The 56298-nt window shown below is 53.9% G+C and carries 60 protein-coding genes and 1 pseudogene (1 of these 61 only partly in view); 6 read left to right on the forward strand and 55 right to left on the reverse strand.

The window, feature by feature from the left end; genetic code table 11:
- Positions 1 to 110 precede the first annotated feature (110 nt).
- The 12 genes from ABK821_RS08515 to ABK821_RS08570 form a co-directional block, all read right to left on the reverse strand.
- Positions 111 to 1355, reverse strand: coding sequence for an MFS transporter (locus ABK821_RS08515; protein WP_395033931.1), 1245 nt, complete (start codon positions 1353 to 1355; stop codon positions 111 to 113).
- A gap of 167 nt (positions 1356 to 1522) precedes the next feature.
- Positions 1523 to 2011 carry a flavin reductase gene (locus ABK821_RS08520; RefSeq protein WP_036114545.1) on the reverse strand — a complete coding sequence of 163 codons (489 nt, stop codon included), beginning with the start codon at positions 2009 to 2011 and terminating at the stop codon, positions 1523 to 1525.
- A gap of 11 nt (positions 2012 to 2022) precedes the next feature.
- Positions 2023 to 2997: a PDR/VanB family oxidoreductase gene (locus ABK821_RS08525; RefSeq protein WP_036114548.1), complete on the reverse strand. Its 975-nt coding sequence runs from the start codon at positions 2995 to 2997 to the stop codon at positions 2023 to 2025.
- A gap of 52 nt (positions 2998 to 3049) precedes the next feature.
- The gene (locus tag ABK821_RS08530; RefSeq protein WP_036114550.1) at positions 3050 to 3790 is read right to left on the reverse strand and encodes an SDR family NAD(P)-dependent oxidoreductase; all 741 of its coding nucleotides are present in this window, start codon (positions 3788 to 3790) and stop codon (positions 3050 to 3052) included.
- Positions 3791 to 3798: 8 nt separating this feature from the next.
- Positions 3799 to 4278, reverse strand: coding sequence for an aromatic-ring-hydroxylating dioxygenase subunit beta (locus ABK821_RS08535; RefSeq protein WP_036114552.1), 480 nt, complete (start codon positions 4276 to 4278; stop codon positions 3799 to 3801).
- Positions 4275 to 5579 carry a Rieske 2Fe-2S domain-containing protein gene (locus tag ABK821_RS08540; protein WP_036114556.1) on the reverse strand — a complete coding sequence of 435 codons (1305 nt, stop codon included), beginning with the start codon at positions 5577 to 5579 and terminating at the stop codon, positions 4275 to 4277. The genes ABK821_RS08535 and ABK821_RS08540 overlap by 4 nt, the downstream gene beginning before the upstream one ends.
- 20 nt (positions 5580 to 5599) lie before the next feature.
- Positions 5600 to 6124, reverse strand: coding sequence for a nuclear transport factor 2 family protein (locus tag ABK821_RS08545; protein WP_343179114.1), 525 nt, complete (start codon positions 6122 to 6124; stop codon positions 5600 to 5602).
- A gap of 15 nt (positions 6125 to 6139) precedes the next feature.
- Positions 6140 to 6499 carry a hypothetical protein gene (locus ABK821_RS08550; RefSeq protein ID WP_036114559.1) on the reverse strand — a complete coding sequence of 120 codons (360 nt, stop codon included), beginning with the start codon at positions 6497 to 6499 and terminating at the stop codon, positions 6140 to 6142.
- Between the two features lie 16 nt (positions 6500 to 6515).
- On the reverse strand, positions 6516 to 7670 hold the full coding sequence (locus ABK821_RS08555) for an acyl-CoA dehydrogenase family protein (protein WP_225545477.1): 1155 nt from the start codon (positions 7668 to 7670) through the stop codon (positions 6516 to 6518).
- 67 nt (positions 7671 to 7737) lie between these two features.
- Positions 7738 to 8856, reverse strand: a complete 1119-nt coding sequence (locus ABK821_RS08560) for an amidase (protein WP_343179113.1) — start codon at positions 8854 to 8856, stop codon at positions 7738 to 7740.
- A 330-nt stretch (positions 8857 to 9186) separates the two neighbouring features.
- Positions 9187 to 9660 (reverse strand): MarR family winged helix-turn-helix transcriptional regulator, encoded by a 474-nt coding sequence (locus tag ABK821_RS08565; RefSeq protein ID WP_036114653.1) that lies wholly within the window; start codon positions 9658 to 9660, stop codon positions 9187 to 9189.
- A gap of 121 nt (positions 9661 to 9781) precedes the next feature.
- Entirely contained in the window at positions 9782 to 10780 is a 999-nt protein-coding gene (locus ABK821_RS08570) for an AraC family transcriptional regulator (RefSeq protein ID WP_343179112.1), read from the reverse strand.
- Between the two features lie 172 nt (positions 10781 to 10952).
- Here ABK821_RS08570 and ABK821_RS08575 point away from each other — a divergent pair, with 172 nt between their 5' ends.
- From ABK821_RS08575 to ABK821_RS08585, 3 genes are all read left to right on the forward strand, one after another.
- Complete coding sequence (locus ABK821_RS08575; RefSeq protein WP_051691498.1) at positions 10953 to 12356, forward strand: PTS transporter subunit EIIC; 1404 nt, start codon at positions 10953 to 10955, stop codon at positions 12354 to 12356.
- Positions 12353 to 13816, forward strand: a complete 1464-nt coding sequence (locus ABK821_RS08580; RefSeq protein ID WP_343179111.1) for a family 1 glycosylhydrolase — start codon at positions 12353 to 12355, stop codon at positions 13814 to 13816. The genes ABK821_RS08575 and ABK821_RS08580 overlap by 4 nt, the downstream gene beginning before the upstream one ends.
- A gap of 208 nt (positions 13817 to 14024) precedes the next feature.
- On the forward strand, positions 14025 to 15659 hold the full coding sequence (locus ABK821_RS08585) for a carbohydrate porin (RefSeq protein ID WP_114261275.1): 1635 nt from the start codon (positions 14025 to 14027) through the stop codon (positions 15657 to 15659).
- Positions 15660 to 16128: 469 nt separating this feature from the next.
- Here ABK821_RS08585 and ABK821_RS08590 read toward each other — a convergent pair whose 3' ends face one another.
- From ABK821_RS08590 to ABK821_RS08615, 6 genes are all read right to left on the reverse strand, one after another.
- A complete protein-coding gene (locus ABK821_RS08590) occupies positions 16129 to 17160 on the reverse strand; it encodes an IS630 family transposase (protein WP_395033918.1) in 1032 nt (343 codons plus the stop codon).
- 260 nt (positions 17161 to 17420) lie between these two features.
- On the reverse strand, positions 17421 to 18944 hold the full coding sequence (locus tag ABK821_RS08595) for a conjugal transfer protein TraG N-terminal domain-containing protein (protein ID WP_343178045.1): 1524 nt from the start codon (positions 18942 to 18944) through the stop codon (positions 17421 to 17423).
- A gap of 2 nt (positions 18945 to 18946) precedes the next feature.
- Positions 18947 to 19285: a hypothetical protein gene (locus ABK821_RS08600; RefSeq protein ID WP_343178044.1), complete on the reverse strand. Its 339-nt coding sequence runs from the start codon at positions 19283 to 19285 to the stop codon at positions 18947 to 18949.
- A gap of 10 nt (positions 19286 to 19295) precedes the next feature.
- A complete protein-coding gene (locus tag ABK821_RS08605; RefSeq protein WP_395033919.1) occupies positions 19296 to 20771 on the reverse strand; it encodes an integrating conjugative element protein in 1476 nt (491 codons plus the stop codon).
- Positions 20771 to 21763, reverse strand: a complete 993-nt coding sequence (locus ABK821_RS08610) for a TIGR03756 family integrating conjugative element protein (RefSeq protein WP_343178042.1) — start codon at positions 21761 to 21763, stop codon at positions 20771 to 20773. The genes ABK821_RS08605 and ABK821_RS08610 overlap by 1 nt, the downstream gene beginning before the upstream one ends.
- A complete protein-coding gene (locus ABK821_RS08615; protein ID WP_343178041.1) occupies positions 21760 to 22158 on the reverse strand; it encodes a TIGR03757 family integrating conjugative element protein in 399 nt (132 codons plus the stop codon). Before ABK821_RS08615 ends, ABK821_RS08610 begins: the two co-directional genes overlap by 4 nt.
- A 208-nt stretch (positions 22159 to 22366) precedes the next feature.
- Between ABK821_RS08615 and ABK821_RS08620 the strand changes: the two genes are divergently transcribed.
- Positions 22367 to 22819 carry an FRG domain-containing protein gene (locus tag ABK821_RS08620; RefSeq protein WP_395033920.1) on the forward strand — a complete coding sequence of 151 codons (453 nt, stop codon included), beginning with the start codon at positions 22367 to 22369 and terminating at the stop codon, positions 22817 to 22819.
- Positions 22820 to 22884: 65 nt separating this feature from the next.
- On the opposite strand, the gene ABK821_RS08625 is transcribed toward ABK821_RS08620, so the two are convergent.
- The 12 genes from ABK821_RS08625 to ABK821_RS08680 form a co-directional block, all read right to left on the reverse strand.
- Positions 22885 to 23996 (reverse strand): IS3 family transposase gene (locus ABK821_RS08625; RefSeq protein WP_395033921.1). Its coding sequence is split into 2 segments (ribosomal slippage): positions 22885 to 23735 and positions 23735 to 23996, totalling 1113 coding nucleotides; the frame shifts between segments, so codons are not numbered across the junction.
- A 74-nt stretch (positions 23997 to 24070) separates the two neighbouring features.
- Positions 24071 to 24421 carry an acetyltransferase gene (locus ABK821_RS08630; protein WP_343178039.1) on the reverse strand — a complete coding sequence of 117 codons (351 nt, stop codon included), beginning with the start codon at positions 24419 to 24421 and terminating at the stop codon, positions 24071 to 24073.
- On the reverse strand, positions 24418 to 27276 hold the full coding sequence (locus ABK821_RS08635; protein ID WP_343178038.1) for a conjugative transfer ATPase: 2859 nt from the start codon (positions 27274 to 27276) through the stop codon (positions 24418 to 24420). The genes ABK821_RS08630 and ABK821_RS08635 overlap by 4 nt, the downstream gene beginning before the upstream one ends.
- Positions 27276 to 27686 (reverse strand): TIGR03751 family conjugal transfer lipoprotein, encoded by a 411-nt coding sequence (locus ABK821_RS08640; RefSeq protein WP_343178037.1) that lies wholly within the window; start codon positions 27684 to 27686, stop codon positions 27276 to 27278. Before ABK821_RS08640 ends, ABK821_RS08635 begins: the two co-directional genes overlap by 1 nt.
- Entirely contained in the window at positions 27686 to 27976 is a 291-nt protein-coding gene (locus ABK821_RS08645) for a hypothetical protein (RefSeq protein WP_343178036.1), read from the reverse strand. Before ABK821_RS08645 ends, ABK821_RS08640 begins: the two co-directional genes overlap by 1 nt.
- Before the next feature lie 88 nt (positions 27977 to 28064).
- Positions 28065 to 29567 carry a TIGR03752 family integrating conjugative element protein gene (locus ABK821_RS08650; protein ID WP_088244037.1) on the reverse strand — a complete coding sequence of 501 codons (1503 nt, stop codon included), beginning with the start codon at positions 29565 to 29567 and terminating at the stop codon, positions 28065 to 28067.
- Positions 29557 to 30507 carry a TIGR03749 family integrating conjugative element protein gene (locus ABK821_RS08655; protein WP_343178035.1) on the reverse strand — a complete coding sequence of 317 codons (951 nt, stop codon included), beginning with the start codon at positions 30505 to 30507 and terminating at the stop codon, positions 29557 to 29559. Before ABK821_RS08655 ends, ABK821_RS08650 begins: the two co-directional genes overlap by 11 nt.
- Positions 30507 to 31166, reverse strand: a complete 660-nt coding sequence (locus tag ABK821_RS08660) for a PFL_4703 family integrating conjugative element protein (RefSeq protein WP_343178034.1) — start codon at positions 31164 to 31166, stop codon at positions 30507 to 30509. Before ABK821_RS08660 ends, ABK821_RS08655 begins: the two co-directional genes overlap by 1 nt.
- A complete protein-coding gene (locus tag ABK821_RS08665; RefSeq protein WP_004115534.1) occupies positions 31163 to 31519 on the reverse strand; it encodes a TIGR03750 family conjugal transfer protein in 357 nt (118 codons plus the stop codon). Before ABK821_RS08665 ends, ABK821_RS08660 begins: the two co-directional genes overlap by 4 nt.
- 12 nt (positions 31520 to 31531) lie before the next feature.
- Positions 31532 to 31918 (reverse strand): TIGR03745 family integrating conjugative element membrane protein, encoded by a 387-nt coding sequence (locus ABK821_RS08670; RefSeq protein ID WP_343178033.1) that lies wholly within the window; start codon positions 31916 to 31918, stop codon positions 31532 to 31534.
- 35 nt (positions 31919 to 31953) lie between these two features.
- Positions 31954 to 32196, reverse strand: a complete 243-nt coding sequence (locus tag ABK821_RS08675; protein ID WP_004115536.1) for a TIGR03758 family integrating conjugative element protein — start codon at positions 32194 to 32196, stop codon at positions 31954 to 31956.
- A complete protein-coding gene (locus ABK821_RS08680) occupies positions 32196 to 32543 on the reverse strand; it encodes an RAQPRD family integrative conjugative element protein (RefSeq protein WP_343178032.1) in 348 nt (115 codons plus the stop codon). Before ABK821_RS08680 ends, ABK821_RS08675 begins: the two co-directional genes overlap by 1 nt.
- A 184-nt stretch (positions 32544 to 32727) precedes the next feature.
- Here ABK821_RS08680 and ABK821_RS08685 point away from each other — a divergent pair, with 184 nt between their 5' ends.
- On the forward strand, positions 32728 to 33075 hold the full coding sequence (locus tag ABK821_RS08685) for an FxLYD domain-containing protein (protein WP_343178031.1): 348 nt from the start codon (positions 32728 to 32730) through the stop codon (positions 33073 to 33075).
- Between the two features lie 90 nt (positions 33076 to 33165).
- On the opposite strand, the gene ABK821_RS08690 is transcribed toward ABK821_RS08685, so the two are convergent.
- The 16 genes and pseudogenes from ABK821_RS08690 to ABK821_RS08765 all read right to left on the reverse strand — a co-directional run bounded on the left by ABK821_RS08690 (position 33166) and on the right by ABK821_RS08765 (position 46057).
- Positions 33166 to 33924 carry a TIGR03747 family integrating conjugative element membrane protein gene (locus tag ABK821_RS08690; RefSeq protein WP_006785966.1) on the reverse strand — a complete coding sequence of 253 codons (759 nt, stop codon included), beginning with the start codon at positions 33922 to 33924 and terminating at the stop codon, positions 33166 to 33168.
- Positions 33917 to 36016, reverse strand: coding sequence for a type IV conjugative transfer system coupling protein TraD (gene traD, locus ABK821_RS08695; RefSeq protein WP_343178029.1), 2100 nt, complete (start codon positions 36014 to 36016; stop codon positions 33917 to 33919). Before traD ends, ABK821_RS08690 begins: the two co-directional genes overlap by 8 nt.
- The gene (locus tag ABK821_RS08700; RefSeq protein WP_343178028.1) at positions 36009 to 36497 is read right to left on the reverse strand and encodes a hypothetical protein; all 489 of its coding nucleotides are present in this window, start codon (positions 36495 to 36497) and stop codon (positions 36009 to 36011) included. Before ABK821_RS08700 ends, traD begins: the two co-directional genes overlap by 8 nt.
- A 10-nt stretch (positions 36498 to 36507) precedes the next feature.
- Positions 36508 to 37080, reverse strand: a pseudogene (locus tag ABK821_RS08705) (restriction endonuclease).
- Positions 37080 to 37598, reverse strand: coding sequence for an integrating conjugative element protein (locus ABK821_RS08710; protein WP_343178027.1), 519 nt, complete (start codon positions 37596 to 37598; stop codon positions 37080 to 37082). The pseudogene ABK821_RS08705 and the gene ABK821_RS08710 overlap by 1 nt, the downstream one beginning before the upstream one ends.
- A 5-nt stretch (positions 37599 to 37603) precedes the next feature.
- A complete protein-coding gene (locus ABK821_RS08715) occupies positions 37604 to 38239 on the reverse strand; it encodes a lytic transglycosylase domain-containing protein (RefSeq protein ID WP_343178026.1) in 636 nt (211 codons plus the stop codon).
- Positions 38218 to 38940, reverse strand: a complete 723-nt coding sequence (locus tag ABK821_RS08720) for a TIGR03759 family integrating conjugative element protein (protein ID WP_343178025.1) — start codon at positions 38938 to 38940, stop codon at positions 38218 to 38220. Before ABK821_RS08720 ends, ABK821_RS08715 begins: the two co-directional genes overlap by 22 nt.
- 11 nt (positions 38941 to 38951) lie before the next feature.
- Positions 38952 to 39710 carry a hypothetical protein gene (locus tag ABK821_RS08725; protein ID WP_343178024.1) on the reverse strand — a complete coding sequence of 253 codons (759 nt, stop codon included), beginning with the start codon at positions 39708 to 39710 and terminating at the stop codon, positions 38952 to 38954.
- Complete coding sequence (locus tag ABK821_RS08730; RefSeq protein ID WP_343178023.1) at positions 39707 to 40372, reverse strand: PilL N-terminal domain-containing protein; 666 nt, start codon at positions 40370 to 40372, stop codon at positions 39707 to 39709. The genes ABK821_RS08725 and ABK821_RS08730 overlap by 4 nt, the downstream gene beginning before the upstream one ends.
- A 136-nt stretch (positions 40373 to 40508) precedes the next feature.
- Positions 40509 to 40757 carry a DUF2442 domain-containing protein gene (locus tag ABK821_RS08735; protein WP_004115558.1) on the reverse strand — a complete coding sequence of 83 codons (249 nt, stop codon included), beginning with the start codon at positions 40755 to 40757 and terminating at the stop codon, positions 40509 to 40511.
- Positions 40741 to 40983: a DUF4160 domain-containing protein gene (locus ABK821_RS08740; RefSeq protein ID WP_343178022.1), complete on the reverse strand. Its 243-nt coding sequence runs from the start codon at positions 40981 to 40983 to the stop codon at positions 40741 to 40743. The genes ABK821_RS08735 and ABK821_RS08740 overlap by 17 nt, the downstream gene beginning before the upstream one ends.
- Before the next feature lie 64 nt (positions 40984 to 41047).
- Positions 41048 to 41584 (reverse strand): single-stranded DNA-binding protein, encoded by a 537-nt coding sequence (locus ABK821_RS08745; RefSeq protein ID WP_343178021.1) that lies wholly within the window; start codon positions 41582 to 41584, stop codon positions 41048 to 41050.
- A 60-nt stretch (positions 41585 to 41644) separates the two neighbouring features.
- Positions 41645 to 42115, reverse strand: a complete 471-nt coding sequence (locus tag ABK821_RS08750; RefSeq protein ID WP_006785950.1) for an STY4534 family ICE replication protein — start codon at positions 42113 to 42115, stop codon at positions 41645 to 41647.
- Positions 42116 to 42750: 635 nt separating this feature from the next.
- Complete coding sequence (locus ABK821_RS08755; protein ID WP_395033922.1) at positions 42751 to 44760, reverse strand: DNA topoisomerase III; 2010 nt, start codon at positions 44758 to 44760, stop codon at positions 42751 to 42753.
- A gap of 15 nt (positions 44761 to 44775) precedes the next feature.
- Positions 44776 to 45330 carry a hypothetical protein gene (locus ABK821_RS08760; protein ID WP_343178019.1) on the reverse strand — a complete coding sequence of 185 codons (555 nt, stop codon included), beginning with the start codon at positions 45328 to 45330 and terminating at the stop codon, positions 44776 to 44778.
- A 1-nt stretch (position 45331) separates the two neighbouring features.
- A complete protein-coding gene (locus tag ABK821_RS08765) occupies positions 45332 to 46057 on the reverse strand; it encodes a PFL_4669 family integrating conjugative element protein (protein ID WP_343178017.1) in 726 nt (241 codons plus the stop codon).
- A gap of 68 nt (positions 46058 to 46125) precedes the next feature.
- On the opposite strand from ABK821_RS08765, the gene ABK821_RS08770 reads away from it, so the two are divergent.
- Positions 46126 to 46362 carry a hypothetical protein gene (locus ABK821_RS08770; RefSeq protein WP_343178016.1) on the forward strand — a complete coding sequence of 79 codons (237 nt, stop codon included), beginning with the start codon at positions 46126 to 46128 and terminating at the stop codon, positions 46360 to 46362.
- On the opposite strand, the gene ABK821_RS08775 is transcribed toward ABK821_RS08770, so the two are convergent.
- From ABK821_RS08775 to dcuC, 9 genes are all read right to left on the reverse strand, one after another.
- The gene (locus tag ABK821_RS08775) at positions 46349 to 47587 is read right to left on the reverse strand and encodes an STY4528 family pathogenicity island replication protein (RefSeq protein WP_343178015.1); all 1239 of its coding nucleotides are present in this window, start codon (positions 47585 to 47587) and stop codon (positions 46349 to 46351) included. The two genes, ABK821_RS08770 and ABK821_RS08775, sit on opposite strands and share 14 nt — an antisense overlap.
- A 99-nt stretch (positions 47588 to 47686) precedes the next feature.
- Positions 47687 to 47935, reverse strand: coding sequence for a hypothetical protein (locus ABK821_RS08780; protein WP_004115572.1), 249 nt, complete (start codon positions 47933 to 47935; stop codon positions 47687 to 47689).
- On the reverse strand, positions 47932 to 48522 hold the full coding sequence (locus ABK821_RS08785; RefSeq protein WP_006777722.1) for a DUF2857 domain-containing protein: 591 nt from the start codon (positions 48520 to 48522) through the stop codon (positions 47932 to 47934). The genes ABK821_RS08780 and ABK821_RS08785 overlap by 4 nt, the downstream gene beginning before the upstream one ends.
- Positions 48523 to 48528: 6 nt before the next feature.
- Positions 48529 to 49239 carry a DUF2786 domain-containing protein gene (locus ABK821_RS08790; RefSeq protein ID WP_343178007.1) on the reverse strand — a complete coding sequence of 237 codons (711 nt, stop codon included), beginning with the start codon at positions 49237 to 49239 and terminating at the stop codon, positions 48529 to 48531.
- Positions 49232 to 50932, reverse strand: coding sequence for a ParB family protein (locus ABK821_RS08795; RefSeq protein WP_343178006.1), 1701 nt, complete (start codon positions 50930 to 50932; stop codon positions 49232 to 49234). The genes ABK821_RS08790 and ABK821_RS08795 overlap by 8 nt, the downstream gene beginning before the upstream one ends.
- A complete protein-coding gene (gene dnaB-PI / locus ABK821_RS08800) occupies positions 50929 to 52299 on the reverse strand; it encodes an SPI-7-type island replicative DNA helicase (protein WP_343178005.1) in 1371 nt (456 codons plus the stop codon). Before dnaB-PI ends, ABK821_RS08795 begins: the two co-directional genes overlap by 4 nt.
- On the reverse strand, positions 52292 to 53167 hold the full coding sequence (locus tag ABK821_RS08805; RefSeq protein ID WP_343178004.1) for a ParA family protein: 876 nt from the start codon (positions 53165 to 53167) through the stop codon (positions 52292 to 52294). The genes dnaB-PI and ABK821_RS08805 overlap by 8 nt, the downstream gene beginning before the upstream one ends.
- Positions 53168 to 53573: 406 nt before the next feature.
- Positions 53574 to 55268 (reverse strand): NAD-dependent malic enzyme, encoded by a 1695-nt coding sequence (locus ABK821_RS08810; RefSeq protein ID WP_343178003.1) that lies wholly within the window; start codon positions 55266 to 55268, stop codon positions 53574 to 53576.
- A 27-nt stretch (positions 55269 to 55295) separates the two neighbouring features.
- A protein-coding gene (gene dcuC, locus ABK821_RS08815) for a C4-dicarboxylate transporter DcuC (RefSeq protein WP_343178002.1) crosses the window boundary here: on the reverse strand, positions 55296 to 56298 show its 3' portion. The gene runs 365 nt beyond the window's last position; 1003 of the gene's 1368 nt are visible here — the last part of the coding sequence; its start codon lies beyond the right edge, outside the window; the stop codon is at positions 55296 to 55298.

Genomic DNA, 56298 nt, shown 5'->3' on the forward strand with positions numbered 1-56298 from the left:
GCAGGCAACATGGGAGAAATTATCGCCCATGCATCATCAGGGAAATCGTAACGAGCCATGTTAAAGGTACTTTTGTGGTCAAAACAGGTGCCAGATTGTACAAAAAACAGTTACGGGACACACCCTAGCAATGCGATAAGGGCTACCAGCGCAAAGCCCAGCAGCATTACTGAAATTGGCCACCAATGGTCATATTTTAATAACAATGCCACGGCAATCATTGGGCTGATACCGCCAGAAATTACCGCGCCGATTTCGTGTCCCAGAGCCAGACCGGTATAACGAACTTCCACCGGAAACAGCTCACTCATGATGCAGGGTTGTGCTGCGATCATCGCACCATGGCACAGTGGTAAGCCGAGCATCATTGCCAGCATCATCAATGAAAAGTTCCCGCTGGCCAATAATGAAAAGAAAGGAAAGGCGGTGAGAAGAAGACCAATGACACCAATATAATAAATAGTTTTACGCCCGATTCTATCGGATAACCATCCCCAGAACAGGATAGAGAAAATCTCCAGCATCATTGCCAATGTCACAACCGCGATAATTTTGTCGCTGGCGATACCAACGTGCTTACAGAACACCACTGAAAAGGTGAAAAATATATAGACTGCGCCGTTTTCCGGCAAACGCAGACCAATGGCCTGGAGAAGTTGTTTGGGATATTTTTTAAAAATCTCAATTACAGGTACGTTTGCTTCCGGTTCTGTATCACTGGCCTGTTTCAGCTGCGTAAATTCTTTATTCTCGCGTATGTTTTTTCGAATATAAATACCAACCAGAAAAATGAACACACTCATCAGAAATGGGATCCGCCAGCCCCACGTCATGAACGCGTTTTCCGGTAGCAGCTGAACCAGCCAGAAAGCCAACGCCGAGAGGACAAAACCACCCGAAACACCCACCTGGCTCCATGCGGTATAGTAGCCTTTTTTCTCTTCCGGCGCGTTCTCACTCAACATCAACACCCCTCCTCCCCATTCGCCGCCGGATGCAACGCCCTGCAAAAAGCGCAGGCTAATCAAGGCAATCGGTGCCAGTACGCCAACCTGGTGCCAGGTCGGGAGTAATCCAATGAGAAATGTGGCAGCCCCCATTAGGGTCAGGGTAATAATCAGGGTTGTTTTCCGGCTATATTTATCACCAATATGACCGAATAAAATGCCACCTAAGGGTCTGGCAATAAAACCTACGGCAAAGCCAGAAAATGCCAGCAATGTGCTGATGAGCGGATCGTCCTGAACCGGAAAGAATAATGACCCAAAAACTAATGCAGCGGCAGTACCATAAAGAAAAAAATCATACCATTCCAGTGAGTTCCCAAGGAAAGAACCAATAATTAACTTGCGCATATTTTTTCGGCTGAAATCACCGTTGGTAACGTCATTGCTCATCATCATCTCCGTTCATGCAGGTGAAAAAATCCAAATATCGTCTGTTAGCGGCGTAACAGACGAATATATTCATCGCGATGAATAAATATAAGAAATACTGATTACCTTTTTGAACAGGAAAGAATTTATAGGCTGGCAGCCAGCGTATGATACTGACGATTAAAATAAACTAATCCCTGCTCCCCCTGACCAAAACCGATGTCTTGTACCGGGCAATAAAAAATACTGTGGCTGCCGACCTCATGACAGTCACCAATTGTACAATCAAAGCTGGCGATTGCCGACGTCAGCACCGGTGCGCCAGTGGTCAGAGTCTGCCAGTTATCATGAAGAAAACGCTCATCCGAACGCAATTTGCCATTGGCAAACACCCCAGACAATTCACGATGCTGTGCCGATAGAATATTGACACACAGCACACCATTCTCTTTAAATTTGCTGTTGGCAAAGGATGAACGATTCATACAAATTAATAATGTCGGAGGTTCATCCGTTACACTACAAACTGCAGAGGCGGTAAAGCCATATTTTCCACCAGGGCCATCGGTGGTAATAATCGTGATAGCACTTCCCAGCTGCGCCATCGCATTACGAAAGTCGGTCATAAGATTCATTATTTGCCTCTCTATTTTAGTTTCACGAATTCAAAGTTTTCGATTACCAGACGCTCACTCTTCGAACGTGAACAGCAGAGCAGAATCTGATCGTTATCCAAACGTTCTTCTTCGGTGAGATATTCATCCCGATGCTCCGGGATGCCACTGGCGACATTGGCCAGACAAGTCCCACATACCCCCTGTTCGCAGGAAACCTTTACTTTGATACCTGCTCGCGCCAATGCAGCGACAATTGACTCTTTCTCACTGACGGTGACAGTGAGATCCAGCTCAGGCACTTCCACTTCAAAGGCTTTACCACTGATGGCGAGTTCGCGATTGAAATATTCCCTGTGAATACGTTCATCGGCATAACCTGCTCGCTGTGCCGAGGTGATGACCCAATCCATAAAACCTTCCGGGCCACAAACATACACTTGCCCATCAATATGATGACGGGGCAATACGGCGCTGAGATTCAACTTTTGTTCTTCACCTTCGTCATCCGCATGGATATGCACTGCCTGCGCCCAGCAACAGGTGGCGAGTTCACTGAGGAAGGCCAGACGCTCGCGCGCACGGCCACAGTAGTGCAATTCGAATGACTTCCCTGCCCGGTACAGTTCATCTGCCATAGCTAGCATCGGTGTCACCCCAATACCACCGCCAAACAACAAGGTATGTTCAGCACTCATGTCCAGAGCAAAAAGGTTGCGTGGCGCACCGATGGTTACTTCATCACCAATCTGTAATTGGTGTGCAGCCAGCGAGCCACCGCGCGAAGCTGGATCTTTAAGGATACCAAGACGATAGTAATGACGTTCCTGCGGGCTGCTGCACAATGAATACTGGCGAATAAGTCCGTCGGCAAGATGCAAATCGATATGGGCACCTGCGTTAAAAGCCGGTAAATTAGTCCCATCAATCGCCTGAAGCGACAGCACGACCACCTCGGCTCCCTGCACATCACGTTCGCTGACGCGTACTCTTAATATTTCTGACATTCAATGCTCCTGCATCAGATGAAACCGGATTGGATAACCAACCCGGTGGCATTTAGCGCATGTAAATTCCGCCATTAATGTCCCAGGTCGCTCCGGTAACAAAGCCCGCAGCGGGTGAGGCCAACAGGGCAACCGCCTGCGCGACAAATTCTGGTTCCCCTAATTTCTCAACCGGGATCATCTGAAGCAGCGCCTGCATCTTATCGTCCGGGACCATTGCATGAACCGAAGGGAGATTCATTGGCCCCGGTGCAATGGCATTCACCGTAACGCCATCGTGACTTAGCGCCCGTGCAAACACTTTGGTGAGTGTCAGAATTCCCCCTTTGGAAGCCGCATAATGTGCGCCAGAGGCCGTGCCGCCATTCTGTCCCGCCAGTGAGGCCAGATTGATAATGCGACCATATTGCTGTGTGGCGAAATAACCCCCTGCCAGCTGACAACCAAGAAAGGTGCCGCGCAAATTCGTGGTCATCACCTGATCAAACTCTTCCACCGTGATTGACATGACTGGCGTAGCAAGTGTCAACGCCGCATTGTTGACCAGCACATGCAGTCCGCCAAAGTGCGCCACGCAATGGTCAATAGCATGGGAAAATGCATCACTGTCACGGATATCCAGCTGTACACCCACCGTGCGCTGACCTTTAACATCGATCTCACGGGCCATTTGTTGTGCACTTGATAGTGAAATATCCGCCAGCACAACCGCGTACCCCTGAGACCACAAATAGCGACTTATCACCGCCCCAAGCCCGGAAGCAGCACCTGTCACCAGGGCAACATTTTTCATTCGATACCTCACATGATGTAGCCAATGCTGCGCAGGAAATCCTGTCCATTGATCACCCGAATCACTTTCTTCAGGATCAGAAAGCTTTCGCCCTCTGGCACCAATGTATAGGTGACATCGGCGACATAATGCTGGGCATTACCCTTGCGGTATTCCCACAACGATTGCGCACAGCGGATTTCTACCCGTTCCTCGCTGGCATGCAGCAGGCGGTAACGTGCCAGCATGCGAATGGTTCTGGCGCGTGGCGTAGTGGATATCGATTCCCCGCTGTAAAGCCGGTTAACCCTTTTTTCCCGCATATGCTGGTTGTCGTAGGCATAGTTGAGCGTGTTAGCGAAATCTTCCGTTTTCTGATCGATAGGGATGACATACAACCCTTCCGGTTTCCACAGCGTCAGCCAGTGGTTGAACTCTTCCTGATCCAGCACATCAGCTTCATAATTGATAAAACTGATGGCGGAAAATAAAGCCTGTTGCTCGGTCATTGCTGCCCCCGTGTTTCTGCTGTCATGTACTCTTTCCATTTTTGATAGGCGGCACGCATCCCGGTTTCCGCGCTGACGTCACTGCGCAGGCCATCTTCGGTGGTCACTTCCCCCGGCAACCCTCGGTTTAGCATGATCCACAGATCATCCCCGGCAGATGACCCGCGCTGGACACGTTCCCAGGCTTCGGAATCATCCGGCGTACCAAAACCCATCGGTCCCTGGAAATGTTCGTGCATACGCAGACGTGCCTGGTTGGCTGCTTCCGGTCCGCCTTTCATGGTGATCACTACATGGTGAATTTCAGTTTCTTTAACTGAAATCGGCTGGAGTACACGGAAAAAGGCCATCGAACAGGCCACATTCGGGAAAAGGTTGAGGTTAAAACCGCAGCCGCCTACGGCGCGGACTATGCGGCGGACCTCCAGTTCTGCATGGCCTTCGTCACGTAATACCTGGGCCAGTTCAACAAAACGATCGGGAATCGGCGCATCAAGATTCTCTTCAAGATCAATCAACTCCGGAATCATTACCATCACGCTATGGCCGTTCCCCAGGTCTTCAACAAAGCCACTGCCATCAACAAAATTCAGCATTTCTTCAGTCTGTTTATCCACTGAGCTAAGGAAAGACTTATGAACGATGGGAAAATGATAACCGTCGGTAGTGTTTTCCAGCTGGATTTTCCAGTTCCCTGGGAAACGGAAACGGTGAGCCGTCGTGGCCTGGATCGGGTAGCCGCCACCTTGCTTCATAAATAAATCCATCCATTTTTTCGCGGGTCCAAGGAAATCGACCAGCGACTCGATATCGTCCTTAAAAGTGGCAAAGACCATACCGGCATAACTTTCTGTACGTAGACGAATCATGCCAAGGTTGGCTTTATCCAGCGTATCGGCATAGCTTTCTGGATGAGGTACTCCACGCAACGCACCATCCAGCCCGTAACCCCAACCGTGATAAGGACAAACGAAGTTATTGGTTTTGCCACTCTGGTGTTCGCAAACTGTTGCGGCGCGGTGACGACAGCGGTTCAACAACACATTGATATTGCCTTTTCTGTCACGTACAACAATGACCGGCTGAGTACCGACAAATGAGGATTTGAAACTACCGGCATCCGGTATCTCACTTTCGTGAGCCACCCAGATCCAGGTATTGGAAAAAATTTTATCGATCTCTACATCAAAAATTTCGGCTGAAGTATAGAGAGAGGTATGAACACGGTCCGACTTCACCAGAGCCGCCAGCTCCTGTGAACTGGGCGTACAATCAATATTTTTTACCGGGATATCTTGCATTACTCCATCTCCAATATTTATCAGGCCCGTTTGGTTTCTGGTACGGGCAATCCACTGGGGGAATGCCAATAATCGATCGGGCGACTAAATAGGTTTCGCGTAGTGAAATGGTTTATTAACCAGATGTTGTTTTCACGGCGAAACTCAATAATTAATTCGGCACCGTTTAAATGTGACTGGCCATTATTGAAGGTTGACAATTGCAACATCTTCCAGCGGCCAGTGGCTTCATTTATCTCATTTAGATAAATAAACTCAGAACTTAAATAGTGCGTGTTGATTCTAAAATGGGCCGGATGAGTGACATACTTTCTCATCATCGCTTCTATAGCCGCGCGCCCTTTATAATTCCCCAGCCGTTCGGCATAGAGTTCACCAATGCCTGCCCATTCGGCATTGCAGGTAAAAAGTTGCCCAATTTGTGTAACGCTATCTTCAGAACGCAGGTCATCACATAAATGCATATACTGACTGATAACTCTGCGAATTTCCGCCTCAGACTCCAGCGTATCCAGTCTTGATAAAAGGTGTTGTTGCTCAGACATCTGCATAACAGCCTCTTACTGTTGGATAATTAACTCACGTCCGGTGCGTGCTTCGACTTTGCAAAATTTCCACAGTCGATACGGTCCTTCGCCCACGATGACGGTGCGGAATAAGTTACAGGCAGCGCTGACGGTTGCAAAATCCTGTACATCAGCGAGGACATACGTGGTCCATGGCCAACCTGCGGAAGGTCCCACCATCACTTTGTCATCGTCCATATTGCCCAGCACGGTGATGCCTGGCATGTTTTCAATCCCTTTCATCATTTCGCCAAAGGCTGCCCAAACCTGTTTTGCTACTTCCGGCGTAGCATCAAAAAAATTCTGGTTCACACCAATACAAAACAGCACCCGAATTGAATCTGTCTGGCTCATGTAGTACTCCTGTTGGTTATAAGTAACCGGGCAAAGGTGACTGCCCAAAAAACATATTGCCGGCGTTGATGTAGGTCAGCTCACCCATGAAGGCGTGTTGAGTGATGACCATGGAATCGCGGGCGTAACGTTGTAATGGACTGCGCATGGAGATGCCCGGCATCCCGGCCAACATCAACGTTTTTGAAGTGACTTTTGCGGCAACGCGTGTCAGATGGGTTGCTGAGAGGCGCAGCAAATTGACGTCCTCATCCTGGGGTGCATCGCCACGGCAAAGGGTTTGCCACACCTTGTCGATAGCGTCATAAAACCAGCTTCGAGCCGAATTAAGTTCTGCCTCGCAATGCGCCACATCCCGTTGTGCAAACTGCCGATCCGCCAGCCGCGGCGCCCCTGTTACCGAACGCTGCTGACCGGCAATGGTGTATATTTCATTCAGTGCCGCACGGGCCACTCCGGCGCTTACCACCGCCAGTACCTGAGTCGCCAGTGACAACACCGGATAACGGTAGAGATCGCCCTGAAGATTAAGTTTTCCACCTCGGATAAACGTCCATTCTTCGGGTACAACGACGTTGTCCACAACCACATCATGGCTGCCTGTGCCTGCCAGCCCCACGGTATTCCATACGGGATCAATGGTGGTCTGATTTTTTGGCAATACGGCAATACGTGGCAACGATTTTTCCTCACCGTTTTCCGGCACAATACCCACGCCAATCAAGCTCGCCCCCATACATCCACTGGCAAAACCCCAACGGCCAGAAACAACAAAACCTTTGTCTGTAACCATGGCTTTTTGAGGAGGAAAAATTCCGCCCGCAAAGACCACATCCGGGCCATTGCGATAAATTTCATCCAGCGTTGAGAGCGGTAATCCTCCAAGATAAAAAGGATTCATACCAAAACTTGCAACCCAGCCAGCCGACCCATCAGCGATTGAAATAGTTTCAATCAGCTGACAGAATTGCGCCGGTGTCATTTCTGTACCGCCATATTTTTTGGGTACTAATGCCCGATAAACACCGAGTTCTTTGAACTTCTCAATTATGTCATGGGTAATATATTTCTGATTTTCAAACTCCTCCCCTCTGGATTTTAATTCCTGCAGTAAAATACTCATATCGCAGTGGGTATTTTCAGCATTCATAGCTAATCGTGTCTGTAACATATAACCTCCACATGCTGCCCTTCCTGAAAACAGGAATAAGAAAAAATCTCGCGTTCAGAAAATATAATCAGGTAAAAGATTCAACCAGCTTCTTTGCATAAACACATAAATTCAAATCATGGTTTTTATGCGTGATAAGCTGCATAGCGACCGGACGGCCATCAATTACGCCAATGGGTAAACTCATAGCCGGGTGCCCGCTAAGGTTAAAAGGTCTGATTAATCGAGTCAGATTCACCACATTTAATGGATCGGAAGCTTCACTTAACGTAGGAGGCAATTCTGGCAATGTCGGTAAAATTATCAGCGGCGTTTCGGCTAATTGGTGGTCCAAAGCTTCAGAAAATTTTTCCCGCACGGCTTCCGCATTTGCCAGCTCCGCAGCGGTGACGGCAGACCCTGCCCGAATACGCGTAACAACATCTGGCGAAATGCCCTCTGCGTCAATGATGGAAGCGTAAGCCTGCCAGTTCTCATGGCTGATTAGGGTCAATCCGGCCTGGTGAGCTTCCGTGAAATAGGTCAAATCCACTGTTGTGGCTGCTGCACTGAGAGGCTGCAGTCGCTGTGCCAACAGAGCATCTATCACTTCAGTGGCATGGCCTTTCATCACTCCAATAGCAGGCAGGGAGATTGAGCGGTCTGCCACTTTTCCCTGTACCTTCTCCATCACCTGCAACAGGGTTCCGCACGTCTGAGTAAAAAACCCCACACAATCAAGTGAACTGTGTTTCGGCGTGACGCCGACACGGCTTATCAAACCCCACGTCGGTTTAAGGCCGACAACGCCACAACAGGCCGCAGGCATACGCACCGAACCGCCGGTATCAGTACCGATGGCAAAATCAACACAACCTGCCGCAACTACCGTTGCAGAACCGCTTGATGATCCGCCAGGAATAATATCCGGGAAAGAGTAATTAACCGGTGTCCCACCCCAGTGGTTGATCCCAGTCACGCCAAACGCCAGTTCATGCAGCATCGTTTTACCCAATAACTGACAGCCATCATCGAGAAACTGCTGAACGATGCGGGCGTTGCGGGCTGCGGGTGGTGCATGCAGGAAAACCCGACTGCCCGCCTGGGTGGGATAACCAGACACATCAATGGTGTCTTTCACCGCGAAGGAAAGATTGCCCGTTCCTCGGGTAAATTTTGAAAAAAAACCAACACTATTGCTCATCATTGCAGTATCCGCGACAAGGGGAAAAGTGGCATTCACACGACTGTTGTTGTGGATTTACGCCTGTCACGAATATGTGAATATTCAAGTAATTTGTCACATATAATTTACTTATGTCAGAATACGTTAACCTGACAAGCCTTCGTCTTAAAAATGATTTATCAATATGTTTTTATAGTGAAAAAATAAAAACACCCAATGCAAATATGGATAATTGTTATTGGTTTTACAGGAAAAATGAGACCAAAAAAATAGTTTTTCGGCTTCATTTTTTACGTCATATCGGATGGTTTTTGACATGGGACGCAGAGGAAAGACATCGGAGTGGAATGCTCAATCATCCAGATTGTCGAGTATGCCGGACAGAATTTGGTTCATCTTGCGCGCCTGCGCCGGAGAGATACCTTTAAACGCTTTGGTGAAAATACGCTGGCTTATCTCCATCACAGCTAAAGCCTTGCGAGTACCCGCTTCAGTCAGTATTGCTTCGGTGACTCGCCCATCCTGCTCACTGACCCTGGTTTCAACCAACCCATCGTCGCGCAGCCTGCCTACAATTTTGGTGACTGTCGGCATTTTACTGACGGAATATTGGGATATTTGCGAGATACTGGCTTTACGGTATTGGTGGATCAACATCAACACACGGAAACGTGACACATCCATCGCCACTTTCTTCAATTCAATGTCCATTAACTGGGTATATTTTGCGTGAACATTCACGATCCAGAAAAATGGAAAGTCCTCACGATAAAAGCGGCTTTCATGACTATCAGTCGTGTGATGTTCCACATTGGAAGGGGCCATGCGTTCTCCGAACAGGCACATTGAAACGATAGCAGAATGGTATAGGAAAACCGCGGGCAGCAAAACACCCAGAGTCACCCTTGTGTACTGATGTCAGGGGGTGTCACTCCTTTGTGGCCTGCTACCCATGATGGTTGCTATCCCGATACAGTTTCGGCGTCATACCAAAGTGTTCCCGGAACTTTTCATAGAAGGAGTTTTTATTATAAAAACCGACCTTTTCTGCAATCTCATGTATTGGATAAGCGGAGTTAGTCAGGTAGGTAGCCGCCACCTTCATTCTTTGCAGTAACTGAATCTCTTTGAATGACTTCCCGGTTTTTTCTTTAATCAGATGAGAGAGATATTTAGGATGATAGTTAAATTTTTCTGCCAGCGTAGTCAGACTACATGTCAGATAGTTCTTCTCTATATAGCTGATGATGCTGATTATCTCACCCGTTTTATCAGTTGACAGCTGAATAGTTTGTTTGTTTTTATTGGCATGAAAAATACGTAACAACTCAATGAAAATAATTGACAGATATGAGTCAATCAGTTCGCGTGAATAGAGATTATCACTGCCGTACTCCTCCATGGTAAAGATAAATAACTCCCGTATCTTTTGACTATTTTGAGTGTTAAAGATGAGATAGTTATCATGCTGCCTGGTCGCAGAAATGGCAGTCAGTATAAAACCGGTCAGAATATTTTGCTGGGTTAGGCGACTAAGAAAATAGTTGGAGAAAAAGCTGTTGCTAAGACTAATATTTATCACAATATCATTCTCACCAATGGTCTTTTTACTGCGAATAACATCAGTATCAAAAATACAAACATCATTCTGATTTAACGTAATTTCCTTACCGTCAACCACATAGGTGCATGATCCAGAATAGATATAGTTCATATTGACATTGGTGTGGGTATGCAGCGGCACAGAAGTGAAGCGAGAATCCTTACTTATCTCAATCCCCGTCTGACTGACACGTGGATGTTCGAAACGGTACACCTGCTGTCCATTGACATTTTTCTTATTTATATTCTTATACTTAGGGCTGATTTCGCCGGGATTATTGAGATAAAATCGCTCACTTTCGGTAATCTGCCGTAGCTGAGTGTCGAGATCCTGGTTATGCATCACATCACCTTACTTTTTGTTACTGTGATCGGTCGGTTTGAATATTGTTTGTGCTGTTTTAATACCTATAATCGGGGATGAATTAGTGAAAAGCAATTTCAAAAGTAGCAGGGTTTTAAATTATAAGTAAAAGGTATCACTCCTTAACATAATATTATTTTGGAAGACAACAATGAATTATCAGCAGCTCGCAAAAGATATCATTGAGAGAATTGGTGGTCTGAATAATGTCAAAGATGTCACGCATTGTGCTACGCGTTTACGGTTTACACTCAATACAATGGATCCGGTAGATAAAGGAACGGTTTCCGCTCTGCCTGGTGTGTTGGGGGCAGTAGAAAGTAGTGGTCAATTTCAAGTGATATTAGGACAACAGGTTGGCCATGTTTTCTCCGCTATTACGCTTTTAAAAAATAACAAGAGTAACGCCACACCCGCTGAAGTAAGGCAAGATCCTGCGGACGTGCAGAAGATGAAAAAAGAGAATGTTGTCTCACAAGCTCTTGGCATCATCTCGGGGATATTTACCCCGATCCTGCCTGCGATCAGCGGCGCAGCAATGCTGAAAACGCTATTGATTATCCTGACCATGACCGGTCTGATGGAAAAAACCTCCCAGACATGGGTCGTTCTTAATTTTGCAGCGGATACAACCTTCTACTTTTTACCGATCATGCTGGCGTACACCTCCGCCATGAAGTTTGGTATGAACCCGTTTGTCGCCATGACACTTGGCGGGATGTTATTGCACCCCACCTTCACAGCAATGGTTGCCACTCGTAGCCCGCTTAGTTTCCTTAATGTTCCGGTTTCACTGGTTCATTATGGTTCCACGGTTATCCCGGTCATTCTGATGGTATGGATCGCTTCATGGGCGGAAAGCTTGTCAGAAAGATTGTCACCACGCGCTATTTTGTTCTTTATGAAACCCTTTCTGACTCTGCTGATCATGGTGCCACTCGGGTTAACCATTATTGCGCCCTTTGGTGACTTTGTCGGCAAAGGTATTGGCGTCGGCATAACTTATGTTAATGACCATTGTATCTGGCTGTTGCCCTTTATTATGGCGGTCTTCTCACCCATTTTTATCATGACCGGAATGCATTATGCCGTGACCATGCCGATAACCTTCCAGTCGCTTGCCACCAATGGCTTTGACATGATCGGCGCAGGCTTCCTGGTGTCAAATATTGCTCAGGGGGCGGCGGCACTGGCGGCGGCAAGATTCAGCAAGGACGCGGATTTTCGTGCTCTGGCGAGTGGTGCCGGATTTACCGCCCTGCTGGGTATCACTGAACCAGCCCTTTATGGCGTGAATCTGAAGCTGAAAAAACCTTTCTACGCGGTGCTGGTTGCCGGTGCTGTCGGTGGATTATTTGTTGGGATTATGGGGGTCAAACGCATGACTCTGGCCCCAACAGGATTAACCACCCTTCCCGTGTTTATCGACCCCAATAATTCAATGAATATTGTTTTTGCGATAAGCGGGGCGGCGATAAGTTTCTGCGTAGCTTATTTGCTGACCGTGGTCTTGCTACGCATTGAGTCAGGTAATAAAACAGGAGATGTTAAGTGAAAACAGGATTTGATGTAGATTTTTTATTTGGTGGCGCTATTTCAGCTGCACAAGCCGATGGGGGTTATGCGCAGGATGGTAAAGGGTTAGATACGCAGAACATTCGCTATTTTAACCCCAGCTGGAATCGTGCGGAACGTGATCATAATCGTAATATTAATATGACGTCCGAACGTTTCAATGCCGCTTTACACAACATTGAAGCGGTCAACTATCCGTTCACACGGGGTATTGATTTTTATAATCGCTATTCTGATGACCTTGCATTGATGGAAGAGATGGGAATGAAGATTTTCCGCACTTCTATTGACTGGTCACGCATTTTTCCTAACGGAGATGATGAACACCCAAATCCACAGGGAATTAAGTTCTATATCGATCTGTTTGATGAATGTCACAAACGGGGAATGAAAGTCTTCGCCACCATGCTCCATTACAATATTCCGGTAAATCTGGTGACAGAATATGGTGGCTGGAAAAACCGCATACTGGTCGACTTCTACCTGCGCTATGCCAGGGTTTTATTCGAAAAACTGGGTGATCGGGTAGATTTTTGGTTACCGTTCAATGAGATCAATGCGGGAAAATTCAATCCTTATAATGGTGTCTGTGTCATCAAAGACCAGGAAGATCATTATGAATCCGCGATCTTCCAGTGTCTACACCATCAGTTTATTGCTAACGCGCTCACTATTAAACTGGCTCGGGAAATTCTGCCGCAAGCGCGGATCGGCGGGATGATCGCCCGCTTTACCACTTATCCGGCAACCTGTAAGCCTGAAGATGTATTGGAAACAATGCACAAAGAACAATACGCAAACTATTTCTACACCGATGTTATGGTCCGTGGAGAATATCCGGCATATATGCAGCGCTACTTCAACGACAACGGAATCAGGATCCACAAAGAATCGGATGATGATGAAATTCTCCGCAACAATACTGTCAATTTCCTGAGTTTTTCTTACTATATGTCGATGGTAGCCACAACAGACAAAACATGGGAAACCACGGGCGGGAATCTGGTCAGTGGTAATAAAAATCCGTATCTGAAAGCCAGTGACTGGGGGTGGCAAATTGATCCCATCGGGTTACGTATCACGCTAAACCAATTTTACGATCGTTACCGTATCCCACTGTTTATCGCTGAGAACGGTATTGGTGCCACCGATATTCTCGAAAGTGATCATCGCATTCACGACCCTTACCGCATCGAATACTTACGTCAGCATGTTTTGCAAATGAAAGAAGCCGTCATTGATGGTGTAGAACTTCTTGGCTACACCATGTGGGGGATCATAGATATTGTCTCCTGTGGTACGATTGAAATGTCTAAACGTTATGGTGTTATTTATGTTGATCTTGATGATGAGGGTAAAGGAAGTTATCAGCGTTACAAAAAAGATTCTTTCTATTGGTATCAAAAGTGCATTGCATCACACGGTGAAGATTTAACTTAACCTTATTATCCTATAAAGCAGCAGGGTAATTTCTGCTGCTGAGTTATTCATTTCTCAATGGCTGTATATTGATGTTTATTAATTTTATATAAAGTAGCGGTGACAATGCCTTTGTCAGCCGCGGAATAGTTCATATCCTTTGTTATGTTTTCATAAATATAAGCATCCTCCCTGTGATGCAACTTAATGATGATAGGAATAGAAAACTATGTCGAACTGGCAAACCAGGATTACATTATTACCTTTTATTTTGATGTGTTCCGAACCGGTATGGGCGCAATCATTATCCGTGGAGCAACGACTGAGCCTGCTTGAACAAAATGCAAAAAATACGGAGGGTAAATTACAAACTACCGAAGATAAACTCCAAAAAGCATTACATGAACTCGCCATTTATAAAAAGAAAGAGAAGAAAACGAACCACGTTACTGCGGCAAATCCCGCGCTGCTAAACCCGGCCGTGGATACCCATGCACAGGTTGCTCGTCCAATTGATAAGATTCAGCAACAGGAAGCAGAGGCAAAACCAAAGACCAAAAACAGTACCCGGCGACCAGCAGATATGAATATCAAAGAACTGTCGAAAGCCATCGAAGACGAAATTGGTTTTTCATTTCACGGCTATTTCCGATCCGGTTGGGGGACTGCCAGCAATGGCAGCCCGCAGAGCTGGGCCATTGGTTCTCTGGGGCGTTTTGGCAACGAACACGGCAGTTGGTATGACTTACTGTTTAGTCAGAAATTATATGACCAGGATGGGCGAACAGCAAAAGCTATTGTGTTGATGGATGGTAACGTTGGTGAAACTTATGTCAAAGAACCCTTCGATTCAACCAGTGAAAACATGATGCAGTTTTCAGATATTTATGTGACAACAAAAGGATTTATCAGCGCTATTCCCGATGCAACTTTCTGGGTAGGACGCCACAAGTTACGCGCTCAGGAATTTAAGATGCTGGACTTCTCTTACCACAAAGGCGCAATCGCTTCTGGTGTAGGGATCGAAGATATTCCACTGGGTAAAGGGACACTGGCAATTGGTTTGGGTCGGGAAGACTTAGATAATTATTCCAAAGATCGCACCACCACCCAGGCGGTAAACACCAACAGTCTTGATGTTCGCCTTCGGAAATTTCCACTGACAACGAATACGACCTGGGATCTGTATGGTCGCTATGCGATGGCGAATAAAAGCGACGGACAGAGTTCATCACAAAATGACGGTGAATATTATAAGATGAAGGATGCATGGCTTCTGACCGGTATCATCAATAATAAACTCTCTCGTGACGGATTCACTGAATATAGTATGCAGGTGGCTAACAACTCCTTCGCCAGTAGTTTCGCTAAAATCTATGATGCGTCATCTAATTTTGGTACTGGACGTTATTATTATGGCGATCATACCAATGGTATTGCCTGGCGTTTCGGTGAACAGGGAGAGTTTTACCCTGTCGATAATGTTATCGTTGCACATACTTTATTATTCTCCGGTGGTAATGACGTCTACAGTTATGAAACCGGTGCACATACCGATTTCAAAAGTGTTCGGGCGGTAGTTCGCCCCGCGTACATTTTCAATAAGTACAACCAGACAGGTATCGAGTTAGGTTATTTTAACCAGCAAAACAATAATAATGGTTTAAAAACCCACGAGTCAGGGGTTAAAACCACTCTTTACCACGCATTAAAATTAGGAAGCAGTGCGTTTAACTCGAAGTTTGAAATACGATTCTACGGCACCTGGTTAAAAGTACTGGATAACGGTATTGATGAATTTACCTTCACAGATGAAAAGAAAGATCAATTTAGCGTGGGCGTGCAGACGGAACTGTTCTGGTAAACAATATCGCTCCGACCGCTGCTTATCAGAGCAATATCACCTGTCGTTGATGGCAGCGGTGGGATAAGTGTCTATGAGCTGACGGTAAAAATTCGTTGTTCAAGCCGTCGGCCGCTGTCGAAATCATGGGCAAACTGAGTGGTAACGGGTTTGCGTTTACATAGCTCGCGCATCCGGCGGGTTGAGTCATGATGCATTTTTGCATCAACCGCGACACCATCCAGTCGCCCTTCGAACAGATAGCTTTCCTGGTTCGATGCATATGTTATATCTATAACTAACTGATAATATTGCATATTCACACAACAGCCAAAGAAAAATTATCGCATAGTGAACCACAAAACTGGTGCACTGAGCTAATCTGTCTCCACTTCTTTCATGTAAACAAGGCGGTAATAACCATTGTTCGCATGAGGCCTTTAAACGTTGCAATAACCATTTATCCACTAAATAGCTGCGTCTAATACCGCTACACTTTTGCAAGTCCATGTTTTCCTCCCGGGAATGGACTGGCGGTATCCATAAAATGGCGTACTTTTTTCAATAACTGCCACATTGAACGACAGCGATGGTTACGGGTTATCGTATCGTGTAGCGCCTGCCATACCCGTTCGACGTGATTTACCCACGGTGAATAAACTGGCTGATAGATAACATTAAATTTCGGGTTCGCTTTCAGCCATGCTCTCGTTTTTTCGCTCTTATGAATAATGTAGTTGTCCACGATGAGCGTTATCGTTTTTGCCCGTCGGTACGTACTTTTGAGATGCGCTAACAGGCTGATAAATAGGGATGAAGCCTTACTGCTGCCGCCCACATAGCTGATTTTTCCTGTGCCGCTGTGCAGCGCGCCGGCAAGGTAGTACTTTTCATTCTGGCCTAGTGTGGGGATACGTTTCTGCTTCCCACGCACCTGCCAGTCAGCGCCGATTTTAGGGTTAAGATGAATATCGACTTCATCTTCATAAAACACCGGATGCTCAGCGCTGCATTCATCCAGTGCCTTACGGATCGCGGCCATTTTTTCATCCTTGTGTGGGTCACGTATATGCAGAGTGGGAGCCGCTCTGCGCCATACCAGACCCGCCGAAGGCAGCCAGTGACGGATTGTCCCGGGATGTAATTTGCAGCCCGTTATGTCATTAATTTTTATGGCAAGAAGTTCAGTACTCCAGCGGGAACGCTGATAGCCAAAATCACCGGGAGAACGGATGACGAGCAGTACCAGTAGCCTGCAAATCAGCTCAAATGGCCACTTGCGCTCACGGCCGGGACGCAGGGAGACCAGACCTTCAGCACCAGATAGTGTAAACCAGTTAATCCAGCGTCCGATGGATGAACGCGCGCAGCAAAGTGTGCGGGAAACCTCGCTGACGCTGGCGCCTCTACTTAACATCAGCATAGCGGTCAGTCTGCGGGCATGGTTCTTATCCCGCGTTTTGTGGATAGTTTTCTGCATCAGGCGTCGCTCGTCGCGGGGTATGGGTGCTATGATCGTCATCGCTCAGTCCGGTTGGTGATTTGTGATGTTTGGCGATTGATCAGATCGCACAATCCGGGCTGAGTTCCCTCAGAGTGATCTACTATTAGACGCAGCTATTTAGCTCTAAAGATGCTTCAATAAATAGTTTTAATGAAAAGAAAGATGAAAATAATTTTCATGATGAATTTGTAATGAATAGCGCCATCAATAATGAATATGATGGCGCTCCTTACAAATCCCCGAGTGAAGATTAGGCCCAATTAACTGGGCCAGTAAAACTACCCTTTGGTTGCTTTACTACCGATAGCATTACCAGCAGCTTCTCCAAGTTTCCCGCCTGTATTCTGAGCAGTTTCAGTACCCTTTTGAAAGGCAGCGCTAACAGCGACACCCAAGCTGGCCCCTGCCCACGAAAGAGCTCCCAGCCAAACGGCAGGCAGTACAATAAACATCGCTCCCATTACCAGATTCATAATGAGGTCATCTGAGCTGTTCTGCAGTCCCGCCATATTAAAGCGGCTGTGTGTGTCTGAACTGTACAACGCTGTCAGGAGCCAGCTGTCGAGCCAACGCGCCAGTTCCCACCAGAACGTCAGGAAGTTCAGGGCGAATATTACAAAAGTCAGCGTAATAACGGTCTTGAACTCGTAAGCAGCAAACGCCAGAATCAGCGGCAACATGACATATATTGCCATCAGCAGGATAGCCTGCACCATTGGCAGCGCCTGTCGCATCGCATCGAACGCCGGGAACGCCGCCAGACTGCCGAGAGATGTCCCGCCAATAGCCGCCACGCGTGCCGCTGCATTATCCAGGGTAAAATCGGCGTTGCCGCCATAGCCGGTATACACGTGACCATTCTGTGAGACCGTCAGGCTTTCCGGGCTGACCAGACGACGGATGACGGCTTCCTGATAGTCACTGTCGTTAAAGCCTGACATTTTCATTGCGGCCGAGATACGCAGCCACATATCGGGGTCGGCCTGGTCCTTCACCCGTGCTTTCAGTCCGGTGTCCGAACTGCTCCACCACTCGCTGCAGGTGGGATAGCCTCCTCTTCCGGTGTTGGGCCGGCCGCTGTCCCGGCTGTCGGTCCACGGGAACGCAGCCCGGGGCAGTTTGGACTGCAACGAAGGATAATACCGGCTCAGGAAGGTACTGCTGCCAATCCATTCGATATCACGCAGCGTGGTTTTGTCCTTTGTCTGGCCCTGATCCTGTTGCTTCCACAGATACAACGCGACCGAATAGCAGTCGTTAGTGAAGTCCTGCAGCTCCTGCGCCAGCGCTTTGTTGTCGATACGCGTATGCTGCACTTCAAAGCGGATCTGCCGCATGTCAGAGCGGCAGGGAATGGTCGCCACGGCCGCCTGGGTGACCCCTTTTGAGAGTTTATGAATCAGCACCCACCATACCGGTGCTGCAGCCGTCTGGTCGTTGAGACTGGTGACCACGCCGGCATAGCCGCTTTCATCCGGCGCTTTGGGCGTCCACACACCACAGCTCTTTGCCCGGGTTGTGTCGTACTGCATCGTACTGAGGCTGACATTAATCAGCGGTACGCAGCAGGCAATCATCACCAGGAAGCCAGCATACAGCGCGTTCTCGATACGGGGTAGCGACAGCATCCCCTTGTTGCCTTCATCTTCCCCCTCTTCACGGACCCTGAGCCAGATACCCACCACCTTAAACGCCAGCGGAAGGACAAAAAGGCCGGTGCTCAGCAGGACATTCCACAGACCGTTATTGATCACCCAGCCGAGCAGCGTGAGAAAATACTCAAGATAGCTGTTTGTCGTCATCTTCAGACTCCCGGACCGGTAAACATCGCGTACTCACACAACGCGATAAAAAGCACACTGACCACACTGATGCGCAGCAGCGGCCGCCGGTATGCCTCCCGGAAGCCCGGCGCATGCCGGATTTTCCAGAGGCCCCACGCAACCAGCGCATACAGCGCCAGCCGCCACATCAGCCAGCCGTAACGCGTCGACTGCATCCAGCTCCGGAATGCAGCAGCTTCAGTCGGATGTTTCATGGCGGTGTCAGCCATCATCAGTGAGACCACCATGAACAGCGCCATGCAGGCGAGGAAGATGCCGGTACGGGTCAGGACTTTCCTGACAGTCGTTTTATTACGCATCCTTATTCCCTCATTCAGCCGACTGCGGCGCTGCCATCTGGTTGAAGCGACTGTCGGTATTGTCATCTGACTGGGTCTGCGGGTTGGTTTCGACGCGCTGATTCTCCCTGTCGATAATGGTCAGCACTGAATTACGTGACAGTTCACGCTTCATCTCCATCTCGTTTTTCAGCGCCGCGATTTCCCGATCCAGCGCCTCGATACGCTGACCGGCGGTATCAATGGCCTTTGGCTGGGCAGCGGCATTCGGCTCCGACATACCGGTAACCATCATGCGACGCATCAGCAGCGCCGTTTCCACCGTGTCAGACATGGCCAGCTCGCCGGCAAGACGGGCTGTCAGGGCCGCGTTATCCGGATCACGCTGCAGGGCTTTAATCACGCCGGCCGTCACCGGCAGTCCGCCGGTTTTCAGCTTCGCCAGATTCGCGGCCGTGGGCTTTTCCGTACCGTTGACGAGCCTGACCAGCTGCTCAGCGTTGGTTTTGGTTGCCTCTTCCAGCAGTGGGGCAAAGCCGGTGCCGGCAACGGTCGTACCGGGCTGGTCATCCGCATCACCGCTGGTACATTCGCTCGCGTTGGCACAGGTGCGCATCGAGCGATCGCCCAGCACCTTCACGGTCATGGCCGCCGCCTCTTCAGCGCTGCCGAATTTAGAGCATGCGCCACCGTTACAGCTGCTTTCGCCGACAGTCGAATCAGACGTGACGGGCAGACCGTTCATCATGTTGTAGCCGGCAGCGACAAGGTCATGGGTGACACGTATCGCGGGCTGCCCCGCCCCCCCACGTTTTTGGCCGCCAACCCAGTTACTACCTGACGTGCCGCTGGCCTTGCGACCTGCGTCATCAACACGTACTGCGTCAGCATCACCGCTGTTTACGATGGATTTGTATTCATCCATCATGGCCTGCTGCGTCCAGTTACTGCTGTCGCTGAAGTCCATCATTTTTTTCGCCATGTTCTGGCAGTTGAGTTGCGCCTTGTCGTATGACACATTGGCCTGAAGCACGCCGTTTGTGAGCATGTCATACAGACCGGGGTTGGCCCGCTGAATGACCATCGCCGGCAGACTGGCCACCGCGCCGGTGGCCCCCTGAATCACGTCGCCCATCAGGTTTTTAAAGCCGGATGTGACGCCGTTGAGCTGGTTGCCGACGGTGGTTTTCAGGTCAAAATTGCCGCACATCAGGTCACTGCTCCAGCCGGTATTCAGCCCCAGCTTCTGCATATTGCCGCGCGTGGCCGGCTGGGAAATGACCGAGCCGCCGCCGAGGGTATAGAACAGTTTGTCCGACACCGCACCATCGACGGACTTGCCGTAACCGATGGCGCTGTTGTTCACCTGCGGCAGGGACATGCCGAGAATGGTATTGTCATCATCGGCCGCGTGCGCGGCCGGGAGAACGGTCAGCAGGGAGCCGGTCAGCAGCAGGCTTACGCGAACGGCTGAAAATGAATGTGATTTTTTCACGATTTTCCTCATCAGATATCAGTGCTGCCCAGAAATTTCTGCCCGCGCTTTTTGCAGCAGCTGTAGGGCTGCCAGAGCGCAAAGGCTTCGTTGTTATCGCTGGCTGCGGTGGGGCTCCCGTCCGGGAAGACGGCACATGACTGTGTCATGTGGGGAGCCAGCCGCTGCCATTTGTGATTGCGCGTGCCGGTGTTTTCCGTGACCTCGCCCGGTGGCCAGTACCCGTCATGGCGGTTGCCCTTAAGCACCTGATACACATGCGGCTGGCCGGCGCGGGTGATAATGTCTGCCACACGCTGCGCCACCACGGCAGAGGCTTTGTCATCATCGGTCTGGCTGATAAACCCCGAACGGGGATAGATGTTGCCCCACATATTGGCTGCTGCCTGACTGCCGATTTCCCGCTGGCCGGGAACAAGCGCCTCCGGATACAGGGACTCCGGTAGGCCCGTGCGCCAGGCCGCCGAATCCAGCGTACTCAGGAAGTAAGGCATTAACGGGGTGGCTGCGGTATCACAGGAATAGCCCGGAATACTGCCGCCAATCAGGGAGGTGGCTGGGTGGCCAATCGCATCGGCATACTTGAAACGCACCGCGGACTTGCGCTGGCCGGGATTTTTCATGTCGGCCGGATTGGCTCCTCCGGCAGAAACACCGGAAAGCCCGCTGGTCACGGCACTTTCCAGCCCGCCGGCGGTCTGGCTGACAAACGCCATTTCCTGCCACGGGTTGCCGCCCGGAGCTACATAGGTCGAAACGACTGCCTGAGGAATGAAGTGGGTGACTTTGACCGACGTGCGCACCTTGCAGCCAAAGGGGGTGCAGAACAGCCAGTAACAGATGCCACTGACACGCCAGCTGATACAGTTTTGCGATACGGCGCTGGCAATAATCTGCGCCGTGTTAAGTGCTGCAACAGCTGCCGGCGCGGTTGCCGTACCCAGTACCGTGGCAACCGCCAGCGAGCACACCGTGGTTCTGATGCGGGAAGGTTTTGTATTCACTGACCACCTCCCCGGTTACGCAGGGAAGTGGCCACGTCAACATCCGTGGTGCCGTACACCACATCGCGGTCATCAAACACCACGGCCGGCACTTTTTTAATGCCCAGTTCCCAGGCCCGGACCACCTGGCGATAGGAATCATTCAGCTGCAGCTGTTTTTGTTGCCAGGCAGATGATGCCATAACCTGCCTGACCTGTGCTCCGGCCTGCTGCGGGTCTGCAGGCAGTTCCCCGAACATCTCGGCCTGCAGTTGGTCAGGACCATCAAGAAGGACCACCGGCACGTCCGGCGGCAGATTTGCCGGCAGATGCTGACTGTCGGTGAAGACGACCGTACCGGCCAATACGGATGCCGGCAGCAGAGCCGGCAGGAAAACAAGAGAGGTCAGTTTCATGAATCGGGGCTCCGTCAGACTGAGTCGTCTGACAGCGTGCCCGCAACGGCTCAGAAAGGCCGCAATAAATTGATAACGCAGTTCTAATAATTTAGAGGTTAGCTACAGCTAACTTTTAGGAAGTTAGTTAAAGTTACTATTTCAAAGCGATGATTAATTAGGAAGTGGGTATTTTTTAGCCCGCTTTAGATTCGAATGGAGAAAAAGTTTGGAACTATACACAGCCAACTCCCTGAATGAACTAGAGAATATACTTTCCAAGCATGGTACTGATGTCTTATTCCGTGGTCAAAATACTAGATACGGAGATCCAGGGTTGCCTTCGGTCAAAACTTCTTTTGACGGACATGGATGTATACCTAGTGAAATGCTCAAGTGGAGTCGTTACGCAAAAAATGTTCTTAGCACAACTATCGGGCATCACGTTAACGACTTTAAATTTATACAGGCACTCCTTCAACATTATGGTTGGCGCTCTTTTTATATTGATTGCTCGTCGAACGCAGCTGTTGGGGCGTGGTTCGCCAGCCATCAGTATGATCAACAGCATACATTAGAAATGAGTGAAGACTTTGCAGAGCGACCAGTCTGGTTACGAAAGCTAAAGGCGCGATATACTCATAGCGAGGGTGTGGGTTATCTTTATATCCTAAATAAGTGATCCTAATACCGCTACACTTTTGCCAGACCGTGTTTTCCCCCCGGAAACGTGTAAGCACACCCATTTTAGTTCCACGCACTTTTTGAGCGTTCCGGTTTTTCAGCCATCAGCCGGTGCTCTTCCGGCGTCAGGTTGTTCAGGGATTCATGAGGCCGCTCGTTGTTATATTCCATCAGCCAGCGCTCTGTAATTTCCCGTGCTTCATTCAATGTTCTGAACAGGTAAAAATCCAGGATTTCTGTCCGGTATGTCCGGTTGAACCGTTCAATAAAAGCGTTTTGTGTTGGCTTACCCGGCCTGATAAATTCGAGCTGCACGCCATGCTCTTCAGCCCATTGTGCCAGCGCCAGTGAGACCAGTTCCGGTCCGTTGTCCATCCGCATCTTCAGCGGGTAGCCGCGGTTTACCACGATCCTGTCCAGCACCCTGACGACTCGCTGAGCCGGGATATTTAAATCGATTTCTATCGCCAGAGCTTCACGGTTAAAATCATCCACCACATTGAAGGTCCGGAAGCGTCTGCCGCAGACCAGCGCGTCGTGCATAAAATCGATGGACCAGCTCTGGTTCATCGCCTCTGGCATCGCCAGCGGAGCCGGATTACGCACCGGAAGGCGCTGTTTTCCCTTACGGCGAAAATTCAGTTTCAGCAGGCAGTAAATCCGGTGAACGCGTTTATGATTCCAGGCGTTACCCTGCCTGCGCAGCAACTGAAACAGCTTCTTAAAACCATACCGCGGGTAGCGCTCCGCCAGCTCAGTCAGCACCTGAATCACCGGTTCATCACGCCGGGTATTGGGCTGATAAAAATACACCGTCCTGCTCAGCGATAATGTCCTGCACGCCTGGCGGATGCTCATGGCAAATTTCGCCGTCAGATAGCTGACGAGCTCCCGCTTTATCGCTGGTTTTAAAGCTTTTTTTCGATTACGTCTTTCAGAGCACGGCATTCAAGACTGAGATCGGCAAACATCTGTTTGAGACGGCGGTTTTCATCCTCCAGGTCTTTCATCTTTTTGATATCAGAGGCTTCCATACCGCCGTACTTTGCTTTCCAGTTGTAGTACGAGGCCTCCGATATTCCCGCTTCGCGACAGACATCTTTAACGGTCCGGCCTGCTTCGACGGACTTCAGTACGGCAATGATTTGGTGCTCGGTGAATCGGGCTTTGCGCATGGCGATCTCCTCAGGGGACATAATCAGTATGTCGGAAGATCTCTAAAAGTGAATGGTTCGTTTTGCAGGGATGCTTACAGATACACCAGGTCAGCCGAATCCGGCACCGTGATATACCAGCGCGGATGCGCATACTCCTCTTCCTGCGGCCAGCTCGTCTGTCCCGTCACGGTGATAAGAATATTCACCGCCTGCTTCAGCTTTCCCTCTAGATAGATGGCCACGCTGCTGCTGAGTCCCACCCGGTGCGGGTGACACGTCATTTTGACCGGCCCGGTCAGGCGCTGCCTGAGCATCGCCCGCAGCCTCACCAGATGCTGATGTGTCGACGGGAGCACGCCGGGCTCCCCCTGAGGCGACAGGGTGAAAAGCGCACCACCACTGTGCTCATGAATGGCGGGTTCAGGGTACTTCAGTGTCATCATACCGTGGCAGGCTCCTGTTGTTTCTCCGTCAGACCGCGCAGACGGTCCAGATTCAGTGCGACACGTTTTGCCGCCTCGAGTTCGCTGCAATGAAATTCATTCATCAGCGCCCGGCGTTCGGCTTTCTCTTCTTTTTCCGTCATGCCCAGTGCCAGGAAGAGACTGGGCGGCACGGCACGAAACAGCGCTTCGATCCGTTTCGCCAGCACCACGCCTTCCGTATAACAACCCGACAGTTTACTGGCGGAAAGCAGCACCGATTCCTGCTCCGGCGTGAGCGCGCGGAAACGGCTGATATCTTTGACCTCCTCCGGGGGCATGGTCAGACAAATCCACCATTCCGCCATGTTCAGCATTTTTTCGGCAATATCCGGGTAGTCTTTAAGGTTCTGGGTGGCCAGCCACAGCCAGGCACCGAGCTTACGCCACATCTTGACCACCTTGGTCATGTAGGGCGACAGCAGCGGGTTGACCGTCACGATATGCGCCTCATCCACCGTGAAGACAATATCCCGGCCCAGGAACTGGTCACGCTCCGCGATGTTGTTGATCATGTTGGTCATCGAGACCATGGTCAGGGCCATCTGCGCCTCGTAACCCTCGCGCGCCAGATGCCCCAGGTCGACCAGCGTCACGTCCGCTTCCGGCCACAGCTTCCCTTCGCGGTTGAACAGCTCCGCTTCAAAGCTCCCGGCCTGAGTAAACATGCCCAGGGATTCCGCCATTTCCGCCGCTTTCGCCTTGCGCTGAGCATTGCGGACATTGATGACGCCCTCATCGTTGTCAGAGGCAATGTCGTACAGCGCCTTCTGCAGGTCAGACGGCAGCATCTGCCGCCCTTCCTTATACGTGGCATGTGCCGCCATCAGCAGCGCCTCACGTATCATCGCCCTGTCGGCACGCTTAAGGTCAGCCTCTTCTTTCGGGTCGCCGCCGGTGATCATCATACGCGCGGAGATTTCCATTTCACCGAGAACGTCACGCTTGTCATCCTCGCCATCGTCGTCCGTGTCGATATCAGGCAGGTCGCTCTCATCCACGGCCTGGGCGGCCAGGCCTTCTTCCACCAGTTTGTGAGCATCAGCAAACGGCGGCAGACTGACGCCGCTTCCGGGTTTGACGCTGATTTTATTCACCGTCAGCCCGAGGCTGTCAAAGAAGTCGGCCAGCAGGCCGAACGAGTTCCCGGCCTCCGCAATAAACAGCCGCGGACGATGGACGGCCATCAGCTGGGAGAGCGCGGCACACAGCGTGGCCGACTTGCCCGCCCCGGTCGGGCCGAACAACAGCAGATGCGCGTTCTGGGTGCGGTCGAGCTTGTTGAGCGGATCGAATGTAAGGGTATCCCCCCCGCGGTTGAAAAAGCTGAAGCCGGGGTGCCCCGTGCCGGTTTCCCGCCCGGTTACCGGCAAAAGTCCTGCCAGGTGCTGAACCCATGTCAGACGGGTATACCAGTGTTTTTTGTCGCTGTCCGGGTTAAAGCACATCGGCAGCGCCCGCAGCCAGCTGTTCAGCGGACCTTCTTCAAACTCTGGCCGTACCGGCTGCAGACCGGCCCCGAGCAATACGGTGGACAGCTCCAGCCGCTTGCGCTTCAGGCTGGTCATGTCGTCGCCGCGCAGCAGGAAGGTGATCCCCGCCCGGTAAAGCTTGTGCCGGTTGCCCAGATACTCTTTGACCGTCTTCACATCCTGGCGGACGCGGCCCGACTCGGTATTTTCCCCGACCGCATTTTTCGACAGCCGGTTAAACTGCTCTTCAAGCCGGTCCTGGGGCTGCACCACCACGGTCATGCACACCATGGTCCCTTCCGGAAACATATCCATCAGGGCATTAATTTTCTTTTCACCCCGGCTTTTCTCGCCGGTCAGGGTGCCCGGCTCCGGCGGTGTACGCAGTTTTTCCACCGCCACCGCGCAGTGTGGCTTGTTGTCAATCCACCACACGCCGTTTTCCGGGTCGGAGACCGGCGGCGTGAACCACAGGGTTTCGGCAAAATCATTGCTGACCGGCACGGTGCCTTCAGGCGTCTCACGCGGGTCTGCGTAAGCAGCCTGACGATAAAGCGTGGTTTTCTCCACCCAGTCCGGTGACGGATTGAACAGCCGCAGCAGCCAGCCATGCACCTGCAGGCCGTTCTGCCGGGTACAGCGGATCCCCGCCCCGCCCAGGGCATTAACGACCCGATCGCACACCTGGTTGAGCATCGCCACCGGCGGCATCGGATCCCGGCTTTTCCCCAGCCAGCGATAAACAACCATCCGGGTGCGGCGCTGCTGCCCGCGCCAGGGCTGGCCGGTAATCAGCGAGTCAGTAAAAAGTCCCTCAGGCCGGGAGATACTGCGAATATGGCGCTCCATTTCACCCAGCCAGGCGTCGGTAAACGCCGTCCGCTGTGCATGTGGTTTGACATACCCGCGCAGCCTGTCCAGATACGCGTCAGTGTCGTCCTCGTCCTGGCAGAAGAACTGCACGACCCAGGGATTCACGTCATGTTCATCAAAGCTGTCCTGAAGTGCATCCTCAACCGAGTCCCGGATCTGCTCCAGGCGCTCTTCGGTTCGCCCTTCGGTCGCCACCGGTGTCACATCATAAACGGCCCCCACCGACACGCCGTCATCAAGCAGGAGACACTGCTCTTCATCGAGAAATTCTGCCCAGGGCAAAAAGTCAATGATGGACGGATTGGCGTGATAAACCTTCTCCTCATCCTGGCGCGTCATTTTCCCGGGGCGCTTCAGGGGTTGCCGGCCCTTCACGGCCGCGGTCAGGGTTTCATCTGCCTGAACGGACTGGCCGTCATCAACCGGCGTCTGCCGGTCGGTGGATTTATTACACGTAAACAGTGAAAGCATTACAGGGCCTCCGTGCGCTCGCCAGGCATGGCATACTGCGTCTGGCTGTAGAACGGGAACACAGTGCTGTAACCCGGCACCGGCGTGTTACCGTCGGCCAGATGGGGATACAGGTACATCACCATGTCGGGGTTGGGCAACCGGGGAAACTGCTGGGTGATGTCGCTTTCCTGAGTACGGCTGTAGCTGCGGTCGGCCTGCGCGTCCGTCTGCGTTTCGCTGCCCGTCAGCGGCCGTCGCAGCGTGTCGTGGGCCGCCGCAGACTGGCGGGAAGTACTGCCGCCACCGTCCGCCCCGTTCCACAGTTCAAGCATGGTGTTATCGCCCGCCGGCAGCATTTCCTCTTTGGAGGTTGAGCAGCCGCTGAGCATTACACAGCTCAGGGCCAGAATGAAAACCGTTCTGTACATTACCGGTATCTCCTTTGTGAGGCGGCCGGATCGTAACCGCCGCAGATAAAAACGAATGCACTGACATTCAGCAGGTGCCCCAGCTCCCGTAATGTCATACGCGGGCAGTAAAGCCGGCGCGGGATTTTCGGGCTGCGCCACGAAACGGCACACTCCCGGGCATTGAGCGGCAGGGAGAACCTGCCGATATCCAGTAAAAGCTGGCCATCGCGCCAGCGCAGTAAAGGTGCACCGGCAGGCAACAGCGCTACGGGTCGCAGCAACAGAACCGCAGAAGACGCAGGGATCACGTCAATATGCCAGCCTGCCCCGTCGCTGAACGTCTAGCACACGGATGAAAGAGGGAAAAACGTTATCTGTCCCGCCATGGCCGTGTACTCAGTCCAGTCCGCCGTTGTCACTGACGCCACCCGGCAGGGTGAAGTCGTAGCGCACCTTACGGCCCTTATCTTCATAATCAATGGCCAGCTGACGGGTGATATGCACGGCGAGACGGGCACCCGGCGGCACATAAATGGCATCAAACGTCATCCCGTAGCGCTGTTTGATCCAGTCCGTGGTTTCAGACATGCCGCCGGAAATGGCTTTCCCCAGCGCCGCCTGTCCGGCGTCGCCGGTCATGGTGGCGGAAATGCCATTCACGTTGTTCTGCGTGGTGTACTGCCCCTGGCTCATCGCTTCACCCGCCGCACCGGCAGCCGACAGGCCAAAGATGGTGGGCAGGTAGGTGGAGGCGTTGGACTTACGTTCGCCGCCAATGCACGGGATCCCGTTTTCATCCGAAATCCAGCCGATACCGCCACTGGTGCCGGTATCCTGTTTAGCCTGAGCGTTATTATTTTGCCCGCCGGCGTTGTTACTGGTGTCCGGTCTGGGGAGGGTGCGCACCGTACCGTCGGAAAAGACAAAGGTGACGCTGTTAACCTGCCCGCGCACGCAGGACAGCGTCCAGTCACCGCTGGCCGTACCGGAAACAATCGCCCCTTCGACGTCCGGCAGTTCGATGCCGTTTGCCGTCAGGTTATCCTTACCGATAAGCACCTTGAACGGATAAGGATCGGTCACGGTGCCGTTGATGGGCACCCGGCCAAGCAGTGCCGTCATGGCGCGGCTGCCGACCAGCGTGGAATTTTCCGGCAGCGTGTAAACCGGCTCGGCGCTCTCTTCCGCCCCTTTTTCATTCGTCCGTCCCTTCACTTTCTCCTCATAAGCGGCTTTCTGGCGGGTCAGCTCATTTTCCCCCAGAAAAGAGGTCGGGAACTGAGGTGAGGCTTTGCCGCTGGCCGCATCCCGCGGATCCGTCTCTTTCTGGTCCGTCGGCGCGACCCACATCATGCCGTCGCTGCCCTGAGAAGCGCTCCCCCCGGTGCTGCTGCCCATGCCGTCCAGCCCCAGCCCCAGCGGGATATCGCTGTCCGCCGTTTTTTTCTCGCTGTCAGGCTTTTTGAGTTTGTCGGTCAGCTCCTGGATTTTCGCCGTCAGGCTCAGTTGTTCGTTCTGAAGCTGAGCCTGCCGCTTGTCGTATTGCTCGCGCAGACCGTTGACGGCCTCATTCACCTGCCCTGAAACGTCCTGATTGCGCCGGCGCAACCGCTCGTTTTCTTTCACCAAATCCGCGTTCTGCTTATCCAGCGTTTTCTGGCGGTCACGCACATCGTTCAGCCGGCCGATGAGCGTGCGCAGGGTGTCCTCCGGCGTGTCGCCTTCCACACCCAGCGCCTTCAGTTCATCCGGCGAGAGATTATGCAGGGGGCCGCCGCTTTGTTTTGCCTGAGATTGTTCTGCCGGTTCGTTTTTGCAGCTTTTGAGCCCCACGGCCAGCCCGGCAATCACCACGGCCGGCACGATAAACTTCACCAGGGCATTAGATTTAATCTGCATGGCGGGCCTCCTCTTTTACCGCACGGGCAGCTTTACGCAGCGCAGACGGCTCAGCAATAAATGCGCTCTCCGGACGACCGGCGGTCACCACATACACCGTGGTGGTGTCTTCCGGCGTGCCGGCCGGACCGACCCAGCGGTGCTGGAAGGTTGCAGACACAAATTGTCCCTGCAGCGCACGCGGATCCAGAACGACTTTACGGCTGCCGGTGTTCGTGAGCCTGAGTGCCACCACGCTGCGGTTTGCCACGCCCCAGCCAGCCAGCGGCGTGACCGTTAATGGTTCAGAGGGATACAGCGTGCTGACGCGTCGGGGCAGATGCGGGTTGACCGGATGAATACCTGGGACCGCCTCGACCGTACGTGCCGGCGCATACAGGCTCTGGGCCGCATAGCGGGTCAGCAGCACCGGGATGGGGGCGCTGTAGCGGATTTTTTTTCGCTTTGCCTGGGTGCCGTCATCGCTGCCGGTGGAAGCAGATGAGCCTGATCCGGAAGCAGCCCGGTCTGCACCACCTGCCTGACTGGCCGCATCGCCGGCGTGACTCAGCGTGCTGACATCACCGCTGTAGACCAGACGGACCGGCTCAGTCGGCCCTTTTTCACCGGCGGCGATATCAAACAGCAGAACCTCGCCGCTTTCCACATCCTGCAGCTGCACCCGCGTCTGCGGAAAGGTGCTGTCGGCTTTCAGGTAGACGGCACCCCCGGTGCTCTGCACCCGAAGTTTGCCGTTAAGCGCCGGCGGAAAACCAACGCGGACGTTTTTGTCCACAAAGACCACCCGCTCCTGCCCCACCTTCAGCGGAATCTGCAGCGGAATACGCTCCCATTTCATCAGCTCATCTGCGCCGGCAGGACGTGATACCAGTGTCGCCAGGGGCAGCAGGACGAAGGACAGCGCCATCAGCCCGGCGCGGTAGTGGGGTTTTTTACTCATCACTGAAACACTCCTGACTTCTCCGGTTTAGGTGCAGGCGGTGCCGCCTCCAGACGCTGGGGCACACCGGCATAACAGTCCAGCGCCAGACCGAACGGGTTGCGCTCCGCATCACCTTCCCAGCGCACCACTTTCAGCGGGTAACGCACCAGGGCGCGTTTGACCGGCTCGGCATGGAAATATTCATCGGCCACCACGTCCAGGCGGGCTATCCAGTGATCGCGATCCTGTACGGTCACGCTCAGTGACTGGTAACCGCGACCGGGCACTTCATACACCACTCGCACGCGGTCGGTGAGTTCCCCGGCGTCACCGCGTTTCTTTGCATCCGCTTTCAGGAAATCCTGACAGGACGGCGTCAGATACGGCGACAACGCCTTGATTTTGGCGGAATAGTCCACCTCGCCATTTTTCGGCCAGGCATTGAGCTGCTGAAAAATGTAGAACGCAAAGGAGTAGACCGTCGGGGGGGGCACTTCCCACCAGGGCCGCGTGCTGCCGGTACGTAAATCCGGCGGGTTATGCACGGTCAGCTTGCTGGGTGCCAGCATCCAGCCGGCACAGGTGAATAAAAGGAAAAAGGCGAGCACGGCGCAGGCGATGCGCAGCGTCTGAATATGCTGGTCGCGGTCTTTTACCGCATGGCGAAAACGGCTCATGAGGCTCTCCTGTTACGTTTCACTGACCAGCCCCGGGCATCCACTATCAGTTTCGGATTGCCCATCCCCAGCCGGCGTTTTTTCGTCTCCAGTCGCTGCCAGAGCCAGTTCTCAGGCTTACCGCGCTTGAGCCTGGCCATCCAGCGGCCGCCGAACCAGACGAGCAGCAGCGGCATGACCAGCAGGCCGGTGGGAACAACAACCCAGCCGGCAAGCGGGATAAACGGCAGTGACAGGAGCAGACCCGCACCCGCGCCGGCAAGGGCTGCCAGCCCCATCTCATGGGTGGTAAACCCGCGAAACACCACGGGCTCACTGTTGAGACGGTCAGGTAAAAAACGAATGGTCTGCATCGTCGCAGGCTCCTACAGCAGAATGTCGGCAGACTTGCCGAGCAGCCAGATAACGGCAACCAGCAGCACCACACCCACCACCACAATGGCCCCGAATTTGGTCCAGGTGGCTTTCTCATTGCGGACTTCGGTGAAGGTGTGCAGGGCGGCAATGGCAACGTTGATAAAGGCAACGGCCGCCACGACCAGCCCCCCGATAACAATGCCGTCCTGCAGGTAGCCCTTGATTTGTCCGGACAGCCCGCTTCCGCCTCCGGACTCAGGCGCTTCAACGCTTGGCAAGTCCGCAAAGGCCGGTTTGCAGGTGAGCCAGCCCAGGAGGACAAGCGTACCGGCGCGGGTCAGCGTACGACTGGCGAAACGGCGCAGGCGGGCAACAACAGACTCAGAATGGTGCATGGAATTCATCTCCTGACTTAACGTTCATAATCGGGTTAACTGGCAAACATCCAGATACACACAAGCAACAGCAGCACGGTGCGGACGGCAAAACGCCCCAGGGCCGCGTCCCGCACTTTTGTGTTACTCCAGCCGGTCCAGACATCCGACAGCGCCCACGCGGCCCATAAAAAAAGAAATGCCAGCAATGCCCCGATGCAGAGCAGATGAAGGATGTTCACATCAAGACTGCCGGAGCCGGCTTTAAACGCGTTCGTTTGTTCGGATGTCATGGACATCAGGGCCGCTCCCGCCGGTAATTACCGGCCACATAAGACGGGTCACGCGGTTGCGCGCGGGAGGGCTCCAGATAGCGGTCAATGCCGCTGCGGATGGTGTTGAGATCGGATGTGGCCTGACGGTAATCAAAGAAAAAGCGGCCACGGTCAGCCGGGTCGGCCTGTGCAGCCGCCACGCGGGCCCGTTCAAGCGACGCCTGAACCTGGTCCAGCTGACGCTGAACAGACGCAAGCTCGTCTTTCTCGGATGCCTGTGTAGCAGCTGATGCCAGAAAGGTCAGCAATACCAGGCCAGTGATGCCCGGGACACGACGGTTGCGCCGCATGGCCGGACGATGTGAGTTCATATGCACCTCCAGAAGGATTAAGGGGTGCGGACAGGATGCGGAAGAGGGAGCGTCGGGTCAGCGATAAACCCTAAACAGGAATTTCAAAATTAATTGCAGGTCAGTGCCGGTGGCAGGTTTAGCTGTAAATAAAGGTTCATTGTGATATTAAGAAAACTCAACGGTAAACAGAGGGAAAATGAAAATGATGAATACTGTTCTGAAGGCCACGTTAATCACTGCACTGATTACCGGCCCTGTTCTTGCGGCCGACGGTACTGGCAAAGTCCAGCTTTCAGACCTGCATTTCGCCTCAGCAGCAAATGGTTTGCAGCAAATTGAAGGCACGGGAACAAACGTGTCAGGTGGGCCTGTGAAGACTGTAATTGTCAAATTCAACTTGCTTCAGAATGGGACAGTAATAGGAAATACGGCAGCGATGGCTGAAAATCTGGAGCCGGGTCAGCAATGGAAGCTACAGGCCCCCTACGACAGCATAACCAACAAGCCAGACAGCTTCAAAGTGACAGAACTGACGGTATTTAATAACTGACACTGACGCGCCAGTAACGGTCGTTTCATGGCTTGTCTGCTGACGGCAGGCGCGCAAAACAAGTTTTGCACGCCTCCGTCCAGCTCTGATTTAAAGATACTTCTTGAACGACGCAGTGGTCACCGTTACGGCGATCCCCAGCAGAACAGCCGCCGGCAACAACAGCAGATTGGGGTAGACTGCCGTGGGCCAGGAAAGGTACAGCATGGCGGGCACCACAGCGGCCGGTTTGACCAGCTTTTTGGCATGATGATAGACAAACGAACTTTCATACCCCGCGCCGTACCGCCGCAGATCACGCCGCCCCAGCCCCTCAACCAGCGCCACCACCACGACCAGCACAAACAACGGCACGGACAGCACCAGGATGGTGACGCGTACCAGGGTGATAATGCTGATCCATACCGTGGCCAGCAGGTATTCACGCAGGTAGCCAGCAAGCCAGCCGCTCCAGCTGTTGATTTCCCGGGTGACGGCATTGTCACTGTGCATCTGGTGTGCATACTGCTGCCGGACCCAGTCCAGGAAGCCACTGTCCACAAAGGCCCACTGATACGCGGTGCTCACCCATCGAACGACGGTCACGGAAGGCTCAGACAGCAACAGGCTCCGGGTGAACTCCGTGGACAGCCATCCCAGCTCGGTGTTCATGACCGCTTCACTGTGCGCCGCCCCGGCTTCCGGCCAGAAGAAGGCGATGCCGATATATTCAATCAGCAGGCTCAGCAGCAGCGAGGACAGCACCACGCCCACCAGGGCCCATGGCCAGCCCCAGAGCAGGTTATACAGAATGCCGTGCTTGCGTTCCGGCAGCGTCTGCTGCTGTGGGGGACGTTTTACCTCAGCCATTCTTCCCTCCTGTGACCGGCACGTTCAGGGCCGGACCATCCCGCCACCAGGATTCGCCGCTGTGATAGCTGCGCCGCATCTCCTCCGCGATTTTCTCAATACTTTCCGGCATCAGCACATCATCAGCATCCCCGGCAGGCAGCGGCATGCGGATTTTCCACAGTTGCCCGCCTTCCAGCAGGGCAAACGCCTGCCCTTTTGGCAGCGTCACGATATCGGCCGGCTCCAGTAGCGGGACTTTTACCGTCCCGACGCGGTCCTGGGTGCTTGAGGTGAAGTCCTGGTCTGCATTGACATCGGCCGTGTCCTGGTGCCCGGAGACCAGCGTTTTGGTGTAAATCTCCACCTGCGGCAGCTGCGTGGTCAGCAGTTCGGCGGTGCGGTTCTCCCTGACGCGCAGCATAATCAGGTTGTTAAAGTTACCCTGTACCTGGGCCGTCTTGGCCGCATTCCCGATGCGTGCCTCAATATCAGAAGACGTCTGTGTATAGGCCGTCACCTGCATGCCGGCACCGCCCCCTTTGTTGATGAGAGGAATAAACTCATCCCCCATCAGCTCGTTAAACTCATCACAGTGCAGGTTAATCAGGGACTTCCCTTCTTTCCCGCCCGGCAGGCCCGCATTGATACCGTGTTTATAAATGTGCCCGGCCACACTCACCAGATCGGCGAACATGGAGTTACCGACTGCGCTCGCCACTTCACTGTCACTGAGCGCATCGAGCCCCACATACACCACGGCTTTTTTACGGATGATCTGTTCCCAGTCAAAAATCGGCCGCGTGTCGTCAATGTCTTGATAATCCGGCGACAGCAGCTCGGCGGTCTTGCCGGTGGTCAGTTTTTCCAGCAGCGGCAGCAGCGACGCCACGATTTTGTCAAAGTAAGTACGGTCATAACGTACCGCTGACCGCAGCCCGTCAAGGATGGGATCATAGAGTTTTTTACCCTCTTCTGAACTCAGGGCAACCTCAATGGCCCAGATGCGTAACGCATCCGGCTGACCCTGCATGTTACGGGGCACGTCGTCCTCTCCCAGCACCTGCTGATTATTCTCAATCTGCGTCTGCAGAGCCGGCAGCTGCGCCTGGATGATTTTTTCCGCATAGCGGATATAGAGATCGGCGATATTGTTCACATAGCGCATGATCAGCGTGTAGTCAGGGCGTTCACCCAGGGCGACCAGCGCACGGGCGATGATGTTGACGAACCGCCAGGCAAATTCGCGGAATGCTGCGCTGTTCCCCTCACCCGACAGCTGACCGGCCACACGGGACGCCACCTCTGACACGCGGCCAAAACGCCCGACGGCATTATAACGGGTTGAAATTTCAGGCCAGCCGAGATGAAAGATATACAGCTCATCCCCGCGCCCGGCCCGGTGGGCCTCTGCCCAGACGCGTTTCATCAGGTCTGCGTCGCCTTTCGGATCAAACACGATGGTGACTTCACCCCGCCGGATATCCTGGGTGACCAGCAGCTCTGCCAGCCGGGTCTTACCGACGCGCGTGGTGCCGTACACCACCGTATGGCCAACGCGCTCCCCCAGGGCCAAGGTGACGTCTTTTTCGTCGGGCTCGATGCCGTGCAGCACCGGATTCCCGCCCACCGGCGGTAACGGCCGCACTGGGTTCAGCGGCGTATCGGCACTCAGCAGCTTGCCCAGCCAGGGCAGACGGTGCTCTGTCATCATTTCGAGCTGACGCGCCCCCAGATAAAAGCGGTTTGGCTGCAGGTAACGGGCCACTTCAGGGCGCAGCGTATCCTGCAGGCGCTGGGTGTGTTTCTGCGTCCAGCGGAACCCCCGGCCGAGAAACAGGCGACGATGGCTGACGGGTATCTGTTTATTGCTCATGACATAGCGTGGCAGGCGGCGGAGATTGCGGCGGTAGCGAATAATCTTCATCCCCTGAAGGGTGCGGGTGACAGCCAGCGCCGCAAACCCGGCAGCGGTGACATAGCTGACAGACGGAGCCAGGGCAACAGCCCAGGGTGCCTGCACACAGACATATGCCGCCATGCCCGACACCACGGCGGTATTCAGCTCAACGGCCGGACGCAGCAGGGCTTCAATCACGTAACGGTTACTCATCGCCTGCCTCCTTTATGATTTTACCGTTGGCCATACGGATATACGCCCCCTTTCCGGCACCGGCTTCCCTGCGGGGCAGACAATGGTAATGCAGGGCATTCGCCAGTAAGCGCCAGAGCACATACAGAACATTCGACAGAAAGAGAAAAACAATCCATACGGCCCGCAATGACCGCAGGTAATTGTTCGCCGCGGTTTCAGTGGTGACAGCAGTGGCGGTGCAGGCCGCCGGCTTTGCCTCAGGCGGAGCCGCATTATCAGGCGCCGGGCATTCCTCCCACATGTAATGTCCGGGCGGCGCGGTGCGCCATGCCGTTGCCTCCTTCTGCAGCTGGTCGTTCAGGTCACTGACCGGATGGCCGAAAACAAACCAGGCGAGCAGGAGTACACCACCGAAAGCGGCAGGCAGGAACACGGCATGACGGAATAAACAGAACATAAGCCACAACGCGTAACGCAGGCTGTTCAGGATGATGTGCATAAAAGATTCCTCAGAGGTACTGCCGGACGTCCTGCCCGGCGATAATGGCCAGCAGGCGTTGCCCGCTGATGATGCGCAGGCGCGGTGACGCCGTGCGAAGGGTGCGGCTCATTTTTCCGGTGCGCCCCGTGTGGATAAACAGCCCCCGGCGGCCGGTCTGCAGAAGAAGCCGGTCGAAGTCCTCAACATGTGCAGGGGAAACAGCACGGCTGTACCGTTTGGCCTGGATAAGCCAGTGCTCACCGTCGATGATGACCTGACCATCAAGGCCGCCATCACCGCTGTATGAGGCATTGCGCACCACGGTCAGCCCCTAGCGTTCAAAGGCACAGAGCAACAGCTCTTCAAAGACATAGGGGCTGATTTTGCGCAGATAGGTCAGGCGCTGTGCATCTCCCGGCAGGTGGGTCAGTTTATCCAGTACCCGACCGGCCGTTGCCCGGTATCGCCGGTGACGGCGGGCGCTGGCGTTCTCCCGCTGGCGCAGGTTGAGAAAGGCCATCACCACCAGGAACAGGATGGCCAGCATGGCAATCCCTGCGGAGTGACCTGTCAGCAGACCGTTGAGCGGTGTCGCGACCATTACGGCCTCACCTGCTGCGTCAGGCCGGTATCGGTGATAAGTACCGGATAATGCGCAATCTGCAGGCGACGGGCCAGCTCGCTGCCGGAAGCCGGGGCCAGACTGACACCGGGTGCCAGCTCACGCAGCTCACGCACGGCAGCCATGTCCGTGACGTTGACGATCATCCCGGCCGCATGCTGTTCAGCCAGCGCGCCGGCATTGGCCTTCAGCCAGTCACGGGACAGGGCATCATCCCCGACCAGAAACAACGCCCCGATGCCGGGCAACTGCAGCGGCCGGTCGGCCATGCTGCCCGGCCGCAACTCCGGCGTGAAAACCGGTAACATGGCGGCCTCGCCCTGCAGCACGGGTGACAGGGGTGAAGGCGCGGTGTCTTCCGTACTCATGCCGGGCTGTTTATTAACGGCCTCAAAGTACGGGGCGGCATCCTGACCGCCCAGGTCAGCAATGACGTTCAGTTCAGCATGCCCGGTCAGGGGAAGGAGGGTAAACAGCAGTAAGGACAGCGTTTTCATCAGGGTTATCTCCCGGGTTCAGTCCAGACGAAGCCTGGATCGGGGGTGAGCGCAGCAACCGAACGGGGCGCTTCAGCTGCCGGCGCAGAAATGCGGGGGGCAGGGCTGATTTTTGCCAGATGCCCTCTCACAATGGCGCGGTAACGTGCAGCAGGCTGACCACCTGCGGGATGGTGGTAGCAGCCGGCCGCATCCAGCCAGCTGCCGGGCTTACGCGCCCAGCACTCACGCAGAATGGTGGCGGCGGCGTTCAGGTTGGTGTAAGGGTCAAAGGCATCCCACGTCGAGGCAAAATGATGACCGTTCCAGCCCAGATTGACCTGGGCAATACCGACATCGATGCGCTTAAGCGGGTGACGCTTCATAAAGACCTGCAGCGCCTGCCAGGCCTGCAGACGCTTCTCATAGCGATACCCTTTGCCTGCCACATTGATGGTCCAGGGCCATGGACGCACGCCGCGGGGAAGTTTGCGCGAAGACTCGCTCAGTGAGACCGAGTAAAGCGCTTCCGGGGGCACGCCGTGCGCCATGGCCACGCGGACGTAACCCTCCGGCACCGTCTGGTCAGCATGACCGTCAGGGACGGCCGCCATCAGTAAGCCCAGCGCCAGCGCGCCGGTCAGAATGCTGCGATTGCCCATTTACCGTCTCCCGCCTGCTGGAGTAAAACCGGCATCAGGCCGTTACCAAAGCGCATCCACCGTCCGCCGTCGTGGTTAAGCGTGATCTGGCGCTTGCGGACCTTTTCCACGGGGATGTGGTGGTCCCGCGCCCAGCTGCGAAGCGCATCATCACTGCCCTGGCTGTCGACCAGATAGATGTCCACCGGCCGGTTGTCAGCCAGCACGGCAGACAGTTTCGCGTCGCAGGTTGCGCAGTCTTTTGACCTGACGAACAGCGCCAGCCGGCCACCACTGTCGTGCGCCACGCCGGAGGCGTTCCCCATATTGACCGGCAGTGTGCCCGGATACAGGCGCTGCCAGGCCGCGTTCACCTCACGCTGGAAATCAAGCTCCTTCTGGGTGCGGGCAAACTCTTCCTTCACCCACTTTTCAGCAAACTTACGGCGCTCTGCTGGCGTCTGCGCCTCGATACCGAGGGTGGAAAGCGGATCGAGACCCGGCGACTGGATACCCCTGGGTCCCTTCATCAGCTGCTGATAACGCTGATAATCGTCGGTACTGAGTCCCCACTGTCCGGCCTGCTGCTGCAGGTTTTGCTGTGCGGAGTCCGCCCGTTGTGTTGATTCCTGTCGGCTGACATCCGTCTGTCCTGATGTGGTCGCGGCCAGGGTCAGGGGACTCAGCAGCATGGCGGCTAAAAAGGTATGTTTCAGTTTCATCATTCGCTCCGTTATTCTGCTCTGAGCACGGTCAGGCGGCCGTTAACCCGAAACGTCGCCTCACCATAACCGGCACTGACCAGCGTCCAGCCAGCAACGGTTTCGCCCTCTCCGACCAGGGCCACCTGCGACAGGCTGCTGTAGCCCCGGGGTGCGATGGCAGCCCAGGACTCTGCCCCCCGCTTCTCCACGCCCGTCAGCACAAAAGGCGCAGTGCGGGCCACGCGAAGGGACGGAGCAGAACGACGTGCGTCAGCGGGACGGGGCTTTTTTGCAGCAGGCGCGTTTTTTTTGACCGGTGCGGCGACAGGTGCGGCGGGTGCGGGTGCCGGCTGTGATTTCAGCGCTGTCAGCTGCTCAGTGAGCGCACTCAGGCGGGTTTCCAGCCCCTGTTGGGCGTCCTGAAGGGTTCGCAATGACTGACGCACCACTTCGTCGCTGCCGGCCTCTTTCGCTGCTGCGCTCAGCTCCTGCTGCATCTCACCAAGTTTTTTCCGGCTATCCTGCAGACCGGCTCTGAGCGTGGCCACATCTGACTGCAGGGCCGCGACTGTCTCAACAGTGGCCGCAGTACTGCCCTGAGATTCAAGGCGTGTAAGGCGCTCATCGAGGTTCGATATGCCCAGACTGAAGGCGGTGTAGCCCAGCGCCAGAATGCCGGCCAGCGCCACACCGCCGGCAGCGCCCCAGATGAGGCGGCGGCGGGGACGCCAGCTGAATCTTTTACGGGCCGGCGCGGGGTCAGTATGTAATGGTTGCTGTTCGCTCATTTTCTCAGAAACCCTCCGCTGACAGATTTAACGGGGACGGACTGAGGGGCGCTGATGGCCGGTTGTGACACGGCTGACGGCGCAGGCGTGGACCAGGTGCTGACCGGCGGCGGAAGCTGGGAGACCGGCAGCTGGTAGCCGTCGCGCAGGCTGTGGCAGACCACACGCTGTACATCATCCACCTCAAGCTGCCAGGCCGGACCGGCCAGGACCTGCAGGGCAGTACGCAGGCGCATCGGGCCCAGCTGGTACTGAACCGCCGGCAATGCCTGGCGGTAAAGCACGCCGTTGGCGGAACCGGTCGCGCACAGGGAATAACCGGACTGGCGCAGGGCGTAACGCAGCGCATCCGCCACGGTAGGATGCAGGGATGACGGGATGCGAATATCAATAATCTGCGAGAGAGGGTCACGCTGGGCCGCCTGCGGATCGGTACTGACCAGCAGATAACGATCGTAGCGCACCACTTCAGGCGTCCGCGCATACTCGTCCGGAGAGACCGGCTGAACGTTGCGGGTGACGGTGGTGCCGGGGGTCGGGTCGGCAGGCGCGCGTTGCTGCAACTTTTGCGGCTGGGAAACACAGCCCGCAAGGAGCAGCAGGGGAAGAACAGTGGCAAGCCTGCCTGGTGAAAATATGTTGTGAGAGGTGTTACGTTTCATCCGGAATTTTCCTGTACAGTGATAAAATAGCCCTCACTGTGCGGAATCGGTCCGGTTTCACTCAATTAACAACTGATTTTCCGTTGATGAAAAAAAACGCCGGCAAAAGCCAGCGTTTTTCACTAATAGCGCGCTGTCAGGCTACTTTATGGGGACGATGGGTCACATCGCCGCGGCCTTCAAGCAAACCCGCAATAGAAATGTCTTCGTCCAGCGCGTCCCAGTGGATACCACGGGGACTCAGTTCATAGCTGTTAAGCTGTTCAGTTGAAGCATGCAACAGGCGTGGAAACCATGCCAGCGGCACACCGATGGTACGGGCGTCGTTGAGTTCAACCCACATCGTGGCCTCATCGAAGCTGACCCGTTTAGCTGAAATAGTCATTCCAGGCCTCCAGAAACAATGCTTGGTTATCTTCAACGATCCCCGTCAGTTCTTTTAATACCCGTGAATTAAACCCATCGTTACTGGACAGTGCCACTGATGGCGTTAACCAGAATTTGGCTTCACTACCTGCTTTCATTACGTGAATGTGTGCAGGTTCGAGCGGGTTACCTTCATTAGAATAAAAAAAGAACCGGAAACCGTTGATCCTCAGTATAACAGGCATGTCAGTTATCCTTAAATGCTGACCGGATTATGTGTAAGTTCAGAGCAACTGCCATAAAGGCTGTTCAGAGTGCATGGATTGCCGATTTTGGTACTCCATACCCGAATCCAATGAACGGTATATCGTCATCGAAGTCCATCGGTGGCGCACCGGCACTGCTGCCGGAAGGCTGGCCACTGTGAGTCGGTCCGGAAGGTTGCTGAGGCTGGCCCCAGTCATTCCGGGGAGACGTATTCTGACCGCTGCCGGACTGCCGACCGCCAAGCATCTGCATGGTGCCACCAATATTGACCACCACCTCTGTGGTGTATTTATCCTGGCCGGCCTGATCGGTCCATTTGCGTGTGCGCAGCTGGCCCTCGATGTAAACCTGGGAGCCTTTACGCAGATATTCACCCGCAATTTCTGCCAGCTTGCCGAAAATAACCACCCGATGCCATTCGGTCACTTCTTTCTGTTCACCGGACTGCTTATCGCGCCAGCTCTCAGACGTGGCCAGCGAAAGGGTGGCAACTGCGCTGCCGTTAGGAATATAACGAACTTCAGGATCCTGGCCGAGGTTTCCGACAAGAATAACCTTGTTAACGCCGCGTGAGGACATAATCATTTCTCCTGTAAGGAATAAAGAAACACCCCGCGAACGGAGTGTGTCAGGTGCGCATCAGAATGAGTTTTCTGCGTAGTTTTGTTGTGCGGCAGAGCCATTCTGCGGCGGCACGGAGTCAGATTTTTCAGTCTTGTAAACCATTTCCTGGCCTATTTTGATCCAGTCCACCTTTATCAGGCGGGCTTTCAGACTGACGCGCTGTTCGCCGGCATGGTCACCCTTGTTCAGCGTAAATATGTCCGTGGACGGGTTACTTAGGTTAAAGCCCAACAGGACTTTCTTGTCTTCATCGACGGCTTTCTGGCAGCGGGCGATAAGGCTGGTTGCCTCTTTACCTGCGACAGAAATGTCAAAACGGACGTAGGCCGGATTATCAGTCGGACCACTCAGTGCATTAATTACGCAGCTGAGGAACGAGCCATTCTGATGGTTAACCTGCCGAATGTTGCTGAGATACCCGATGCCTTTGATAGTCAGGTTGAAGTACTCAGATTTTGCAGATGCAGAAGTGTTGTTTGCAGACATGATGTTTTCTCCATGGAGGTAAAAATAGGTACGACGGAGAAACCATCTGCCCTGACGGGAGTGATTTCCCGTCGGGGGTCAGGATCGGTTGAATCCTGAGAGTCTGGTATGTTGAAGGAACCTTCATCGCCGCGTCGTAATGCGCTTGTACAGGCGATATCTGCTTTCAAAGGTGCGCAGATGTACCAAAGTTTGCTCCCTTTCAGGTTACAGGAGCTTTCGCTGTAGCCACCCGAAGGCGATTCTCACAGGCTACTGAATCATTGGTGGTCGTATGAACGACGGTTTAGCACTTTTATAATTAAACCGTCCTCCCGGAATGTCAACGGTCAAAATGGAAAACGTGATCCGTAAAAATAAAAGGGCACCGTTTCCGGTGCCCTGGGGTCAGTGCCTTAACCTGCGGTCGTCTCATCTGTCTCCGGGGAATAATCCCGACGCGGTTTTCACGGAGTGCATGCGTCTTACAGGTCAGTTAGTGTGCAATAACTTCCTGCCAGGCCTGCTGCGGGTAAATCCCGTTAAAGTTTACCTTACAGCACCGTGGCCAGCGGGGCACCTATGCATCAAAGCCTGGCAACAATAGCAGAACCCGCCCCGGGGTTGTACAGTGAAATAGTTAAATACTGCGCGGATTATTCTGTTTTAGCCTTAACCGATGTTTTTTTACGCTTCGCTGCTTTCTTCTTACCTGTACTGATAATTCCCTCACAGTCCGGATAGCGTATGCACCCCCAGAAATCACCATTTTTACCTTTACGTTTACGTGTGGGGCCTTTACATAACGGGCAGGGAGGCGTGACGGGAGCGGTGATTTTCACACTGTCCTGGCGGCCTTTTTCGACAAGGTGACGGGTCCACTGCAGCTGCTTTTGCATAAAGACTGCAAGCGACATTTTCCCCTGCGAAATATCATCCAGTGCCTGCTCCCATAATGCCGTCATGCCCGGACTCGTCAGCGTTTCCGGCAGGGACGCAATCAGCTCTCGTGCCATCTGCGTTGAGTGGATGTGCTTCCCTTTTTTCTCCAGATAGTGTCGCTTGAAGAGGGTTTCGAGTACTGCCGCACGCGTCGCCTCTGTGCCCAGACCGGCGTTATCACGCAGCACTTTCTTCAGCTTCGGGTCACTGACGAAACTGGCCGCGTTCTTCATGGCAGCAATCAACGTCCCCTCCGTGAACGGTTTAGGCGGACTGGTTTTCATATCCTTAACCTCAGAACCGGTGACAACGCAAATATCCCCTTTTGCCAGCGCCGGCAGCGCCATACTGTCACCGTCGACGTCCTCTTCATCGTCATCTTTTTCAGCCTGGAACAATGACTTCCAGCCCGTCACCACACCGACTTTCCCGCGTGTACGGAACAGCTGGCCACCGATATTAAAAGACGCCTCCGTCACGTCAGATTCCTGCAGCGGAAGGAACTGGGCGAAATAATGCTGGCGAATCAGATGGTAGACCTTCAGCTCATCGGCGCTGAGGCGCGACAAATCAAATGCCTGTCGGGTGGGAATGATGGCATGGTGCGCGGTGATATTCTTGTCATTCCAGACACGCGAGACAAACTGCCTGTCCAGCTGATTCAGTACCGGGGCCACAGCGGGATCGGATTTTGCCACTGCCGCCAGAACGTCGGGTATTTCCTGCTGCATCGAAGTTGGAAGGAAACCGCAGTCTGTCCGGGGGTAGGTGGTCGCTTTATGGGTTTCGTAAAGTGACTGAGCAATAGCGAGCACATCATTTGCGCCCATGCCGAATTTTCGGGAACAGACCTGCTGAAGGGTGCCCAGGTCAAAACAGAGGGGTGCCGCCGTTTTCTCCCGCTTCTGTGTCACCTCCAGTACCGTAGCCCTGCCCTGCTGCTGACAAAGCTGTCCTACCGCCCGGGCTGCCTGAGGATTGATGCAACGCTTTTCCTCGTCACAGTACTGCTCAACAGGCACCCAGCCAGCCCGGAACCGGACGCCCTCTTTTTCAATAAGCGCATGTACCTGCCACCAGGACTTTGGCACGAAGGACGTGATTTCATTATCCCGGTTAACTACCATGGCAAGCGTCGGCGTCTGTACCCGCCCGACGGACAGCACTTCTGACACCCCTGAGTCACGGGCTTTGAGGGTATAAAGCCGGGTCAGGTTCATACCGATGAGCCAGTCAGCTTGGCTCCGGCCTTTGCCGGCATCATACAGCAGGGCTGTTTTTTCCCCCGGAAGAATACTGCCCAGTGCTTCCTTCACACTGGCCTCATCCAGGGCTGATAACCAGAGCCGGCGCACCACGCCACTGTAGTGGCAATATTCCAGCAGCTCACGCGCGATAACTTCTCCCTCGCGGTCGGCATCGGTGGCGATGACCACCTCAGACGCCTTTTTGAGCAGCTTACTGATAACGGTGAACTGCGATTTTGTCTGATCTTTGACGACCATTTTCCAGGCCTCAGGCAGCACAGGCAGAACATCGGCACGCCATGGCCTGCCATACTGCTCGCCATAGGCTTCAGGGCTGGCAGTTTCGAGTAAATGGCCGACCGCCCAGGTCACAACGATGTTACCGCCGCTGATAAATCCCTGCTCACGCTTGCTGATACCCAGTACGCGGGCAATATCCTTTGCCTGGGAGGGTTTTTCACACAGAAAGAGTTGCATGTGTTGCCTCCCGCATCAGCGTTTTTCACCCGCCGCAACAGCGCGGACATCATTCATCAGCTTCGTGACGCCGGACCCGGCCAGACGCTGTGCTGATGATGAGCGATAGACAACATAGAGCCTGCTGCCGGACCCGTTTTTCTCGATTTCGATATCCATGTGATCACGTTCGTTCCAGTCGGAGCCCATTTTGTAGTAGCTGCCCGGCATGGCGTCCCAGACGGGATGCGCATCATCTTCAGCCGCCGCTTTCCAGTCCCCGTCATTTGCGGCCTGCCGCAGTGCCTCAAGCTCCTGCGTGGAGATAAATTTGTAATGGCGCTTCAGGCGGGCCGCCGCGGTATCCACATCGACCGGCACAGAGAACGTTTTATCGACGGACTGCATGGCCTGTTGCCCCGCCGGACTCATCAGCGGCATCCCGCCACTTTCTCCGCTGCTGTTGCCGCCCAACGTTTTTGTCAGGTTTGCGGCTGTGTCACTGACCTGTTTATTAATCGCAGCCCAGTCCGTTGTTGCGCATCCGCTCAGTAAAAAGAAGGAGGTGAGGAGGAACACAGGGCGAATCATATTATTCCTCCTCTGCTATGTTCTTTTTAAGCGGAGGTGAGAACGAAGAACGTTTTTTACCGCTTAACACATCCGGATCAGGTTCGCCATTTCGCTCAATGGCAACAATCCCTTGCGTGGTTTTTTCTGCAATATCACGGCGAGTCACTGCAAGTGTTCGGTAAGGCTGAATCACGCCATAGACCTGACGAACAGCATGGCCACCATTGTCCAGGATAGTGTCACGTTGCGAACGCGAAATCAGTCCGTAATGAAAAGCCTGGAAAGCTTTCATTGCTAACTGATCATATCCAACCAGAAGCCATACGCACCGGTATCCTAACGGTGAACGGCTGAAAACGCTGACATTTAACGGATCGGCTGATTCAACTTCCGAGAGCGTTACCCCTTTGGGTACGGCTGACAATATGGCATCCAGTGAACTGACGTTTTCATTAATTTTAAGTGTTGCTCGTTGCAGGGCTTCTTCGAGCCGTACCAGAGCCATATCGGCATAGGGATTATCTGCCGCTGAGTCTCGGGAAGCATTACCAGCTCGCGCAATGGCTTGCGGCATGCTGATTATTTCAGGCCTCTTTTTTTTCACCCCTGTCTCGTCCGGAGCATCACGTTTCCTGCCCTCCCAAAGCCGGATTGCATAATGTGTATGGAGCAGGATATTAACAGAGGACTGTAGGGCCCCCGCTCGTGAAGCGGTTGTTCCGCCCTTTGTTTTACCATCAGACATGTCTAACGCCTCTCTTTAGTGGGTAATGAGTTTTGACACGCTTGAGATAGTCCGGGCGAGAGGGGTATATGAACAACTTAAAACCAGATCGTCACCGTTACAAATTTGCAGAACCTTCATCTCTTTTATGGCGAAGAAGTATTGCCTGGCTTTCAACCAGTGTTGCCACTGGCAACAGCGCTTACTTTTTAGTCAGTGTTGCCACTGGCAACAGCGCTCACTTTTTAGCCAGAATTTTTGCTGGCAAAAGTGCAAGACTTCATGCTCCGCTGCCTGTAAAAATCTGCAATCTCATGAATTTATGATTTTTTCCCGAATTTTCTTCACCAGATCCCTGATATTTTCCTCCGATACCGGGCGGGCAGAGGCGCGTGGTTCGGGTTTCCATTGTTGCTGTTCGGGGCGCTGAACTGTTTTTTGCCCGACACTGTCAGATATATCGTCCCCCTGACGGGGCGCGTATAACCTGCCCTCACGCGCCTTCTTCATCACGGCCAGCAACCAGCCAACCGGGTTGCTGAGCTGCTGGCGTGCCATCACCTTTCGCAGGCTGAGCAGCACAAGTTGTGCCTGCTCCTCAGGCAACGCCTGCAGCTGTGCGGTCAGCATGGCAATATCTTCTGCCGGAACAAGTTCATGCAGACTGTCGGGAAGCACAGGTTTACCCGGTACGTACGTATTTTTATTCACACTGTGTGTGATACTACGTACGTAATGGTTCGGTTTCCGAACCCGGCCATAACTGCCTGTTTTTACTGGCAGTACGGATTCCGAACTCAGTGAGTTTTTATGCCTTTCTGGACTGAGTTCGGTATCCGAACCCTGTTTTTTAGCGGCGATTCCTGGCCGTTTATGACTGAGTTCGGTTTCCGAACCCGGTGCGGGACAGGGTATTCGGTGATGATGTTTCGCCATCTGGCTGGGCGTCTGTGGGCGGTCCAGACGCGATTCGATCAGCGCAAGATGGCTGCGATAATGGCGCATGGTGGGGTCGTTTTTTATATCGTCGAGCACTTCGCGGGCGGTCTGGCTGATAGTCCGGTTTTTACTCAGGCAGGCATCCGCCACCGTATCAAGGAAGCGGGGGTCGAGCATTTCCGCATCGCTGAACGTCAGGGGCTCATCGTGCTGAGCATAGATATTCCCCCGCACCCGCCCTTTATCATCCCGCACGCGTTTACAGAGGCTGAGCCAGCCGGTTATTCGCAGCATAAGCAGGACGCGGCTTACCGTTTCCCTTGAGGCTTTCCCCTTTCCGGGTGAGGCAAGCTGCAGCTGCAGTTCGTCATAGCTGGGGAAAACCGCCCCCTCATTATTTTGTGCATACAGCCGGATCATCATCCAGCCCATCTTGTCCAGTGGTGACAACCGCGTGTCGAGCAACAGCCGGCGGGGAATGGAATCATGCACATTTCCGGTAAACAGCAGGCCGTTACGTATCCTGCCATCATCCCGCCGGGGACTGGCTGCAAGGCGGGCATTCATTTTATCCAGCGTATAAGCAATCAGGCTTTCTGCAGGCAGACTCATTATTTTTCCTTTTCGGCCGCCATCACGGCCGTTCTGAACTGTCAGTATGCTTAGTACTGCACCCGCGTACGGGTGCAGGGTAAACAGGCTGTCATGTTGCTATTTCCGTATGGCGCTGTTATAGCGTTCGTGGCTGAGAAGAAGCCATGTCCGGCCTTCGTTGCGACTCAGCAGACGCCAGAACGGGCCGAGGTCGATTTTGTAATAACCGCAGCCTTTCTCATCGAGCCGGGTGTAATTACGCGCCCCCTGCCGGAAACGGCGAACCTGACGTAACGCCTTTTGACAGCATTGCGGCGGCGTACCATGGGGAGCCCGCAGGCCCGGCGCAACCATTCTGTATTTCATGCCGTCTTCCTTACCGGCGTTCGGGCCGGAGAAGGCTGCCGGGTCTTGTGCCAGCCACGGACCGCATGCCAGACCGACGTCAGCGAGACGTTCATCTGTTCTGCAGCCAGCATCATCACGTCCAGCCCGTCAGCACTTTCCGCATCTTCAACCCCGGACTTTTGCCACTGTCGCCACAGGGCGGCGTTTTCCTCATCACCCAGTGCGTTACCGCGCCCCGGCCGGACATCGATACCGGCAATACGACGGCGGGCCGCCACGTCCGTACTGGAGAGCCCGAAGTAATTGGCCATCAGTTCAATGGAGCCGCCCAGCGCCAGCGCCCGATCGATACGCTGGAGTCGTTTCTGTTCCGTCCGGGCCTGCTGCAGCATGCGCACCAGATTGCCGTGATTGATGCCCACACTGATGATCGACACTTCGCTGCCGGAAAGGTAGTGAAGCTCTTCGAGCGAGAGCCCCTGCAGCATCTGCATTTCCTCGCGGTTCAGTCCCAGCGATTCGCAGCGGCGGAGATAGCCACTTCTGAGATCCATAACCAGCTGCATCAATAATCCGTTTGCAGCCTGAGATAAACTGTTCATCATTCCCCCTTAATCCTGACGGTAACCAATGGCTGCCGGACCCCGGCCGCTGACACCCTGATGAAGACGGGCATTTTGTCCGGCTTCATACCCCTGATAACGTGCTGTATCCGCCCCGCGGCAGGCTTTCAGTTCACGGGTTGTTACTGTTTTCATACTGCGGCTTTCCAGCCAGTGGCTCATCACCTGCTGCTCCTCGCTGCTGAGGTCCGTTGCCGATATCACCTCACGCACCCCACATACCCAGCCGTCACGGAACTGCTCCGCTCTCGCCCGGCGTGTGGCCAGTTTCAGCCGCTTACTCTGGGTTTTGAGATAAGAATTTGTGGCATCTTTCAGCTGGCGCGTCAGCACATCAAAGGCATAGGCTGCTATTTCAGGTTTTTCACTGAATCCGTAAAAGGTTACCGAACGGCGATACCCGGCAGAGGTCTGACGCCATGAGTAATAAGCGCGGCAGCCAAAGGCATGACAGACGCCCCGGACAAGGGTCACCATCCATTCCGGAACTTTTTCAGCATCCGAAGGGGCCGTGCGGGAAGACGCTTCGCGCACGGATGTAAGGCCGGCGTCAAGCTCGCTGATACCGTATCTGGCCATCAGCTTCTGGGCACGCTGCAGGGCCAGTCCTGCCTCATGGGCATTACTGTTGCTGCGGCCCAGCTTCAGCAGTTTCCTGACAAGATTCAGTAGCCGCAACTGTCGCTGTGAGTTATTCATAACTGTTATCCTCCCCGTACGTCAGACCGCGTTGCAGCTCCCGAAGACGGCGCATAACGCGCATCAGGCGCAGCAGTTTCAGAGCATCTTCATCTGTCAGTGCAGGTGCTTCCCCCTCTCCCGGGCCGCCGGTGAAAAGCTCCGGCAGACCACACACTCCTGCCGCAGGATTCAGCGCAGGCGCTTCGCCGGTCAGGCCCAGCAGAAATGCGGCGGCTTCAGAACACACCTCACCTGCCGCCCCGTAACCGGCAGACATGTCGTTGTCGCGTTGCGGAAGAATTTCATCTTCGCAGCCAAGGACCTCACCCAGCTCCCATGCCAGACGAAAAGCGGTATTCTGCAGGTGTTCGATATCGTCCTGATGGGCCGGCACATGCCAGATGCTGTCATTAGTCACCGGCGCGTCATCCTGCAGGACAACTTCAGGTTCTGGTGTTAAAAGAGAAAGCAGGCCATCCTCCCCATTGTCCTCTTCTCCACCATTCTCTTCTCCGTACCCATCGGAGAGGGTAACCAGCCCGCTAACATCCCCGCTCTCACCTGAAATAACCGGCGCGGCACCGTACATATCTGGCTGAACCTCATGCCGGGGGGGCTCATTAATCGGTGTTTCAGAAGGAGAAGACGCATTACCCGGAACGGGCGTTACAGCCCCTCCTGAGACCTCAGGACGTGAACTGGAGACAGGTAGCGGGACGCCTTCACTCTCATCTGAGCCTGTGGTATGCAGGGCGTGATCAGCATTAACAGGCTTGTTTGCGGCGGGAAAGGCAACCGTCTCCGGCTCGCCAAAGTGATGTCTGCGGTTGCGTTCTTTAGGATCGAGTTCCATCATCCAGCGGTCATAGTCCAGTTCCGGATGGGGTAACGCCTGCAGTAAATCACCAATAAATTCATCGCGAAACATCTCCAGAGACCACAGTTCCGGGGAGTTGAAACGGCCACAACACTGGCCAAAAACGTCGCTGAAGGATTTTTCGCTGACATCTGAAATTAGGCAAAACTCATCCCACACGCGTTCCGCATCATGCCGGAGCGCCAGCAGTGACGTTATTTGTGGCCTGCCAAGCCCGGACTCAAGCAGGTCTGGGATCCACGGATAAAGATATTTCAGTGCATCTTCCATACGGCTGACTGTTGAGTAATGGACTGGCAAACCTTCATGGGTCAGTAGCTCTGACAACTGACGCAACGAAACCGTCTTTCCCATCTGCTCTTCATATATAGAGCGGGCTTTGTGGATCCCCTGCGCTTTTTCAATAAAACTCAGCTCCCCGCGCACTTCATTCTCTGCCAGATGGCCAATAACACACTGCAGCCGTCCCGGCCACGGCTTGAACAACACATGGACGCGGAAAAACCGGTCTTCTCCGGTTTCCTGCCACAGTTCTGACAGGATCTGATAACGTGTATTACCCCCGTCGCTGAAGATGTACATATCGGGCTCACCATCCGGGTCACGGGTGACTTTGGGCACGGTGTCCAGCCCGCGCGAACGGATGGAAGCCTTGATATCGTCATAACGCGGATTGCGTGATGTTCGCGGATTATCAGGATTCGGGCTTAACTGGTCGAGCGTCAGGACCATGGGCATTTCAGCCGCCGGCATGACGCTGATATTGCCGGCCGCCTGCGACTGGCGTCCGGGCTGCAGCATGGCAGCCCCCACATTAGAACTTTTACGGCTCATGCCTGTTTCCTCCCGCTGCGGTAACCGAAGTCATAGCTGCCTTCCTGAAACTCCGAAAAGAGGGTGTAACGCCCGTCAAATTTGACTTTTACCGTGCCGGTTGGCCCCTGCCGCTGCTTGCCGACAATGATCTCAGCCACCCCGGCATCAGGGGTGCCGGGGTTATAAACCTCATCCCGGTAAATAAACATGATGAGGTCCGCATCCTGCTCCAGCGCACCGGAGTCACGCAGGTCACCATTATTGGGGCGTTTATCGGCCCGCTGCTCCACCAGGCGGTTGAGCTGGGAAAGCGCCAGTACCGGACAGCCCAGCTCTTTACCGAGCGCCTTAAGCGAGCGGGAAATTTCCGCTATTTCCTGCGTGCGGTTTTCCTGCTCGGGGGAGCGGACAAGCTGCAGATAGTCCAGCATGATGAGAGAGGGTCTGCCGTATTTGCGGACATAGCGTCGGGCGCGGGCGCGCAGTGTGGCCGGGGTCTGGTAACTGGTATCATCAATGATCAGACGGTTTTTCCACTCAATAATGCGACCGGTTGCCTCGGACACGCGAGCCCAGTCTTCATCATCCATGTTGCCGCTGCGAAGCCGGGACAGTTCCACCCGGCCTTCCATCGCCAGCAGGCGCATCATCAGCTGCTCTGAGGACATTTCAAGACTGAACACAAAGACGTGATCGTCAGGTTTTGCGCCCACGGCCGCTGTGCAGGCGGCCATGGCCAGCGACGTTTTCCCCATGGAAGGACGGGCGGCCAGCAGGGCCAGATCGCCGGGCTGGAGACCACAGGTCATGGCGTCCAGTTCACTGAACCCTGTCGGTGTCCCGGTGAGGCCGTCACTGGCGGACATGCTTTCCAGCTGCGTCAGCAGTTTATCCAGCGCCTCGTTAACGCCGGTCTCACTGTTGAGCTGCATGGCTCCCTGTTCGGCAATGTTAAACAACTTACCTTCGGCCGACTCAAGAATGCCCGCCGAGCTGGCTTTCGGGGCCTGCACATCGGAAAGAAGACTGTTACCCACAGTCATCAGCTGCCGCAGGCGGCTTTTCTCCGCCACCACCCCGGCGTAAGCCAGGATATTGGCTGCAGACGGCGTGTTTTTACTCATTTCAGCCAGATAAGCAAAGCCGCCACACTGTTCAAGGTCGCCTCTGTTCTCCAGCCGTTCCGTAATAGTGATGAGATCGAGCGGTAGCCCTTCTCCGGCCAGCTCGGCCATCACGCGAAAGACCATACGGTGCGGCCGGGAAAACAAATCTTCCGGGGAGATTTGCAGTATCACCTCATCCCACCGGTCGTTATCAAGCATCAGTCCGCCCAGTACGGCCTGCTCAGCCTCATAAGAGCAGGGCATCATCATCTCAGACATGACGCACCTCCCGGGTCAGAACGTCACTGAAATGGCTCTGCCACTCGGGGAACAGTTCAGACGCGAGGTCGTGCATGGTGACGGCTGCGGCCGGACCTTTGCGGCGTGTTTTGTATTCCAGACGATGCACGGGCTGCTGCTTGACGTGCCCCAGTTTGAAAATATCCAGCGCCTCGATACGGGTATCGAGTAAACGATAAACGTCACGGTTGCCCAGCGCAGAGGCGTCGTAATGTTTTTCGTTAATGATGGCGGCAAGACCGTCCATTGCTTCACGGTCAAGCAGAGTGTTATCGATACAGTTGACGAGAATGGAAATATCAGGAAGGCGGATACCGTAATTTTCATAGGTTTTCAGGCGGGTAAGCATATGAAGGGAGCCGCGGATAAATTCACGGACATCCGGAAGGATGGGTTTAACAACGCCCATCACATTACCGGTAGAGGAAAGGAGGGAAAGCTCGGTCATGACGCCTGTTGCGCCTTTCGAATCCACAATAATGACGTCATAACGGTTAAAGAAAGGATGCTGAAGTATGTTACGCAGGCGCAGACGGCCGTCTGCAGCGTGGAGCATCGCGGTCGGCAACAGTTCGTCCGGGTCGTTAGAGTAGATGACATCGAGATTTTTTATAGCGGTCTGCGAAATGCATTGCGTATGGTCACTGACCATCTGCATCAGCAGTTCATAGAGGCCGCAAGGGGATTCATGCTCCAGCGCGAAGATACTGCTGGCTGTGGGCTGGGAATAGTCTGCATCCACAAGAAGGGTGTTCAGGCCGGCATCGGCAAGAAAACCGGCAAGGTAAGCAGCAAACGTGGATTTGCCTTCTCCACCTTTGGGAGAGATAACGGGAAGTATTTTCATTTTGCACACTCTTTACAGTATGCAAATACGCCTGTTTACAAACTATTAACTTTGACTCAGGGATTGAAAATCCCCGTGTCCTTGGTTCGATTCCGAGTCCGGGCACCACTTATTCAGAAACGGACGCCCTTCGGCGTCCGTTTTTCTTTATAAAGTCAATAAGTTATACACTTTTAGTTGTCTACTACTGTCCGTTAAAATCGACTGGCAGCGCCCCCTATTTGTTGGTAAAAAAGTTGGTCATCTCAGTTCGATGGGGTTTTTACCAACATTCACTCAGGAGGCTTGCTATGCGCTTAACGGATATTGCTGTAAAAAATGCCAGGCCTTCCGACAAGCAGATCAAGCTACCTGATGGAAAGGGAAGGTATCTACTGGTGCATCCTAATGGAATGCTTACAGTTATTTAGATAGCACGGCGTTTATAAGGGCGATAGTGCGGTAGCCAAAAATGCGCCGTAATGCGCTGTGTTAGCACAGCATCATCCAGCGCATCCGCTACGCCGGACAGCTGCGCCGCCTTCCCCACCGCAAAGGCAATACGGCGGGTTACATCGCATATCATGTTGATTTCCGGCAGCAGTCCTCCGCCATGATGGCGCACCAAAGGCGAGGCGTCGGCAAGCGCGCGGCTCGCCGCCATCAGCATCGTTTCCGTGATCCTCCTGGCGCCGCTGGCAATTGCGCCAAGACCAATGGCAGGAAAGATATACACGTTATTACACTGCGATACCGGTATCGTACGTCCGGCAAAATCTACCGGCTCACAAGGGCTTCCCGTTGCGATAATCGCCTGTCCATCAGTCCAGCGGATAAGGTCCTGCGGCCGGGCCTCCATTCTGGAGGTCGGGTTAGACAACGGCATAATAATCGGGCGCTCGCAGTGGCGATACATCGTACGCACCACCTCTTCAGTGAACAGCCCCGCCTGCCCTGAAACGCCCAACATCACGCCAGGTTTCGCGTTATGAATGACCTCCAGCAAGGATGGCGTCGCGCCAGCGTATGCCCATCCAGATAGCATTTCAGGAGGCTGCGCCAGCGGAACCTGAAAATCAGCCAGCGACGAGGCGGTGGTCATCACCAGGCCGTCGCGATCCACCATGAAAATCGTTTTGCTGGCCTCTGCGGCGTCCATACCTTCGGCCACCCGGCAGGCGATGATATGGCGGGCAATGCCGCAACCCGCCGCCCCTGCGCCAACGATGACCATCGTCTGCTGATTAAAATCACGCTGGCTGGCGCGGCAGGCCGCTAAAATTGTCGCCAGCGCGACCGACGCCGTTCCCTGAATATCATCATTAAAACAGCACAGCTCATCACGATAACGATGCAGCAAAGGAACCGCAGTATGCCGGGCAAAGTCCTCAAATTGCAGCAATACATCCGGCCAGCGACGTTTCACCGCAGCGATGAACATACCGATAAACGCAAAGTAGTCTTCACCGGTGATGCGCGGATGCCGCCAGCCCATATAGCGGGGATCGTCTAATAACCGCGGATTGTTTGTCCCGACATCCAGCATAACGGGCAACGTATGCGCCGGATTTACCCCGCCGCAAACGGTATACAGCGACAGTTTACCAATCGGTATCCCCATTCCCCCGACGCCCTGATCGCCCAGTCCCAGAATGCGTTCCCCGTCCGTCACCACAATCACTTTGATATCGTGTCTCGGGATATCATGCAGAATATCGTCAATACGTTCGCGATCGGGCCACGAAATAAAGACCCCTCTGGCGCGGCGGTAAATCCCGGAAAACTTTTCACAGGCCGCGCCAACAGTCGGGGTATAAACAATCGGCAGCATTTCCGGGAGGTGTTTTTTCAGCAGGTAATAAAATAGCGTCTCATTCGTATCCTGGATATTACGCAAATAAATATGCCGCGCGTTATCAGACTCCGCCTCCAGATATTGTTGGTAAGCGCGTTCCGCTTGTTCATCAATATTTTCGATAACGCAGGGCAGCAATCCATTAAGATTAAAATCATTCCGCTCTTGCTGAGTAAAACTGCTCCCCTTATTCAATAACGGCGATTCCAGTAACAGTTTCCCCGTAAACGGGACGTATAAAACATCGTGTGTCACGTAGCTGTCCATGAGTTAAATCCGGTAATAAGAAAAGCGTTAAATCAGCACATAGTTGGCAATCAACATCGCGGCAATCCCCGCCAGCGCCGGGGGCAGCGTTCTTCTGACAATCATAAACGGTGAGCATTCTCCCGCTTTACTGACGGCGATAATGATGCCGGCAACCGGAGAAATAGCGCGCCCCATTCCCGCCATCAGCTGCATAGGCAGAATCATATTGACCGCGCTTTCACCAAACTTCGCCGCGATAGAGGGCGCCAGCCCGGAAAAGGAGAAAAATGCCGCTACGCCAGAACCGGTTAATACCGCAGTAACGCCCACCAGCGCCGTCATCACCAGCGTCATACTGGTAAAGCCCAGACCGGCGCTTTGCACGGACTGAAGGAGATAGTCCACCGCGCCGATCTTCTGTAGCCCCTGGGCATAGATATCCGCGCAGACCAGTAAAGAAACGATACTGGTAAACATGCTTCCCATACCTTTGAAAAATACCTGCAACCCTTTGCAACAGGCACGGAAATCACGCGTGGTGAACAGTTCGAAGAAAAAAGCGATCACCGCCCCGAGGATCATCGCCGTCACAACGTCAATTTTGATAGATGCGATCACCAGCGGACTGAAAACCAGTACCAGAACGACGGGCAATACAGGCAGCAGCGCATAAATGGCCGGGACCTTACGTTCTTCCTCTTCCGTTTCGGCGACTTCTTCCGTTCCCGGAACAAACCCATCCTTTTTATCGAAATATTTGGCGGAAAAGAAAATCACCACCGAGACGGCCAACATCACCACAACCGCCACCGGCATCTGATAGTGCGCAAAGTAAATCGCGCTTTCCATTCCGGCATGTTTGGCCGCAAGATTCGCCGTTCCAACCGCCGGGCCAAGATCCATAAACGCGCACAGGCCGATCATCGCGGCAGCGGACGCTTTACTGACGCCCAGTCGCACCAGAACGGGAAAGAACGTCACCAGTAATAACATCGCCAGCCCGGCAGCGCTGGAGATCGCCACATGCAGAAGCTGCGCGCAAATGTAG

It is taken from the genome of Klebsiella sp. KE9456 (genome assembly GCF_043832615.1).
Taxonomy (GTDB): Bacteria; Pseudomonadota; Gammaproteobacteria; order Enterobacterales; family Enterobacteriaceae; genus Klebsiella; species Klebsiella indica.

Bases quoted from the DNA above. Each gene is read 5' to 3' on its own strand.
- ABK821_RS08515 (WP_395033931.1), bottom strand. From the start codon at position 1,355: ATGCGCAAGTTAATTATTGGTTCTTTCCTTGGGAACTCACTGGAATGG.
- ABK821_RS08520 (WP_036114545.1), bottom strand. From the start codon at position 2,011: ATGAATCTTATGACCGACTTTCGTAATGCGATGGCGCAGCTGGGAAGT.
- ABK821_RS08525 (WP_036114548.1), bottom strand. From the start codon at position 2,997: ATGTCAGAAATATTAAGAGTACGCGTCAGCGAACGTGATGTGCAGGGA.
- ABK821_RS08530 (WP_036114550.1), bottom strand. From the start codon at position 3,790: ATGAAAAATGTTGCCCTGGTGACAGGTGCTGCTTCCGGGCTTGGGGCG.
- ABK821_RS08535 (WP_036114552.1), bottom strand. From the start codon at position 4,278: ATGACCGAGCAACAGGCTTTATTTTCCGCCATCAGTTTTATCAATTAT.
- ABK821_RS08540 (WP_036114556.1), bottom strand. From the start codon at position 5,579: ATGCAAGATATCCCGGTAAAAAATATTGATTGTACGCCCAGTTCACAG.
- ABK821_RS08545 (WP_343179114.1), bottom strand. From the start codon at position 6,124: ATGTCTGAGCAACAACACCTTTTATCAAGACTGGATACGCTGGAGTCT.
- ABK821_RS08550 (WP_036114559.1), bottom strand. From the start codon at position 6,499: ATGAGCCAGACAGATTCAATTCGGGTGCTGTTTTGTATTGGTGTGAAC.
- ABK821_RS08555 (WP_225545477.1), bottom strand. From the start codon at position 7,670: ATGTTACAGACACGATTAGCTATGAATGCTGAAAATACCCACTGCGAT.
- ABK821_RS08560 (WP_343179113.1), bottom strand. From the start codon at position 8,856: ATGATGAGCAATAGTGTTGGTTTTTTTTCAAAATTTACCCGAGGAACG.
- ABK821_RS08565 (WP_036114653.1), bottom strand. From the start codon at position 9,660: ATGGCCCCTTCCAATGTGGAACATCACACGACTGATAGTCATGAAAGC.
- ABK821_RS08570 (WP_343179112.1), bottom strand. From the start codon at position 10,780: ATGCATAACCAGGATCTCGACACTCAGCTACGGCAGATTACCGAAAGT.
- ABK821_RS08575 (WP_051691498.1), top strand. From the start codon at position 10,953: ATGAATTATCAGCAGCTCGCAAAAGATATCATTGAGAGAATTGGTGGT.
- ABK821_RS08585 (WP_114261275.1), top strand. From the start codon at position 14,025: ATGTCGAACTGGCAAACCAGGATTACATTATTACCTTTTATTTTGATG.
- ABK821_RS08590 (WP_395033918.1), bottom strand. From the start codon at position 17,160: ATGACGATCATAGCACCCATACCCCGCGACGAGCGACGCCTGATGCAG.
- ABK821_RS08595 (WP_343178045.1), bottom strand. From the start codon at position 18,944: ATGACGACAAACAGCTATCTTGAGTATTTTCTCACGCTGCTCGGCTGG.
- ABK821_RS08600 (WP_343178044.1), bottom strand. From the start codon at position 19,285: ATGCGTAATAAAACGACTGTCAGGAAAGTCCTGACCCGTACCGGCATC.
- ABK821_RS08605 (WP_395033919.1), bottom strand. From the start codon at position 20,771: ATGAGGAAAATCGTGAAAAAATCACATTCATTTTCAGCCGTTCGCGTA.
- ABK821_RS08615 (WP_343178041.1), bottom strand. From the start codon at position 22,158: ATGAAACTGACCTCTCTTGTTTTCCTGCCGGCTCTGCTGCCGGCATCC.
- ABK821_RS08630 (WP_343178039.1), bottom strand. From the start codon at position 24,421: ATGATGACACTGAAGTACCCTGAACCCGCCATTCATGAGCACAGTGGT.
- ABK821_RS08635 (WP_343178038.1), bottom strand. From the start codon at position 27,276: ATGCTTTCACTGTTTACGTGTAATAAATCCACCGACCGGCAGACGCCG.
- ABK821_RS08640 (WP_343178037.1), bottom strand. From the start codon at position 27,686: ATGTACAGAACGGTTTTCATTCTGGCCCTGAGCTGTGTAATGCTCAGC.
- ABK821_RS08650 (WP_088244037.1), bottom strand. From the start codon at position 29,567: ATGCAGATTAAATCTAATGCCCTGGTGAAGTTTATCGTGCCGGCCGTG.
- ABK821_RS08655 (WP_343178035.1), bottom strand. From the start codon at position 30,507: ATGAGTAAAAAACCCCACTACCGCGCCGGGCTGATGGCGCTGTCCTTC.
- ABK821_RS08660 (WP_343178034.1), bottom strand. From the start codon at position 31,166: ATGAGCCGTTTTCGCCATGCGGTAAAAGACCGCGACCAGCATATTCAG.
- ABK821_RS08665 (WP_004115534.1), bottom strand. From the start codon at position 31,519: ATGCAGACCATTCGTTTTTTACCTGACCGTCTCAACAGTGAGCCCGTG.
- ABK821_RS08670 (WP_343178033.1), bottom strand. From the start codon at position 31,918: ATGCACCATTCTGAGTCTGTTGTTGCCCGCCTGCGCCGTTTCGCCAGT.
- ABK821_RS08675 (WP_004115536.1), bottom strand. From the start codon at position 32,196: ATGTCCATGACATCCGAACAAACGAACGCGTTTAAAGCCGGCTCCGGC.
- ABK821_RS08680 (WP_343178032.1), bottom strand. From the start codon at position 32,543: ATGAACTCACATCGTCCGGCCATGCGGCGCAACCGTCGTGTCCCGGGC.
- ABK821_RS08685 (WP_343178031.1), top strand. From the start codon at position 32,728: ATGATGAATACTGTTCTGAAGGCCACGTTAATCACTGCACTGATTACC.
- ABK821_RS08690 (WP_006785966.1), bottom strand. From the start codon at position 33,924: ATGGCTGAGGTAAAACGTCCCCCACAGCAGCAGACGCTGCCGGAACGC.
- traD (WP_343178029.1), bottom strand. From the start codon at position 36,016: ATGAGTAACCGTTACGTGATTGAAGCCCTGCTGCGTCCGGCCGTTGAG.
- ABK821_RS08700 (WP_343178028.1), bottom strand. From the start codon at position 36,497: ATGCACATCATCCTGAACAGCCTGCGTTACGCGTTGTGGCTTATGTTC.
- ABK821_RS08710 (WP_343178027.1), bottom strand. From the start codon at position 37,598: ATGAAAACGCTGTCCTTACTGCTGTTTACCCTCCTTCCCCTGACCGGG.
- ABK821_RS08715 (WP_343178026.1), bottom strand. From the start codon at position 38,239: ATGGGCAATCGCAGCATTCTGACCGGCGCGCTGGCGCTGGGCTTACTG.
- ABK821_RS08720 (WP_343178025.1), bottom strand. From the start codon at position 38,940: ATGAAACTGAAACATACCTTTTTAGCCGCCATGCTGCTGAGTCCCCTG.
- ABK821_RS08725 (WP_343178024.1), bottom strand. From the start codon at position 39,710: ATGAGCGAACAGCAACCATTACATACTGACCCCGCGCCGGCCCGTAAA.
- ABK821_RS08730 (WP_343178023.1), bottom strand. From the start codon at position 40,372: ATGAAACGTAACACCTCTCACAACATATTTTCACCAGGCAGGCTTGCC.
- ABK821_RS08735 (WP_004115558.1), bottom strand. From the start codon at position 40,757: ATGACTATTTCAGCTAAACGGGTCAGCTTCGATGAGGCCACGATGTGG.
- ABK821_RS08740 (WP_343178022.1), bottom strand. From the start codon at position 40,983: ATGCCTGTTATACTGAGGATCAACGGTTTCCGGTTCTTTTTTTATTCT.
- ABK821_RS08745 (WP_343178021.1), bottom strand. From the start codon at position 41,584: ATGTCCTCACGCGGCGTTAACAAGGTTATTCTTGTCGGAAACCTCGGC.
- ABK821_RS08750 (WP_006785950.1), bottom strand. From the start codon at position 42,115: ATGTCTGCAAACAACACTTCTGCATCTGCAAAATCTGAGTACTTCAAC.
- ABK821_RS08755 (WP_395033922.1), bottom strand. From the start codon at position 44,760: ATGCAACTCTTTCTGTGTGAAAAACCCTCCCAGGCAAAGGATATTGCC.
- ABK821_RS08760 (WP_343178019.1), bottom strand. From the start codon at position 45,330: ATGATTCGCCCTGTGTTCCTCCTCACCTCCTTCTTTTTACTGAGCGGA.
- ABK821_RS08765 (WP_343178017.1), bottom strand. From the start codon at position 46,057: ATGTCTGATGGTAAAACAAAGGGCGGAACAACCGCTTCACGAGCGGGG.
- ABK821_RS08770 (WP_343178016.1), top strand. From the start codon at position 46,126: ATGAACAACTTAAAACCAGATCGTCACCGTTACAAATTTGCAGAACCT.
- ABK821_RS08775 (WP_343178015.1), bottom strand. From the start codon at position 47,587: ATGAGTCTGCCTGCAGAAAGCCTGATTGCTTATACGCTGGATAAAATG.
- ABK821_RS08780 (WP_004115572.1), bottom strand. From the start codon at position 47,935: ATGAAATACAGAATGGTTGCGCCGGGCCTGCGGGCTCCCCATGGTACG.
- ABK821_RS08785 (WP_006777722.1), bottom strand. From the start codon at position 48,522: ATGATGAACAGTTTATCTCAGGCTGCAAACGGATTATTGATGCAGCTG.
- ABK821_RS08790 (WP_343178007.1), bottom strand. From the start codon at position 49,239: ATGAATAACTCACAGCGACAGTTGCGGCTACTGAATCTTGTCAGGAAA.
- ABK821_RS08795 (WP_343178006.1), bottom strand. From the start codon at position 50,932: ATGAGCCGTAAAAGTTCTAATGTGGGGGCTGCCATGCTGCAGCCCGGA.
- dnaB-PI (WP_343178005.1), bottom strand. From the start codon at position 52,299: ATGTCTGAGATGATGATGCCCTGCTCTTATGAGGCTGAGCAGGCCGTA.
- ABK821_RS08805 (WP_343178004.1), bottom strand. From the start codon at position 53,167: ATGAAAATACTTCCCGTTATCTCTCCCAAAGGTGGAGAAGGCAAATCC.
- ABK821_RS08810 (WP_343178003.1), bottom strand. From the start codon at position 55,268: ATGGACAGCTACGTGACACACGATGTTTTATACGTCCCGTTTACGGGG.